Source organism: Micromonospora sp. NPDC049004 (assembly GCF_040649315.1).
Classification (GTDB): domain Bacteria; phylum Actinomycetota; class Actinomycetes; order Mycobacteriales; family Micromonosporaceae; genus Micromonospora.
In genome coordinates this window covers 261798-319468 of record NZ_JBEZFG010000006.1, presented here as the reverse complement: position 1 = coordinate 319468, position 57671 = coordinate 261798, and the positions used below count along the sequence as shown (strand labels likewise).

The window sequence follows — 57671 nt, the reverse complement described above, 5'->3', positions numbered from 1 at the left end:
GGAAGGGGATCACCGAGCGGGCCGGCGGTGGTCGTATCGCGTGGTTCCAGGACCCGGACGGCAACACCTTCGCCATCGAAGCGGACGTCTGACCGCTGGGTGCCGCCGCGCGGGAACGGGCCCGGCTGAACTCTGACGGGCCGGAACACGGCGAGACTTCTTCAACCGTGCCGCGTTGTCCCGGGGCCGGCCGCTCCGGCCATCTTCCGTGATGGAATTCGGTCCCCGTGTCGATCTCGGCCGCTCGATGTTCGTCGAACCAGTGACAGCACCGGCGGTCGAGTAGGGAGATCGATGGACATGCGCAGCAGCCTGTGGGGCCTGATATCCGCGCGTGCGAGCATCCTCCGCCTCATGCCCAGAGCGGGCTTCGGTCTCCTCGGCGCGCTCCTCCTGCTCAACCTGTTCCTCGCCGCACTGCCGATCGCGTTCGTCGTCACGTCCAGTGTGGTGTTGGGCAAGGTGCCGGGGGCCGTGGACGGCGGTCTCGACTCGACGGCGTGGCGGGAGCTGGTGCCGGTCTTCGCGGCAGCGGCCGGCATCTTCGTGTTGCAGCAGGTGTTGGCGCCGGCCCAGCTCTCGCTGGGTGAGCTGCTGGCGCGGCGGATCGACGGCACCGTGGTGGACGACGTGATGCGGGCGTCGACGCGCAGCACCGGGGTCGGGCCGATGGAGGACCAGTCGGTCCTCGCCGACCTGCGCTACGCCGCCCGCGAGCTGGAGCACGGCCTGCAGATGTGGGGGCCGGGCAGCGCCTGCGCCGGCACTCTCGCCCTGATCGCGCGGTACGGCCAACTGGTCGGTTTTACGGCCATCATCGGCGTCGTCTACTCCTGGTGGGCGGCAGTGGCGGTGGCCGTGACAGTCCTGTGGTTCCGCAACGTGCAGCGCGGCGGCCTGCGGCGCTACGCCCACGCCCGGTTCAGCCTCATGCCCCAGCAGAACAAGGTGGAGTACGTCCGCAACCTGGCCGTGCAGCCGCCGGCGGGCAAGGAGATCCGGGTCTTCGGGCTGGCGAACTGGATGGACGGCGAGATGCGGGCGTCCTACCGCGCATGGTTCGCGCCGCTGTGGGCGGCGCGGCGGCGGGTCTACCTGTGGCCCGGCGTGTGGTCCACCGGGTTCAGCCTGCTCGCCTGCGGGGCGATCTTCGCGACGATCGGCGCCACCGCGATCAACACGCTCACGCTCACCGAGTTCGTCCTGATCATGCAGGCGGCGCTTGGTGCCATCCGGCTGTCGGTGTTCTACCCGGAGGCCGACCTGGAGACCGCGATCGGCACCGAGACCCACCGGGCGGTGCGCCGGTTCGCCGACCACATCGACAGGTACACCGTGCTGGAGCCGGCCGGCTCCGGGAGCCCGGCGCCCGAGCCGGTCAGTGAGATCCACTTCGATGACGTGTCGTTCCACTATCCGGGTCAGGACCGGCCGGTGCTCGACGGACTGGACCTGCGAATCCCCGTCGGCAGCTGCACCGCGATCGTCGGGCTCAACGGCGCGGGCAAGACGACGCTGGTGAAGCTGCTTGCACGACTCTACGAGCCCGACCGCGGGGCCGTACGTCTCGACGGCGTCGACATCCGCACGTTCGAGCTGTCGCAGTGGCGGGCCCGGCTGGCCGTGATCTTCCAGGACTACCTGCGCTACGAGTTCTCCGCCGCGGACAACGTGGCGTTCGGCGCGGTGGGCTCGGCTGACGATCGGGACGGCGTCCGGGAGGCCGTGGCGGCGATGGGCCTGACCGAGGTGGTGAACTCGCTGCCCCGCGGCCTGGACACGCCGCTGGCCACACATGTCACCGGCGGGGCCGAGCTGTCGGGCGGTCAGTGGCAGCGGCTGGCGCTGGCGCGGGCCCTGTTCGCGCTGCGGCACGGCGCGTCGGTCGTGGTGCTCGACGAACCGACAGCGAGCCTCGACGTACGCGCCGAGGCGCAGTTCTTCGATCAGTTCGCGGGGCTCACCCAGGGCGCCACCACGCTGCTGATCTCCCATCGTTTCTCGACGGTGCGGCATGCCGACAAGATCGTGGTGCTGCACGACGGCCGGGTCAGCGAGGAGGGCTCGCACGACGAGTTGCTGGCCCGCAACGGGCGCTACGCCGAGCTGTTCAGGTTGCAGGCCAACCGCTTCGCCGACAACAGCGACCCGGACCGGGACGAGGTGCTGCTGTGAGCGAGATGTTCGCAGGCGTCGGCAGGCTGCTGTCCGCGGCGTGGCGGATCGACGCGCGCAAGACGGTGGTCGCCACCTTCCTCATGCTGGCCCTGGCCGCGTCGGCCGCCCTGCTCGCCGTAGCGCTCGGCGCGATGACCGACGCGGTCATCGGCGGGGACGCGACCGAGGCCGCCGTGTTGGGCGGGGTGGTGGCCCTGCTCGCCATCCTGGCGCAGTCCTCCGGCCAGTTCGCCATGGTCGCGTACTTCGAGCTGTCCGAACTCATCGAGCTGGACCTGCACCGGGAGCTGCTGGCGGTCTCCAACGGATCTGCGGGGATCGGCCATCACGAGCGCCCGGAGCAGGCCGACGAGCTCACCGTCCTGGTCCAGGACAGCGGGCAGTTCCGCAGCAGCATGGAGTCGCTGTTCCAGGCGGCGACGATGGTGCTGTCGGTCGTCCTGGGCGCGGCGATCCTGGCGTGGCAGAGCCCGTTGCTGTTGTTGCTCCCGGTGGCCGCTGCCGTGCCGTTGTTCACCGGCCGGCTGGCCGAGAGCGCCCTGGAGCGGGCCAAGACGGCGGTCGCCGAGCCGACCCGTGTCGCGCTCAACCTCTTCCAGGCCACGACCAGCGCCCGCTACGCCGGCGAGCTGCGGGTGTTCGGCGTGGAGAAGGAACTACGGCAGCGGTACGCGAGCTTGTGGCGAACCGCCACCCGTGGTCTCTACGGCGCGCACCTGAAGGCCATGGCGCTACGGGCGGCGGGTCAGGTCGTCTTCGGTCTCGCGTACGTCGGAGCGGTGTTGCTCGTCGTCCGTAACGCGATAGCCGGGCAGCAGAGCGTCGGCGAGGTGGTCCTGGTCATCGTGCTGGCCACCCAGGTCAACCAGCAGGTGACCGGCGCCGTCACGCAGTTGCAGCAACTGCAACGCCTCGCCAACACCTATCTGCGGCTGGATCGGCTGCGCGACGCGGTCGCCGGTGCCGGGTCCCCGGCCGACCAGCCCGTCCCGGACCGGCTGGTCACCGGGATCGCCTTCGAGAACGTGAGCTTCAGCTACCCGAGCGCCGATCGGCCGTCGCTGCGTGACGTCAACCTGACGTTGGCCGCCGGCAGCACGGTGGCGATCGTCGGTGAGAACGGCGCCGGCAAGACGACACTCGTCAAGCTGCTGTGTGGCTTCTACCAGCCCACGGCCGGCCGGATCCTCATCGACGGTGTCGACCTTCGACGGCTGCCCGTCGACAGGTGGCGTGAGCGGATGGCCGCAGGCTTCCAGGACTTCGTGCGGTACGAGATCCGGGCGCTCGAGGCGATAGGTGTCGGTGACGTGGCGCGGGTGTCGGACGAGGCCGCGGTCAACGAGGCGTTGGTGAAGGCCCACTCCACCGACGTCATGCGTGCCCTGCCGGACGGCTTGTCCACCCAGCTCGGCACGTCGTACGCCGAGGGCACCGAGCTGTCCGGCGGCCAGTGGCAGAAGCTCGCCCTGGGTCGGGCGCTCATGCGCGACAACCCGATGCTGCTGCTGCTCGACGAACCCACGTCGGCCCTCGATCCGCAGGCCGAACACGAGCTGTTCGAGCGCTACGCGGAACACGCGAGGCGTACCAGCGCGCAGACCGGCGCCGTCACGGTGTTGATCTCGCACCGCTTCTCCACGGCACGGATGGCAGACAAGATCATCGTGGTCGGCGACGGGCAACTGCTCGAGGTCGGAGACCACGACACCCTGATGCGCGCCGGCGGCTCCTACGCCGAGATGTTCGCCATCCAGGCCAAGGCATACCGCTGACACGACCACGCGAGGAGAGAACCATGGGCCACCGGATCCGGGTATCCGTCATCATCGCGACCTACAACTCGGCCGACCTGCTGGCCGACACACTGCGCTACCTCGTCCGGCAGACCATCCCCACCAACGAGTTCGAGGTGATCGTCGGCGACGACGGGTCGAGCGACAACACCGCCGAGGTGGTGCGGTCCTTCGCCGACAAACTCCAGGTCAAGTACGTCTTCCAGGAGGACCGGGGATTCCGGGCCGCCGCCGCGCGCAACGCCGCGGCCCGGCTCGCCGCCGGCGCGCTGCTCATCACTCTCGACACCGGCTCGATGGTGGGTCCGGATTTCCTCGCCGCGCACCTGGCCGCCCACGAGGGCGGCGAGTCGCGGCGGGCGGTGATCGGCCTCAGCTACGGCTACAACCCCGAGGTGCCGACGGCGCGGGTGGACGAGCTTCTCGCGCAGATGCTCCCGGAGACGGCTGTGGAGCGGTTCCGCGACCTTCCCGAATTCCAGGACGTCCGCCAGTCCTACTTGACCGACTGCGAGATGGACCTGAGCAGGAGGTTGGTGGCCTGGCAGGCCTTCTGGACGTTGAACGCGTCGGTGCGGACCGACGACTTCCGCCGGGTCGGTGGCTTCGAGGAGAAGTTCGAGGGCTGGGGCGGCGAGGACATGGAGCTGGCGCTTCGGCTGCTGCGCGCCGGCCTGACGATCGAGGTCGCGCCGGAGGCATGGGTGGTGGTGGCGCCGCACGAGCGCGACCACAAGGCCAACTTCGACGCGCTCTTCGTGAACATGCGGATGTTCCTGAGCAAGTTCCCGGAGCCGATTGTCGAGATGGGCCTGGGCGTGATGATCGACAAGGGGGAGTTCTGGCACTGGGAGCAGACGTACCGTGAGCTTCTCGACTGGCAGCAGCAGGCCGGCGGCCTGAGCGTCGCCGACGAGATAGCCAAGGCCCTGGCGGACGTGCCGGACGATGAGTCGGTAGCCATCGTCGGATGCGGCGCCGAGCTGCCCGCGACGCTTACCAGCGCGGTCCTCGTCGACTTCGATGACCAGCTCCTCGACCGTGCCGTGCGGTCGGGGGACCACAGCGGCTACCACGCCGTCGGGCTGCACACGCTGCTGGCCGACGACAGCGTCGACACGGTCATCATCACCTCCCGGATGGCCGGCCTCTGGGGCACCTGGAGTGCGGAGATCCTGGCCGAGGCCGACCGGATCGGCAGGCGCACCATCTCGTACGCCGGCCCGGCGACCTCGTGAACACGTAGGCCAGTTCGAACGGCTGAACCGACCATGCGAAGGAGAACCATGGGCCACCGGCGGCGGGCATCCGTCATCATCGCGACCTACAACTCAGCTGACCTGCTGTCGGAGACCCTCCGGCAGCTCGCCCGGCAGACGATTCCCACCGACGACTTCGAGGTGATCGTCGGCGATGACGGGTCCACCGATCACACCGCGGAGGTGGTGCGGTCCTACGCCGACCTGTTGCACATCAAGTACTTCCACCAGGAGGACCGGGGGTTCCGGGTCGCGTCCGCCCGGAACGGCGCGGCCCGGATGGCGGTCGGCGCACTGCTGGTCATCCTCGACACCGGCTCGATGGTGGGTCCGGATTTCCTCGCCGCGCACCTGGCCGCCCACGGGGGCGGCGAGTCGCGGCGGGCCGTGGTGGGGCCCAGCTACGGCTACAACCCCGACGTGCCGATGGTGGGGGTGGACGAACTTCTCGCCCAGCTGCCGCCCGAGCTGGTGGTGGAGCGCTACCGCCACCTACCGGAGTTCCAGGACGTCCGTCAGCCCTACTTCGTCGGCTGCGACATGGACCTGAGGAAACGGTCGATTCCCTGGCAGGCCTTCTGGACCGGAAACTGTTCGATCCGGATGGACGACTTCCGCCGGGTCGGCGCGTTCGAGGAACGATTCCAGGGCTGGGGCGGCGAGGACATGGAGCTGGGATTCCGGCTGCACCGCGCCGGCCTGACGATCGAGCTCGCGACGGAGGCGTGGGCGGTCGTCGCGCCGCACGACCGCGACCACAAGGCCAACTTCGACGAGCTGTTCGCCAACATGCGGTTGTTCCTGAGCAAGTTCCCCGAGCCGGCTGTCGAGATGGGTCTGGCCGTGATGGTGGAGAAGGGGGAGTTCTGGCAGTGGGAGCCGATGTACCTGGAGCTCCTCGACTGGCAGCAGCGGGCGCGGGGTCTGAGCGTCTCCGACGAGATCGCCGACGCCCTGATGGACGTGCCCGACGGTGAGGCGGTCACCATCATCGGGTGCGGCGGCGAGCTGCCCGCGTCGCTGACCGGCGCGACAGTCGTCGACTTCGATCACGAACTCCTCGAACGCGCCGTGCGCTCGGGTGACCACAGCGGCTACCACGCCCTCGGGCTGGCGACGATGCTGAGCGACGACAGCGCCGGCACTGTCGTCATCACCTCCCGGATGGCGGGCCTCTGGGCCACCTGGGGCCCAGAGATCCTGGCCGAGGCCGGCCGGATCGGCCGGCGGACGATCTCGTACGCCAGCCCGGTCACCTCGCCCGCACATTCGCCGGAAATCCACTTCGAAGGGAGAGCCGCATGACAACCCTTGTCGTGTCACCGCATCTCGATGACGCGGTGCTGTCCTACGGCGGCCACCTCGTCCAGTTGGCCGACGCCGGCGAACACGTCGTCGTCTACACGGTGTTCGCCGGCAGTCCCACGCCGCCGTACTCACCGATCGCGACCACCTTCCACGACCAGTGGGCGATCGTCGGCGATCCCGTGGCGGCGCGGCGCGACGAGAACGACGCGGCCCTCGCCGCGCTCGGCATTGACCCGCCGTACCTGTGCGGCCCGTTCCTCGACTCGATCTACCGCAGGAACGCGCAGGGCGGATGGGTGATCGACGACGAGAACCCGATGGACCACCACGCCGACGACGAGGACGACCTGGTCGCCGCCGTAGCCGCCGACATCGAGCGGGTGATCGGGGAGTTCTCGGCCGACCGGGTCGTCACGTGCGCGGCCGTCGGCAATCACGTCGACCACCGGCGTACCCGCGACTCCGTCCTCGCCGCGGTGGCCAGGACGGGCTCACCGCTGTCGCTCTGGGACGACTTCCCCTACCTCGCGTGGCCGGGGGTCAACGTGATGCCGCCGCTGCCGGCGGGCGTGCGGGTGGCGGAGCCGGTGGCCGTCGCGGTCAGTGACACCGACTGGGCTCGCAAGCTCCGCGCGGTAGGTGCCTACGCGAGCCAGATCGCGATGCTGGAGAGCGGTGGCCAGACCATGAGCGAGCAGTACGCCGACGACTGCGCGAACCGCCGTGGCCAGTACGGGGTCGACGGATTCTACGAGACCGTCCGAGAGGTGCTGGCGGTCACAGATTCCGCTCCACTTCGGTCAGCCGCTCGCTGAGGAACGCGCGCTCGACGTCGTTGTCGGTGAGGGTCAGCGCCTCCTCGTAGGCCGTCCGGGCCTGCGACCACCGCCCCAGTTGGCGGAGGAAGTCGGCCCGGGCGGCACTGAGGTAGCCGTACGTGGCCAGGGCCGGGTCGGCGAGCAGGGGGTTCAGCGCGTCGAGCCCGGCCCGGGGGCCGTCGCGCAGCCCGACCGCGACGGCACGGTTGAGATCGACCACGGGCGAGGGCCAGAGCCGGAACAGGGCGTCGTAGAGCCGCACGATCTGGGCCCAGTCGGTCTCCCTCCAGCTCGGTGCCTCGGCGTGCACTGCGGCTATCGCGGCCTCCAGGGCGTACCGCGTCGGTGGCCGCCGGCGTAGCGCGTCGGCCACCAACGACCGGCCCTCGGCGATGAGCTGCCGGTCCCAGCGCGAGCGATCCTGCTCCGACAGCAGCACCAGGCGCCCGTCCGCGGACATGCGGGTGTCCTGGCGCGAGGCGTTGAGCAGCAGCAGCGCGAGAAGCGCGCTGATCTCGGCGTTGGTCGGCATGAGCAAATGCAGCATGCGGGCCAGGCTGATCGCGCTCTCCACCAGATCCTGCCGAACCAACTGGGCGCCCAGCGGTGCCGTGTGCCCGGTGGTGAAGATCAGGTGGACGACCTCGAGGACGGCGCTGACCCGCTCCTCAAGCTGGTCCGGGCCGGGCACGCGGTATGGAATGCGGGCCGCCGCGATCTTCTTCTTGGCCCGGGTGATCCGGGCTGCCATGGTCGCCGGCTGCACCAGGAACGCGCGCGCCACCTCGGGGGTGGAGAGCCCGCAGACCAGGCGCAGCGTCAGGGCGACCTGCGCCTCCCGGGCCAGGGCGGGGTGCGAGCAGGTGAAGATGAGGCGCAGCCGGTCGTCGACCAGGCCGTCCTCGGGCCCGGGAGTGGTCTCGTCGGCGACGAGCAGCGGCATCTTGCGACGGAACACGGACTCGCGGCGCAGGACGTCGCGGGCCCGGTTGCGCGCGATGGTGGTCAACCAGGCGCCCGGTCGATCGGGGACGCCGGTCTCCGTCCAGGTCTCCAGGGCCTGTGCGAACGCGTCCTGCGTGCACTCCTCGGCGAGGTCGAGGTCGCGGGTCAGATGGGCCGTGGTGCTGAACACCTGGGCCCAGTCGCGGCGGTGCGCCTGGGCGACCGCCGCGACGACCTCGTCTTTCGTCCGTGGATCGGCCACGTCAGCCGTGGTCGACCACCGGGCGGATCTCCACACCACTGTGCGAAGCGTGCACCTCGGGTAGCAGCGTCGCCATCGACAGAACCTCGTCCAGGTCGGTCGCCTCGATCAGGTAGTAGCCGCCGAGTGCTTCCTTGGTCTCCAGGAACGGACCGTCGGTCGTCTGGATCTGACCTGCCGGGTCCGAGCGCAGCGTGGTGGCCGTGGCCGTCAGCTCCAGCTGCTGGCCGTCGATGATCTGCGTGCCGGCCTTGGCGGCGAACGCCTCGTGCGCCGCGTCGTGCGCCTTCCACTGCTCGTCGGTCATCGCGTCCCACTGCTGGGGGTCGCCGTAGATGAGGATCATGTACTTGGCCATGTCTCAGGTCCTGTCGTGTGCCGGCCCCCACGGTGGTGGCCTCTACATTACGACGGGTCGCGCGGGCGGTAGATCGACAGCAGCGCCGAAAATCTGGGCCGCGCCTACCGGGGTTCAGTCCATCGCGTGTGCGAGCAGGCGGTCCAGGGGCTCGAGGTCGAACGGGGTGTCCAGGCCGAGGATGACGTGGGTGGCGCCGGCCTTGAGGTAGGCGTCGACCTCGTCCACCTCAGCCGTCTCGATCATCGTGGTGCGCTCGATCTCGGCGGGGTCGCGGCCCTGCTCGGCGCACCAGCGGTCGAGGACTGCGCTCTTGTGGGCGAAGCGCTCGGCCGAACCGAAGTCGTTCCACATGTCCGCGTACCGGGCCACGATGCGCAGGGTCACCTTCTCGCCGCCACCGCCGATCAGCAGCGGCACCCGTGCCGCCGTCGGGACCAGCGCCGCGAGGCGGGACCGCACGGTCCGCACGCCGTCCTCCAGCGCCCGCAGCCGCTCGCCGGCGCTGCCGAACCGGTAGCCGAACTCGGTGTAGTCCCGCTCGAACCAGCCGGCGCCCAGACCCAGGATCACGCGACCGTCGCTGATCTGGTCGACGGTGCCCGCCATGGCCGCGAGCAGGTCGGGGTTGCGGTAGCTGTTGCACGTCACGAGCGAGCCGAACCGGACGCGCCGGGTGTCGGCGGCGAGCGCGGCCAGCGTGGTCCAGCACTCGTAGTTCGCGCCGTCCGGGTCGCCGTAGAGCGGATAGAAGTGGTCCCAGGTCCAGACGGTGTCCACACCGAGCTCCTCCGCCGCACGCCAACCCTCGCGTAGCTGGGCCATCTCGCAGTGCTGCGGCTTGAAGAGCACCCCGACCTTGAATCGAGCCATGACCGTCTCCTCTGGATTTACGCGTTATCGAGTCGAGGATGCCCGCCACGACCCCGCAAAACCTCTTCAAAATTGCTGTTCCGACGCCATGAAGGCACACGCGGAGTGGATTTCCGCGCTCGGCAATTGAGAAGAAATATGGAGCCGGGGAGGTCATTAGGTTCAGCGGCAGATTCCGTTCTTCGCACCACCGGATTCCTGCCCGGTGCCGTGCACCGAACCATGGAGGCCCGCGATGGGTAAATGCCCGATCATGCTCGATCCTGAGGGACGTGACATTCATGCCGAGGCTGCCCGGATCCGCGCCGAGGGCCCGGTCACCCTCGTCGAGGTTCCCGGCGGCTACCACGCCTGGTGCGTCACGACGTACGACATTGGCAAGAAGCTGCTCGCCGGTGACCAGCTCTCCAAGAACGCGAAGGAGGACTGGCCCCCGTTCGTGCGCGGCGAGGTGCCGCACGACTGGGAGCTCATCACCTGGGTGGCGATGGACAACCTGACCGTCCGGGACGGCGCCGACCACGACCGGCTGCGCAAGCTGGTGTCGCACGCCTTCACGCCGCGCGAGGTCGAGAAGGCCCGCCCCCGCGTCGAGTCGATCGTGCAGCGGCTGCTGGACGACATGGAGGCCAGCACCCGACCGGGTGAGACCGTCGACATCAAGGGTCAGTTCACGTACGCGCTGACCGCCACGCTCATCTGCGACCTCTTCGGCGTGCCGGAGGAGGTGCGGGAGGAGGCGCTCAAGGGCACCAAGCAGAACAGCCTGACCAACCACACCGGCGAGATGGCGGCGGCGAACCTCGACCAGTGGCACGACGCCATGTCCAAGCTCGCCGCCCGCCGCCGTCAGGACCCGGGGGACGACCTCACCAGCGTCCTGATCGCCGCCACCGAGGACGGCGAGACGCTCTCCAACGAGGAGCTGATCGGGAGCCTGCACGTCCTGCTCGGCGCGGGCTCGGAGACGTTGAGCAACGTGCTGGCCCACTGCATCATCGACCTGAGCACCCACCGCGACCAGCTGGAGTTGATCCGCACCGGGCAGTACACCTGGATGGACGCCTTCGACGAGGCCGTCCGCAAGGACGCCGCCGTCGCCCAGCTGCCCTTCCGCTACGCGAAGGAGGACATCGACGTCGCCGGCGTCCACATCGCCAAGGGCGACCTGGTCCTGATCGCGTACGCCGGAATCGGCCGGGACCCGGCGCTGCACGGCGACACCGCCAACGACTTCGACATCACCCGGGCGGACAAGACGAACCTGTCCTTCGGGCACGGCGAGCACTACTGCCTGGGACGACCGCTGGCCACGATGCAGTCGATGGTGGCCCTGCCGGCCCTCTTCGAGCGCTTTCCCGACCTGACCCTGGCCGTGCCGCGCGAGGAACTGCCTCCGCAGGGCTCGTTCATCATGAACGGCTACGACCGGGTGCCGATGTACCTCACCGCCGCGGTCCCCGCGGTCGCCTGAGCCCCGTGCCGACCGTCATGGCGGTGGCCACCACGATGGTGGCCACCGCCATGCGTACGTCTGGTGGCTCCGAAGCGGTCCCGCGCGGGCTCAGGGCAGTCGCGTCAGGCCGGCGCCGGTCAGCAGATGCACGGTGCCGGACGGGTCCGGGTCGCCGCCGAGCCGCAGGAAGGCCGCACCCGCCGCCTCCGGCGTCAGCACCGGACGCATGGGCTCGACGAACGTCTCGGGCGGGACGCCGGCGCGCTCGGCGTACGCGTCGACAGCCGCCCGACCGAGGCCGGTCTCCGGAGTGAGCTGCGGCAGCACCGTGTGGAACGTGATGCCCAGCCCGGCGCGCGTGGCCTCCTGGGCCGCGTAGTCGGCCAGGAAGCGTACCGTCGCCTTGCCTCCGGCGTAGCCGCCGCTGAGCACGGAGCCCTTCAGCGCGGCGCCGCTGCTGGTCACGATGACCCGGCTGCCGGGCGCCAGGGGCTGGCGCAACACCTGCCGCAGCCAGAGGAACGCGATGCGCACGTCGGTGTTCCAGGGGGTGGAGAACGTCTCCCAGGTCTGCTCGGCAAGCGGCCGCAGCTCGGGTGCGGCGCCGGCCACCAGGGCGAGGACGTCCGGCGGGTTCCGGCGGAGCACGTCGAGGCTGGCCGGGTCGGTGGCGTCCGCGTCGACCAGGCTCAGGGTGCCGTGCGCGTCGGCCAGGGCGGCAAGCGGTGCGGTGTCCCGCGACAGGGCGGTCACCGTCGCGCCCGCCGCCAGGAACGCCTCGGTCACCCCGCGGCCGAGGCCACGGCTCGCGCCGACCACGAGCACCTTCCGATCGGACCAGTAACTCATCTCGCCCACCATTCATGATGCCGTCGGTCAATTGGTCACCGTAAAGCTACGATCCTGGTCGAGCCCGATCTTCTTTCAGAATGCGCGGTTCCGCACGACGCTCTGATTTGTCTTTTCCGGCCGCCGCCCAGGGGTTAACGTGACTTCCTGAATTCCCGGCAACGACCTTCAGCGCTTCATGCAGCCGCCCATTTGCGCCATCCGCTTCCCGGCGGGGGTGCGATGGGGCCGTACCAGGAGGAGACCCCGTGCAGACAACCGAGACGTCACACCGAACCGATCTGACGAAGAGGGCGGCCGACATCGTCCCGGTGCTCCGGAAGAATTCGTTGTGGCAGGAGGAGAACCGCCGGCTCGCCGACGAGAGCGTCGAGGCGATGACGGCTGCCGGAATCTTCCGGATGCGTACCGCGGCGCGTTTCGGCGGGTACGAGGCGGACGCCCACACGCTGCTGGACGTCGGCATCGAGCTGGGTCGCGGCGACGGCGCCGCGGCGTTCGACGTCGCCGCCTGGTGGATCACCTCGTGGAACGTCGGCCTGTTCCCGGACGAGGTGCAGGACGAGATCTTCGCGGACCCGGACGCCCGGATCAGTGGGACGCTGGCGCTCAACGGCACCGGCGTCCCCAAGGACGGCGGCATCGTGGTCAACGGTGAGTGGGCGTTCAACAGTGGCGCCGCGCACAGCGGGTGGAAGCTGCTCTCCACCCTGCTCATCCCGTCCGACGGCGAGCCCGAGCCGGTGATGGCCGTGGTGCCGATGAGCGCGCTGCGCATAGTGGACGACTGGCACGTCTCCGCGCTGTCCGGCACCGGCAGCGTCCGGGCCGTCGCGGAGGATGTCTTCGTGCCCGGCGCCAACGTCATGCGGATCGCCGCGTTCACCGCCGGCGAGTACGCGTCCGAGCGCAACCGGGACCTGCCGATGTTCCAGTCGCCGCTGGTCGCGGCGGTAGCGGCGTCGACCTCCGGCAAGATGATCGGCATGGCTCGTGCCGCCCAGGAGCAGTTCTACGCCCGGATCAACGAGCGGCCCATCTCCAACACCAACTACGAGCGTCAGGCGGACGCGCCGATCACGCACCTGCAGGCGGCCGACGCCGCCCTCAAGATCGACGAAGCCGAGGGGCACGCGCGCAGGCTCGCCACGCTGGTGGACGAGCGCGGTCTGACCCGGGAGCCGTGGACGATCCGCGATCGCGCGTACGCCCGTGCCGTGGCCGGTCGTGTGCCGCAGCTGACCGCCGAGGCTGTCGACATCCTGGCGGGCGCCTGTGGCGCGTCGTCCATCTACACGAGCGAGCCGATCCAGCGGATCCGGCGCGACGTCCGCGCGGTCACCCTGCACGCCCTGCATCTGCCGACGACCACCATGGAGCTCTACGGCCGGGTGCTGTGCGGCCTGGAGCCCAACACGTTCTTCATCTGACCGCTCCACCAGCTCGCGGATGTCCACCGATACGTCGGTGGGCATCCGCGCGCCTGTATCCGGGTGCTTCCGGCCTGGCCGCCGGCACTTCTCGGACGTTGCGCCCTGCCGACCCGGCGCACGCTGGAAGACGCCAGGACCGCGCGGAGCCGGCCACGATGGTCATCAGTTGCCATCAATGGACAACCGACGGAAGTGGGTAGCAGATGACCACCAACACGACGGCTCCGGTCCTGGACGGATCGGACCAGGCGGCGATCGGCGCGGTCTCGGCCCGGATGGTGAAGGCCTGGGCGGCACACGACGCCGACGCCTTTGCCGACCTGTTCGTCGAGGACGGCACGCTCATCCTGCCGGGCGTGTACGTCAAGGGCCGCGCGGCCATTCGCGACTACATGGCGGACGCCTACCAGGGCGTGTACGCCGGCACGACAGTCACCGGGAAGCCGATCGACCTCAAGCCCCTCGGGCCCGGCGCGGTCGCGCTGGTGACCGTCGGCGGGGTGATCGCGGCCGGCAGCACCGAGCTGGCCGCCGCGGACGCCATCCGGGCCTCGTGGATCCTCGTCAAGCGGGACGACGACTGGGTGCTCTCGGTCTACCAGAACTGCCCGCGTGACCCAGCCTGAGTAGCCAGTTCCGAGGGCCGGCCAGATGGCCGGCCCTCACGCGTCAGCTGCGGCGGCACAGGCACAGTCACTGTGCTCTGCCGCGGCTGACCGCGTCGGGTGATCGGGCGGGCGCCGCCCCCCTCGCGGCCCGTCCCGGTCTGGTCGACCCGTGCGCCTCAGCTTCGGGGTGTCAGGAGCGTTCGCCGTCGTCGGCCGTGCCCTGGTTGGCCGGCACGAGGCCGAATCGCCGGGACAGGTGATGCTGCTGCCCGAGCTGGCGCATCGCCGCGAACGCCTGGTGCAGCAGAACGTTGCGGGCGAGGGCCTCGATGCGCGCCGTGCGGTCGTTCTCGATCCGACTTACCTCGTGCCGGGCGAGCCGGTCAGCCGCCTCTCGGTAGACGTCGAGAAAGTCCGGATCGCAGTCGCAGCCCAGGCGCCGCATCGCGGCGAGCGCGAGGGTGAGGTGTGAGCGGGCGGCGGCGTCCGGGTCGATCTCCCAGCCGGACGCCTCGATGATGCGGTTCGCGTCGACCCGGGCGAGCTCGAGGCTCTCGTCCTCCTCGACGGCGGTGTCCTTGCCCGCCATCGACACCTGGTTGAGCACCTCGAACAGCTCGATCGACGACAGGTGCTCCTCCTCGGCGGCGATCAGGAGCCGTCGCACCGACGTGAGGTCGAGTTCACCGATGGAGGTGAATATCTTGATCAGCCGAAGGCGTCGCAGGTGATTCTTGTTGTAAAGTGCCTGGTTGCGCCCCGTGGGTTCGCCGGGTGGGAGCAGGCGCTCGCGCAGGTAGAACTTGATCGTCCCGACCGGCACCCCGGACTGCCGGCTCAGGTCAGATATTCGCATCGTGGCTCCCCGTGATCAACGTTTCAGGCCCATGGATCGCGACGCTCGGCGAACTGTGGCTGCGCCGCGGAAATAACGCGGTCGTTGCGGCGTCGCTGCCGGCGGAGGTCGTCGTGGCTGTCCTGGGCTGGTGCGGACCGAGAAGCACGGGTGATCCGCTCCTTCCGAGCGTGGTGCCGGATGCGCAATCGAGATGGCTGATGGTCGCGCCGTCCGATAGGAGACTAGGAGACTCGGAGATACTTCGGCAACCCTTAATTGCCACACAAACACTGTTAGTAACCAAAGGCGGCCAGCCAATCACGTCCGTCACAGGCCGTGAACGGATGAGGGCGACCGCGTCCGCGAGCCACGCCCGTTGTCGCGGTTGACTGCACAAATAGAACTGTCCACCATGAAAGCCCTGCCTGCGGCACGTAACTGAGGGTTCATCGCCATGCTGATCACGTTTCCGGCTTGTGTCGTCGCCGGGTATCGTCGGGGAAGTTGACCGATGGCGGCAGGGGCCGGACCGGCCTGCTGGCAGCCGGCCAGCGTCCGTCACCGCCAGCTGCCGAAGACCGACCGCGTGCGCTGCGAGCAGTGCCAATGATGATCAGTTCCAGTCATCCGTCGGCGGATCGCGGCCGGCTGGGCAGGTCTGGGCCGCCTCGGTCGCAGCGTGTGCATGTATCGGCGATAGACGCTATCTATATCCAGTAGCGCCAATATCTGCCGCTTCTTCACGATTGCGTCGCACGCTCACCCAGGGTTGATTGCCGACGTGCTGTCGGTTAGTGTTGCCATAAGTCGAGAGATCATCGGCGTCAATGACCGCACTGTTCCGGCTTTTATATTCAATTGTCAGGTAGGCGCGCAGATATCTGACTGCCACGAGTTGAATAGTTTCAGCGGAACAGCACCTGGGGGAGTGTCATGAAAGACGTTTCTGAGCAAGCGGTGCTGCGCGCAGTCGCAGCGATGCACGACCGCATGGGTGAACAGTTAACTGTCGATGACATGGCTCGCGCCGCAATGTTCAGCAAATTCCACTTCACTCGCATCTTCCGGCGGGTGACGGGTGTGTCGCCGGCCCGCTTCCTCTCGGCGCTGCGCCTCCAGCGGGCGAAGGACCTGCTCATCACCACCTCGATGAACGTCGCCGACATCAGCGTCCGCGTGGGGTACAACAGCGTCGGTACGTTCAGTTGGCGGTTCAGCCGTAGCGTCGGCATGTCGCCCACTGCGTTCCGTCGACATGCCGGCTACACGCAGTCTATCCACCCGAACTTTGAGTGGCGCTCCGGGCGATCGCCGAGCGGCCAAGTGTCATGCCAGGTCCGTCTCGCCGAGGAGCATGACCATCCGCTTATTTTCGTCGGTCTGTTCAGTGGCCGTATTCCGGAGGGACGGCCGGCGCGGTGCGCCGTTCTGCAGCAACCCGGCTCGGTTCACTTCGACGCGGTTCCTCTGGGCTCCTGGTACCTGTTGGCCCAGGCGGTGTCCGCCGGTGCGGACGGTGCCGAGCAGCGAGCCGACGTGGCCGATCGTGCCGTGTCGGTGGCGACGTACGGTCCGATCACCGTCCGTGCCGACTCGAAGGTCACCGCGAGCATGGTGCTGCGGCGTAGCAGCGCACTGGATCCGCCGGTGCTGCTCGCCCTGCTCGACGCGCGTAAGTACGCGCTGAGTCAGGCCCAGCACGGCGGTACTACCGCGGTGCGGGGCCGGGTGGGCGCGGCCGCCTGAGAGCGTCGCCCCGCGGGGCGGGAGGCCACCAGGCCCGGCGGTGGATGCTCCGATGCGCGAGGCGCGCGGGCACCGGCGGGCCGACAGACGGCGAGAGCAATCGGCGAATCTGACGCGGGAGGTTCTGATGGTCGCGAGACGGGTTGCTTCCTCGGTCGCTCAGAAGCACGTCAGATTCCTCACCGTCGTGCCCGCCGCGACGGCGCGCGGACTCGTCGCGGCGGTGTATCGCCAGGTCGCCGAGGAATTCCAGATCGTGGTGCCGCCGGCGTTGCTGCACTCGCCGTCCGACGACGTCCTGGCCGCCTACTGGGCCCTCACCCGGGAGCCGCTGTTGCCGGCCGGCGCGGTGGACCGCGCGGTCAAGGAAGCGGTCGCGGCCACGGTCTCGGTGGCCAACACCTGTCCCTACTGTGCCGATCTGCACGTGGCGGGCCTCTTCGAACTCTCCGACGAGCGCGATGCCGAGGCGATCGCCGCGGACCGGCCGGACGAGATCGTCGACCTCCGCGTACGACGCGTCGTGGAGTGGGCGCGCGGCGCGCACCGTGCCGACGGTCCGCCGCTGCCATCGGACGTGTCCGAAGTGGAGCGCGCGGAGCTGGTCGGGGTAGTGGTGGGCTTCCACTACCTGAGCCGCGTGGTCAACGTCTTTCTCGCCAACTCGCTGCTGCCGCAGGGTCTCGGCCCGCGGGCGCGGCGCCGGCTCAATCAGGGGCTCGGCCGGGTGCTCCGGCCGACCCTGCGAGGACAGCACGTCGCCGGCCGCGCCACCCGCCTGCTCGACGCCGCGCCGCCGACCTCGGACGTCAGCTGGGCCTCGGGCAGCCCGCGCATCGCAGACGCGGTGGCGCGCTCCTACCGGGTCTTCGAGGTCGCCGGGCAGCGCTCGCTCGACCCCGAGGTCCGCAGCCTCGTGCTGACCCGGCTCGACGGGTGGGCCGGGGAGGATGCCGGCCTCAGCACCCGCTGGTGCGAGGAGCTGATCGAGCCGCTGACCGCACCGCAGCGGGCGGCGGCACGCCTCGCGCTGCTCACCGCGTTCGCCTCCTACCGGGTGGGCCCCGAGGTCGTCGAGGACTTCCGCCGCCATCACCCGGCGGACGCCACGCTTGTCGACGTGGCCGCCTGGGCCAGCTTCGCCGCAGCCCGTCGGATCGGTGTCCGGCAGAGCGCACACGAGGAGAAGAACGACGGGCGTCCCCGGCGTGACAATGGCGCTGTCGTGCCTCACGAGTCGTGAAAGGCGCGGACGAAGAGCCAACGCCGGTGAGAACCAGTGTCGTTTCTCGTTGGCCCCGTGCTGCGGCGATGCGGCGCGTGAATCGAACCCCCCGGAATAGGAGAACCGAATGGCGGTCGCACCGGTTCGCACACTCAACCAGGCCCATCACCGGGCAGCGCTCGGCGGATTCCTGGTGATCACGCTCGCGCACTGGGCCGAGCACCTGGTTCAGGCGTACCAGATCTGGGTGCTCGGTTGGGCCCGTCCCCAGGCCCGCGGCGTGCTCGGGCAGTTCCTCCCGTGGCTGGTGACCTCGGAATGGATGCACTACGGGTACGCGCTGGTCATGTTGGTCGGCCTGTTCCTGCTCCGCCCCGGCTTCGTCGGCCGGGCCCGGACCTGGTGGACTGTCGCCCTGGCGATCCAGTTCTGGCACCACATCGAGCACTTCCTGCTGCTGTTGCAGGCGCAGACGCACCACAACTTCTTCGGCGCGGCGGTGCCGACCAGCGTCCTGCAACTGATCTATCCGCGGGTCGAACTGCACCTGTTCTACAACTCGGTCGTGTTCCTGCCGATGATCATCGGAATGTATCTGCACCTGCGCCCGAACGATCGGGAACTGGAGCAGACGCACTGCAACTGCGTGCAGACGCAGGCGCACCCGAGCGTCGTAGCGGCCTGACGGTGTCCCGTCGGACCCGCCTGCTCATCGCCGCCGTGCTGGTCCTGCTGCCACTGGGTTGGCTCGTCGCGGTCACCTACCGCGCTCCGGCGGTACGCCTCATGGGCAGCTCGCCCGCTGACGCGCAGAGCCTGACGACGGCACCGGGCGAGGCACGACTGAACCTGTCGGCGGCTGCCGACCCCGCGCTGTCACACCTCTCGGTGGTCGACAGCGCGGGGCGGCGGGTGGACTCCGGTGCGGTGACAGCCGGGCCGGGCGACGTCCTGCGCGTGCCCGTCCGGATCCCGGCCAACGGCACCTACACGGTCGTCTACCACGTCATCGGCGTCGCCGGCGGGCAGACCAGCGGCGTCATCCGCTTCGCCGTCGGCACCCAGGCGTCCGGCGCCGCGCCCGCCGACATCCACGCGGCGCACGAGCACGGCGTCGACCCGCTCAGCGCGGTACTTCTTTTGCTCAACTTCGCCACTGTCGTCGTCCTGGCGGTCCTGCTCGTCCGCCGACCAGCGCCGCGCCGCGTACCTCCGCGGTAGCGCCGCCGTCGACGAGCCGCATGGCGAAGGCCCCGGATGCCGAGACATCCGGGGCCTTCGTCGTGCGGTTCAGCTGCGCAGGGTCGCCACGAACGAGCGCAGGTCACCGACCAGCAGGTCCGGCTGCTCCATGGCGGCGAAGTGGCCACCCCGCTCGAACTCGGTCCACTGGACGATGTTCGTGAAGCCCCGCTCGGCGAAGCGCCGGACGGGCTGCCCGGGGTCGCGGGGGAAGATCGCCACGCCCAGGGGCACCGGCAGGGGCGGCGGGGGCGGCGGGGGAGTCTTGGCGATGGGCAGCAGCTCGGCATTGTCGTAGTAGAAGTGGGCAGACGACGCGCCGGCGCCGGTCAGCCAGTACAGCATCACGTTGGTGAGGATCCGGTCGCGGTCGATCGCCTCTTCGGGGGCCTTGGTCGAGTCGCTCCACTCGTGCAGCTTCTCGACGATCCAGGCGAGCTGGCCCACCGGCGAGTCGTTCAGGGCGTACGCCAGCGTCTGCGGCCGGGTGGCCTGGATCTTCATGTACCCGGACTGGTCGTCGACGTAGTTCATCAACAGCCCCAGCCGGCCCCCCTCGACCTCGGTCAGCCCGGCCAGGTCGGCGGGGTCGCCCGAGGGCGGCGTCGGCAGGAAGTTCACGTGCGCGCCGATGACGTGCTCGTGGTCGAGGCCCGCCAACACCAGGCTGATCCAGGCGCCGAAGTCGCCGCCCTGGACGACGTACCGCTCGTAGCCCAGGCCGGCCATCAGTTCCGCCCAGGCGGCGGCGACCCGCGGCATGGTCCAGCCCGGACCGCTGGGGGGCCCGGAGAACCCGAAGCCCGGAATGGTGGGAATGACCAGGTGGCACGCGGTCGCGGGATCGCCGCCGTGGGCGCGCGGATCGGTGAGCGGCCCGATGATGTCGGTGAACTCGGCGAACGAACCGGGCCATCCGTGCGTGATGATCATGGGAGTGGCGTCCGGCTCGGGGGAGCGCACGTGCAGAAAGTGCACTGTGGTGCCGCCGACCTCGGTGGTGAACTGCGGGAAGGAGTTGAGCCGGGTCTCGGCGGCACGCCAGTCGTAGCCGGTTCGCCAGTACTCCACCAATTCGCGCAGGTAGGTCGCCGGCACGCCCCGGCTCCAGTCCTCGGCGGGCGAGTCGGCAGGCCAGCGCGTGTCGGCGAGACGGCGGCGCAGGTCGTCCACGTCGGCCTGCGGAATGTCGATCCGGAACGGTTTCATGCGGCAATCCTCACTCGATGAGGGAACGGAACGCTATTCCTCGCGACAAGGAACATCGCGGCGGCGTCCGCGGACCATGTTAGCGATGTGAAGGTACGCCGGAAAGGTTTGTGGAATCCCTTTCCGGACTGAGCATTCTGGAAGAAGAAATGAGGAATCCGGTCGATACGATAACTGGAAAGAATTGATTCTTATCCCAATCCAGGAGGCTGACGATAATGGGCGTTCCGCCGATTGCGCATGCGGTGGTCCTCGGCGGCAGCGTCGCCGGATCACTGGCGGCCCGGGTCTTGTCCCCGGCCTGCGAGCGGGTCACCGTCGTTGACCGCGACGATCTCTTCGGGCCGGTGGAGCCCCGCCAGGCGGCGCCGCAGGGTCACCACATCCACGCTCTGCTCGCCCGCGGCCAGCAGATCCTGGATGAGCTGTTCCCGGGTTTCACCGACGAACTGGTGGCCGGTGGGGTGCCGATCGGCGACTTCGGCACCAGTCTCAGCTGGTACTTCAACGGCCAGATGATCCGTAAGGCCGAGACCGGGCTGGTCTGTGTCGCGAGTGGACGGCCACTGCTCGAGTCGCGCGTACGCGCCCGGGTCCGGGCCCTGGGCAACGTCACCTATCGGGACCACACCGACATCGTGGGCCTGGTCGCGTCGCCAGACCGGCAGCGGATAGTCGGCGTCCGCGTGCAGGGGCGGGAGCTGGGCGCACCCGAGGAGGTCCTCGACGCGGACCTGGTCGTCGACACCACCGGGCGCGGCTCGCGGACGCCGCTCTGGCTGGAGGAGCTGGGCTACCAGCGGGTGCCGGAAGAGCGGGTCAAGATGGACCTGACATACACCACAATGGACTTTCACGGCCCACTGTCGTTCGACCCGATCGGCGAGGACATCGCCCTGCTCCCGGTCGCCACCCCGGCGCAGCCGCGCGGCGCGATCTTCGCCCGGATGCCCGACCGGTACGCCATCTCACTGACCGGCATCCTGGGTGACCGGCCGCCGACCGACCACGAGGGCTTCCTGTCCTATGTGCAGTCGCTGCCCGTACCGGAGATCTACAAGGCGGTCCGCGACGCCGAACCGATGGGACCGGCGGCCACTTTCCGGTTCCCGGCGAGCATCCGCCGACGCTACGAGCGGCTGGCACGGACGCCGGATGGGCTGATCGTCCTCGGTGACGCCGCGTGCGTCTTCAACCCCGTCTACGGCCAGGGCATGACGGTGGCGGCGATGTCCGCCCGATTGCTCGGTGAACACGTGCTTTCCGGTCCGCCCGCGCCGCGGGCCTTCTTCCGCGACCTGTCCCGGCTCATCGACGCGCCCTGGGACATGTCAGCCGGAGCCGACCTCGGCTTCCCCGGTGTCGTGGGCCGACGGACGGCAAAGGTGCGGATGGGCAATCTGTACATCCCCCGCCTGCAGGCGGCAGCGGCTCACGACGGCGTGCTGACGACTGCCTTCCTGCGCTCCGCCGGCCTGGTCGACCCGCCGCAGGCGCTCATGCGCCCCGCAATCATCTCCCGCGTGCTGCGCTCGCGGCGCTGACCCGCTCCAGTCATCGAGACCGCCAACGCCCTGCTGGGCGGACGCCGGCAGGTCGCCCCCGCCGAATCCGCGACAGTTCCCCGGCACTGACCGAGCTATCCGGACGCCATCGAACCGAGAGGCAGAACCGTGACCGAACAGCAGATTCCCAAGGTGATCGCCGACCTGACGGCCGACGGCGAGGATCTCGACCGCCTGGTCAGCGACCTCGACGCGGCCGCGTGGGCGCTGCCGACCCCCGCGCCCGGCTGGACCGTCGCCCACCAGGTCGCCCACCTCGCGGCCACCTTCCGCATGGCCGGACTCGCGGCGGCCGACCCCGACCGGTTCGTCGCCATGACGGGGCGGCTGGGCGCCGACTTCAACGCCAACGTGACAGCGGCACTGTCCGGCTACCTCGCCGAGGAGCCCGCCGAGTTGTTGCGGCGGTGGCGTGAGGAGCGGGCGTGGGCCGAGAAGGCGCTGGGCGCCCTGCCGATGAACCAGCTCGTCCCGTGGTTGGTGCGTCCGCTGCCGGCGGCGGTGCTGGCCATGGCCGGGATGATGGAACTCTTCGCCCACGGTCAGGACATCGCCGACGCCCTCGGCGTCCGGCGCACGTTCACCGACCGGATCGGGCAGATCGTGGGGTTCGCGGTCCGGACCTGGGACTTCGGTTACCAGGCGCGCGGGCTCGAAACCCCGGACGTCGAGTTCCGCTTCGAGATCACCGCGCCGTCCGGCGCGCTGTGGGAGTTCGGCCCGGCGGAGTCGCCGGAGCGCGTCACCGGGCCCGCGGAGGACTTCTGCCTGCTGGTCACCCGCCGCCGGCACCGCGACGATCTCGCGGTACGTGCCCAGGGGGACATCGCCACGCACTGGTTGGAGATCGCCCAGGCCTATCGGGGCCCCGCCGGCCCCGGCCGGGAGCCGGGTCAGTTCGCCGATCGGGCCAACTGAGCTGAGCGTCGTCGCCGGGTAGACACACCCGGCGACGACGCCGGTCCCATCCCGGGCGTGCGGGACCACATCGAAAGCCCAGCGCAGGGCCGGAAATCGACCGGGCACGCTCGGAGACGCGCGGCTCACCGAACCCGGTGAGGATGAAATCGCCGCGGTGACCGCCGCCGTGGCCCCGAACGAAGGGTGGCCGGTATGTCCAGAGTGTTGGGTTCGATGCGCCGGATGGTTCTCGCGCCGTCGCTAAAGCAGGTCTCCTTCGCCGCGCTCGGTTTCCCGGTCACCACCTCCGCCACCACGGTCCACCTGGAGGCGATCCCGCAGGCGGTGGTCTGCGGCTTCGAGTGGGCGATCGAGGGTCCGAGCGTCGCCGAGCTGGAACGCCGGCTCGCTCTCGTCGACCCGGAACGTCGTGGCTTCGCCTACGAGGGCGCGACGATGGCCTACACAGTCCTCGACGCGACGGCAGGCGGTTCCCGCACCCGGGAGCTGCTGGAGGGGCCGGGACGCCCGCACTACTTCCTCGCCTGCATCGGTATCGGCTTCGCAATGGCCCGGCTGCCGCGCGTGTTGTGGGGCAAGGTGCTGCCGGACCTCACCGGGATCCCGTACCACCCGACGATGAGCTGGCTGGCCGTCGACGGCTACGGCTTCGACAAGGCGTACTTCGACCAGGCCACCTGGATCACCGGGCAGCGACTGCCGCGGCCGTACCCGTGGCAGGGGCACGCCGACTACTTCGCGCGGGCGTTCGACCAGGGCGTCGGCCGGGCGCTGTGGTTCCGGCACGCGGCCGATCCGGCGGCGGTGGCCGTGACCGTCGACGGCTTCGCGGCCGCGCGCCGCGCGGACCTGTGGAGCGGTGTGGGACTGGCCGCGACGTTCGCCGGCGGGTGCGACACCGCGGGCTTCGAGGCGTTGCGGTCACTGGCCGGCGAGTACGGCCCGCACCTCGCCCAGGGCTCGGTCTTCGCGGCCAAGGCGCGGACGTGGGCGGGCTACTGCCCGGAGCACACCGACGCGGCGGCGCGGGCGCTGACCGGCCTGTCGTCGCAGGCCGCCGCCGAGCTGGCCGACGCCGCGGCGGTCGACGCCCCCGCCGACGGCCTGGCCTACGAAGAGTGGCGGCGGGTGATCCGGGAGCGGGTCATCCAGCCCGCTGGCGTCAGCGACAGCTAGGACCGCCGCGGACGACGACCAGAGGAGTCTTCGATGACCACCAACAACGCCGATCCGGCGGCGCTGGCGCCCCGTGATCTCGCCATCTTCGTCAAGAGCACCCCGATGCCGGACGTCCGCGCGCTGATGAGCGGGGAACGCCGGGACGCCCTGTTGCGGGAGGTGTTCCGGCGGATGCCTGACGTGTTCCGGGCCGACCGGGCCGCAGGTCTCGACGCCGTCATCCACTGGGTGATCGGTGACCGACCCGACGGCGGTGTCGACCGCTACCAGCTGGAGATCGCCGACGGGGTATGCCGGGTGTCTCCCGTCGCGGACCGCGAGCCGAAGCTGACGCTGACGATCGGCGGCGCCGACTTCCTGCTCGTGGTGACGGGCAACGCGCATCCGGTCGTGCTGACGATGAAGGGCCGGCTGCGAACCCGGGGCGACCTCGCGCTGATCGCGAAGTTCCCCTCCCTGTTCGACGTGCCGAAGGTCTGACAGCGCACCGAAACAGGCCCGGCCGATATATCCGGCCGGGCCTGTGGTCGTGCGCTGGTCAGCCGACCGCCTCGTACGCGGTGGCCAGCACGTCGCCGTGCCGGCGTGCCGCGGTCAGGGCGGCCCAGGCCGCCAGGGCGAGCAACGCGACGTCGTCGTGGCCCTCGGCGCGTACCGCGGCAACCGCCGAGTCGGAAACCCGGTACGAGGCGAAGGCGACGAGCATCGCCAGTCGTCCGGTCGCCCGGTCGGCGACGGAGAGCCCCGCCAGCCGCCTGTCGAGCCAGTCCGCCATCCCCGCCAGGTCGCCAGGGGCGGCGTCGTCGACGAGGCACTCGCGTACCAACCGCCGTACGGCGGGAGGCACCGCCCGCTGCCCGGCGTCCTCGATGACCGCCACCGCTCCGGTCATGGCGGCGGCGACGTGTGGCAGCCCCGCAGCCCACCGGAGGTCGTCCGGTAGGCGCCGAACAGTGCCGGCCGTGCCGGGCAGCAGCGGCAGGGACTGCCCGGCCACCGCCTCCCGACCGGCCAGCCGACCCATCAACCGTGCCGCGACGCTCCGGGCGCCACCGAGCAGGGGAGCGGGAACCGCCGCCAGCGGTGATTCCCGCAGGAAGACGTTCACCATGCGGTTGAGGTAGTGAAAGTCGACGGCCACGCCGATCAGCTCCGGCGACAGGACCGTCGGCAGCGGCGGCGGCGAGCTGCCCCGGCGCCCGAGCCCGCGTACGGCTGCCTGGTGGACGTCCACGCAGTAGGGGCAGGCGTTGGCGGCCGACACCGCTGCCGCCACCGCCTCGCGCTCACGACGGCTCGTCGTGCCCGAGACGAGCAGCGTCTCGCGCAGCATGCACCAGGCCGCGGCGAGCAGGCCCGGCGCGCGGGCGTGCAGGGCGATGGGCGGCGCGAGCAGGCCGAAGTCACGTTCGACCTGCTCGTACACCCGGCGGACCGGCACCGGCGCGGCCCCCGGAGGCACCGGGGAGACATATCGCAGGTGCGCGAAGGTGCTCCGCCGGGCCAGCCCGGCGACCGTGAAACTCATGACCGCAGGTGGGCGACCGCACGCCGACCGGCGGTCTCGCCGTCCGGCGACGGCGCACCGTAGGTCACCTCGACACCCCGTTCCCGCGCGGCCCGCACGATGCCCGGCATGGCGCGTTCGGCGAGGGCCGCGATCGTCGAGGCCGGATTGACAGTCAACGCACCGGGCACCGCCGATCCGTCGGTCACGAAGATGCCCGGATGCCCCCGCAGCTCGTGGCGGTCGTCAAGCGCCGACGTCGCCGGGTCGTCGCCGATGCGGCACGAGGCCAGGGGATGCACGGTGTAGGCACCCACCAGGTCGTTGGTCCACGGCATCACGCGGGACAGCCCGTCGCGCTCAAGGATGTCCTTGACGTCGGCGTCGGCCAGGGACCATCCGCGCCGGGTGTTCGCCGTGGGCTGGTACCGCAGCGGGCCGTGGCCCAGCATCTGCTGCGAGAAGCGGTGGGCGTTGCCGGTCACCGGCGGCGGGCCGAAGACGCCCTCGTTGTCGTCCTCCGACATGGTGAAGATCGTCAACCACGACTGCCAGCGGCGCAGCATCTCCTTCTTGTCCCGGCCGAACCAGCTGGGGCTCGCGTCGGGCACCTGCGCCAGGATCGTGCCCAGCGCCGGCGGGAAGTAGAGCTGTTCGAGGGAGTACCGCTCGTACTCGGGCAGGGTGCCGTCGAGCCGGTCCCAGCTGGCGACCGTCGGGCCCCGCCCGATCTGGTACGCCTCGTAGGCCCGTCCGTCCGGCCGCGACAGCTTCAGCACCTCGCGGACCCGGTCCTCGTCGAACACTGCCGTGTTGAGGCGCTCACCGTTGCCGGAGAAGTACCGCCCGACCGCGTGCGGCATCCGGCCCAGATGGGGCTCCGACCGTTGCAGGATCACCGGTGTGGCGCCCGCGCCGGCGGCGATCACGACGATCTTCGCGTCGATCGTCCCCTCGCCGTGCAGGATCCGGTAGTCCTCCTCGTCGACCACGCGATAGTGGACCCGGTAGCTGCCGTCGTCGTTCCGGACCAGGTGCTGCACCTCGTGCAGCGGCCGGATCTCGGCGCCGTGCGCCAGGGCGGCCGGCAGGTAGTTGAGCAGCAGCGAGCGTTTGGCGTCGAAGCGGCAGCCGGCCATCATCCAGTTGCAGTTCGTGCACATGTCCACGTCGATGGCCGACGGCGCCGGGTTGGCGGTACGTCCGGCGTGGTGGCAGGCGGCGCCGAACAGGCCGCCGGCGTACGGAACCCGGTCCCAGGTCTGCTGGGTGATCGGCAGTGCCTCGGCCACCCGGTCGTACCAGGGCTCCAGGGTGTCGCGGCTGATGGCGGCGGGCCACATGCGTCGCCCGATGCTGCCCTGGCGCTCGAAGACGAAACGTGGCGCCCGCGGCATCGTGGCGAAGTAGACGACGCTGCCGCCGCCCACGCAGTTGCCACCCAGCACGCTCATGCCGTCACCGATGACGAAGTCGAAGACCCGGGTGTACGACGAGCCCAGCTTGAAGTCGTGCTCGAAATCGTCGGCCTTGAGCCACGGACCGCGCTCCAGGACCGTCACCCGGGCGCCGCCGGCGGCGAGGTGGTACGCGGCGATGGCGCCCCCGAAGCCGCTGCCGATGACCAGGACGTCGGTGGACTCGGTGGCCGTCATGCGGGGCTCCCCGTTGCGGTGGTGGACGGATGGGGGTTGGCGAGCTGCCGGCCGTACGAGAACGTGGGGAACCGCCAGAGCCCGTCCGAGTCGGGCGTCTCGTAGCCCATCGCGAGCAGGCCCGGATGCCCGGTGGCCAGCGCCTCCACGGTGTGCAGGTGTGGCGCGCTGTCGAAGGCCATGTTGCAGAAGAGCGCCAACCCCACCCACATCTGCTTGTCCGGGTGATCGGGGCTGGTCAGCTTCTCGATCAGCGCGGTCCGGGCCTCGAACGGCAGGCCCACGAAGGGCGGCAGGTCCGGGTTCAGGTCGAGGCCCGTGGTGGCGGCGTGCTCCCGGGCGTACTCGTCGAGTTCCACGCAGATCGTGTCGAGCGCCGGCGCCAGCCCTCCGGCGGGGTCTTCGAGCAGTTCGATCGCGCCACCCGCGACGGCACCGCCGCCGACGTCGACGCCGGCGATCGCCGCATCGTCAGGGCCGCGCTTCTCACCCGGGATGATGGTGTCGGCAAATGCCTCCAGAATCATCGTACGCACCCGGTGTTCGGCCGCTTCGTCGGATTCCACGGCACGCTCCTTCGAGGAAGTCCGGATGTCAATTCCGGAGGTGTCGGTCGGATGCCAGTCATCGTGGTATCGGGCCGCCCCCGAGTCCATCTCCTGTGTTGCGCTAACCGCGCCGCAATGGTCATTCCCGCTGTCCACTATCCACTCGGCTGCCGGTAGATGGCCTTGACCTGCGAAAACCTGCCGCCTTCACCGCGTCATCGGCAACCGCCGCAATGTTGGAGAAGTTCCGTCGCGCATAGTCGCGTAACAATGAGGTCTCAGCGGGAAGGCCGGAGCATACGATGAGTTCATTGACCAGACTGCGACGTCGTATTATGACCCCCGACGTGCGGGAGACCAAAGTCAGCACGCGCGGATTCCACCTCAAGGACGAACAGGCCCGCGAGCGCCTCGAAACAGTCGGCAGCTCGTTCCTGCACGGATTCGGGGCCGCCGCGGAGGCGCACGGCCCGGCGGATGCGGCACCCACCGTCGAGGCCACGCCTGCCGCGTACCGGGGCTTCGCCTACGAGGGCGCCGCGATGGCCTTCGCCATCCGCGACGCCCTGCCCGGGCGGTCGCGGCACGTCGCGCGGTTCCTCGCCGACCACGACGAGCACGTCTACATGGCGTACGTCGGCGTGGGCTGGGCGATGGCCCGCCTGCCGCGTCTGCTGTGGCCCCGCCTGTACGCCCCGGACCCGCTGCTGCGCTGGCTCGTCCTCGACGGGTACGGGTTCCACGAGGCGTACTTCAGGACCGACAGGTACGTGCGCCAGCGGTATCGGCCGGCCACCTTCGCGTGGCCTGCCGACGGCCCCCGGGACTACGCGGTACGCGCCATCGACCAGGGCATCGGCCGGGCCTGCTGGTTCGTCGCCGGAACGGACCCGGAGCAGCTCGTCCGCCTCCTCGACGAGTTCCCCGCCGAACGCCGGCGCGACCTGTACGCCGGGGCGGGCCTCGCCGTCTGCTACGCGGGCGGCGCGAGTGAACGGGAACTGACCTGGCTCGCCGAGTGCGCGGGGCCGTACCGGCCGGACCTCGCGCAGGGCGCGTCGTTCGGCGCCGCGGCCCGGCTGCGCGCCGACCTCGTCACGCCGCACAACGAGCTGGCGACCCGTGTCCTCTGTGGCATGACGGTGAGCGACGCGACGCGGGTGACCGACGAGGCGCGGGTCGGGCTGCCCCCGGACGACGTCCTGCCCGCCTACGAGGTGTGGCGCCAGCGCATCAGGAATGCCTTCGACCCGTCGCCAGCGACACGAAAGCCGAGTGAGCAATGACAAGTATCGCCGTGGTGGGGATGGCGTGCCGCTACCCCGACGCCCGTTCACCGCAGGAACTGTGGGAGAACGCGATCGCGGGTCGCCGGGCGTTCCGGCGGCTCCCCGACGTCCGGATGAACGCCGACGACTACTTCGACGCCGACCCGGCCGCCCCGGACCGCTTCTACGCGCGCAACGCAGCAGTCATCGAGGGCTACGAGTTCGACCGGGTCGGCTACAAGGTCGCCGGGAGCACGTACCGGTCGACCGATCTGGCCCACTGGCTGGCCCTGGAGACCGCCGCGACGGCACTGGCCGACGCCGGTTTCCCGGCCGGCGAGGGGCTGCCCCAGGAGCGCACGGGCGTCATCGTCGGCAACACGTTGACCGGTGAGTTCTCCCGCGCCAACCAGATGCGGCTGCGCTGGCCGTACGTGCGCCGGACCGTGGCCGCGGCGTTGCGGGCCGAGGGCTGGGACGACGAGAAGCTGTCGGCCTTCCTCGCCACCTACGAGGAGGCGTACAAGAGCCCGTTCCCGCCGGTGAACGAGGACACGCTCGCCGGCGCACTGTCGAACACGATCGCCGGACGTATCTGCAACCACTTCGACCTCAAGGGCGGCGGCTACACCGTCGACGGCGCCTGCTCGTCGTCGCTGCTGTCCGTGGTGACCGCGAGCCGGGCCCTGCTGGACGGAGAACTGGACGTCGCGATCGCCGGCGGTGTCGACCTGTCCATCGACCCGTTCGAGGTCATCGGCTTCGCGAAGACCGGCGCCCTGGCCAGCGGGGAGATGCGGGTCTACGACCGCGCATCCAACGGGTTCTGGCCGGGTGAGGGCTGCGGCATGCTGGTCCTGATGCGCGCCGACGAGGCCGCCGAGGCGGGTCACCGGATCTACGCCTCGGTGGCCGGCTGGGGCGTCTCGTCCGACGGCCGCGGTGGCATCACCCGGCCCGAGGTCGACGGCTACCAGCTCGCCCTGCGCCGCGCGTACGACCGGGCCGGGTTCGGCATCGACACCGTCGGGCTGTTCGAGGGGCACGGCACCGGCACCAAGGTCGGGGACACCACCGAGCTCACGGCGCTGTCCAGCGCCCGCGAGACGGCGAATCCCGACGCTCCGCCGGCCGTCATCGGCTCGGTCAAGGGGATGATCGGTCACACCAAGGCCGCCGCCGGGGTGGCCGGTTTCATCCGCGCCGCGATGGCCGTGCACCACGAGGTGCTTCCCCCGAGCGTCGGCTCCGTCGACCCCCACGAGATCCTCACCGCCGACGGCGCCCGGCTGCGCACCCTGCGCAAGGCCGAGGCGTGGCCGAGCGCGGTCCCGGTGCGGGCCGGCATCACCGCCATGGGCTTCGGCGGCATCAACACGCACGTCGTGCTCGAACGCCACGGCCCGCGCCGGCCCGTGCCGGATCGCCGCGTCCGCACCCTGGCCGCCTCCGCGCAGGACGCCGAGCTGCTGCTGGTGGACGCGGCCTCGCCGCAGGAACTGGCCGTCCGGCTCGCCGAGCTGAGCGACTTCGTGTCCGCGATCTCGTACGCGGAGCTGGGCGACCTGGCGGCGACGCTCCACCGCGACCTGCAGGACCGGCCGTTCCGGGCCGCGATCGTGGCCTCGTCACCCGAGGAGGCGCAGCGGCTGTTGACCGCGGCCCGCGAGGCCGTCGAATCCGGCGAGGCGGCACTGATCCGCCCCGACGGCCGGTTCCTGCTCGGGCACGTCAGCGGCCCGGCCCGGATCAGCTTCCTCTTCCCGGGGCAGGGTTCCGGACGAGGCGTCAGCGGTGGCGCCCTGCGGCGGCGGTTCGCCGAGGTCGACGACGTCTACCTGCGCGCCGCGCTGCCCACCGGCAGCGACGTCGTCGCGACCGAGGTCGCCCAGCCGCGCATCGTCGCCGGGTCACTGGCCGGGCAGCACGCCCTGGCACTGCTCGGCATCGAGGCGTCCACCGCGATCGGGCACAGCCTCGGCGAGATCGTGGCCCTGCAGTGGGCCGGCGTCCTCGACGAGGAGGCGCTCCTGCGCGTCGCAGGCGTCCGGGGCCGGACCATGGCCGGGTACAGCCAGGCCGGCACGATGGCCGACATCGGGGCGCCCCCGGAGACGGTCGACGGGATCATCGCGGGGCTGCCGGTGGTGGTGGCCGCCTACAACGGGCCCGAGCACACGGTCGTCTCCGGATCCGTCGACGCGATCGAGGCGGTCTGCCACAAGGCTCGGGCCGCCGGCCTGAGCGCGACGCGGCTGCGGGTCTCGCACGCCTTCCACTCCCCGCTTGTCGCGCCGGCCGCGGACACGTTCGCCGACGCCCTCGCCGGCGAGACCTTCCACCAGGTCGGCGCCCGGGTCGTCTCCACCGTCACCGGTGAGGTGCTGCCCGCCGGCACCGACGTGCGGGGCCTCCTGCGCCGCCAGATCACCGACCCGGTCCTGTTCAACCAGGCCGTCGCGTTCGCCGCCAAGAGCACCGACCTGTTCGTCGAGGTCGGGCCCGGGCGGGTGCTCACGGGACTGGCCACGACTGTCACGGACGTCCCGGCGGTCGCCGTGGACACCGACGACGACTCGCTCACGAGTCTGCTGCGGGTCGCCGGCGCCGCGTACGTCGTCGGCGCGGCCCCGGCCCCGGCGGCGCTGTTCGACGGGCGGTTCGTGCGGCCGTTGGAGGTAGGCGCCGCGTTCTCCTTCCTGACCAGCCCCTGCGAGCAGGCGCCGGAGCTCAGCGCGGCGATCGAGCGTGGGCCCACCACGGCCACGTCCACCACCACCACCGATCCGGTCGAGGTGGGGGAGGAGTCCACCGAGGACCTCATGCGGCGGCTCACCGCCGAGCGCGCCGAATTGCCGATCGAACTCGTCCGGCCGGACAGCCGCCTGCTCGACGACCTGCACCTGAGTTCGATCACGATCGGCCAGGTGGCCAACCAGCTCGCCCAGCGTCTGGAACTGCCACCGGCGCAGATGCCGCTCAACTTCGCCACCGCCACCGTCCGGGAACTCGCGGCGACGATGGAGACCCTCGCGCGTACGGCCCGGGACAGCGACGCCACCGCCACGCCTGTGGTGGCCGGTGTGGCCGGCTGGGCGCGGCCCTGGCGGCTCGACCTCGACGAGGTGCCGTTGCCGGCGGTTCCCGGCGACGCCACCGCAGCGAACGGTCCGTGGCACGTGCACGCGTCGGCGGACCACCCGTTCGCCGCGGCTCTCGGCGCGGCGCTCGAACAGGCCGGGCTCGGCGGCGGCGTCCTGGTCTGCCTGCCACCGGACTGCACCGAGGAGCAACTGGAGCCGGCCCTGCGGGGAGCGCAGCAGGCCATCTCCACCGGCAGCACCCGCTTCGTCCTGGTCGGGCACGGTCGGGGCGCGGCGGCCATCGCCCGGACGTTGCATCTTGAGGCGCCGTCCGTGCGGGTCACCGTCGTGCACCTGCCGGCCGCCGGCGACCCGGCGGTGGAGCTGGTGGTGCGGGAGGTCGCCGCCACGACCAGCTTCACCGAGGTGCACCACGACGACGGGGTGCGGCGCGTCCCGACGCTGCGCGCGCTGCCGGTACGCCCCGCGACGGCGGTGGCCCCGCTCGGCCCGGACGACGTGCTGCTGGTGACCGGCGGGGGCAAGGGCATCACTGCCGAGTGCGCCCTCGCCCTGGCCACCGACAGCGGCGCCAGCCTCGCGGTGCTGGGTCGTTCCGACCCCGCCGAGGACGCCGAACTGGCCGCGAACCTGGCCCGGATCGCCACCGCCGGTGTCACCGTGCGGTACGCCCGCGCCGACGTCACCGATGCCGCCGCCGTCCGGCAGGCGGTGCGGGACCTCTCCGCCGAACTCGGGACGATCACCGGTGTTCTGCACGGCGCGGGCCGCAACGAACCCGCCGGCCTGACCAGCCTGGACCCGGCCGCGTTCCGACGCACTCTGGCACCGAAGGTCGACGGCCTGCGGGCGGTGCTCGACGCGGTCGAGAAGCCCCGGCTCCGGCTGCTCGTGACGCTCGGCAGCATCATCGGCCGGGCGGGGCTGCGAGGCGAGGCGCACTACGCCACCGCCAACGACTGGCTGGCCGAGGAGACGGTCGCCTTCTCGCGGGCGTACCCCGAGTGCCGCACCCGGTGCCTCGAGTGGTCGGTCTGGTCGGGCGTCGGCATGGGGGAGCGGCTGTCGGTGGTCGAGTCGCTCAGCCGCGAGGGCGTCACGCCCATCACCCCCGACCAGGGCATCGCGATCCTGCGGCGTCTGGTCGCGGACACCACCGCGCCGGTAGTGGTGGTGATCAGCGGCCGCACCGAGGGCATCCACACGGTCCGGTACCACCAGCCGGCGCTGCCGTTGCTGCGCTTCGTCGACCGCGCCCTGGTCCGCTACCACCAGGTCGAACTCGTGGTCGAGACGGAACTCAACGTCGGGACCGACCGCTACCTGGAAGATCATGACCTGGACGGCAACCTGCTGTTCCCCGCGGTCTTCGGGATGGAGGCCATGGCGCAGGTGGCCGCGGCCCTCTCCGGCGCCGACGTCCTCCCGGTCATCGAACGGGCGGAGTTCCTGCGGCCCATCATCGTCGCGCCCCACGGGCACACGAGGATCCGGGTGGCGGCCCTGGTCACCGACGACGACGTCGTCGAGGTCGCGATCCGCAGCGAGGAGACCGGCTTCACCGCCGACCACTTCACCGCCCGGCTGCGCCTCGGCGCCGACACGGTGCCCGACGGCCCTCCGGACCAGGTGCCGGACGGTCTCGCGCCGGCCTCGATCGCCCCGCTCGACGACCTGTACGGCGACACCCTGTTCCAGGGCGGCCGGTTCCAACGGCTCCGGCAGTACCACCGGGCCGCCGCCCGGCACGTGGACGCGATAGTGGAGGCCGACGACTCGACTGCGTGGTTCGCCCCGTACGTCTCCGCGACGCTGCTGCTGGGCGACCCCGGCGTCCGCGACGCGCTCATGCACGGCAACCAGGTGTGCGTGCCGGACGCCACGCTGCTGCCCGTCGGCGTGGAACGCATCCACCCCGGCGGGGAGAAGCTGTCGTCCGCCCGCGAGCTGCGGTACTGCGCCACCGAACGCGAGCGCGACGGCGACACGTACGTCTACGACATCGCCCTGCGCACGGAGTCCGGAATGACCGTCGAGCGTTGGGAGGGGCTGCGGCTGCGGGCGGTCCGCAAGCAGGACGGCACCGGCCCCTGGGTGCCACCGCTGCTCGGCTCCTACCTGGAGCGTGTGCTCGGCGACCTCGGGCTCACCGGCGTCGCCGTCGCCATCGAGCCCGACGCGGTGTCACCCGAGCCGGGCGAGCACACCGCCACGCGCCGACGCAACAGCGTCCGCGCGGTCGGGCAGGCGCTCGGGCGGCCGATCGAGATCACCTACCGGCCGGACGGACGGCCCGAGGTCGCTGGGGAGCACACCGTGTCGATCGCGCACGGCGCCGGGGTGACGCTGGCCGTCGCCGGGACGGGCGTCCTGGGTTGCGACCTGGAGAGCGTGGCGCGGCGCAGCCCCGAGGAGTGGAAGGGCCTGCTCGGCCCCCACGCCGAACTCGCCGAGCAGCTGGCCGGCGACTCGGGCGAGGACGCCGACACCGCATCCACCCGGGTCTGGACCGCTGTCGAGGCGATGCAGAAGGCCGGCCTGCCGATGCGCGGCCCACTCGTCCTGGGCGGTACGGCACGTCCCGGCTGGGTGCTCTTCGCCGCCGGTGGCGCTCGGGCCGCCTCGTTCGTCACGAGCCTGCGCGGCAGCGACGGACGGGTCGTCATCACTGTTCTGGCCGGTGCGGAGGGATGAGCATGGAGAGCTACTACGAGCTGCGGCACACCGTCGGGTTCGAGGAGACGAACATCGTCGGCAACGTCTACTACGTCAACTACCTGCGGTGGCAGGGGCGCTGCCGGGAGATGTTCCTGAAGGACCGGGCGCCGACAGTCCTCGCCGACCTGCAAAACGACCTCAAACTGTTCACGCTCAAGGTCGAGTGCGAGTTCTTCGCCGAGATCACCGCGTTCGACGAGATCGCCGTCCGGATGCGGCTGCTCGAACTGGCCCAGACGCAGCTCGAATTCGGTTTCGACTACGTGCGGACCGGACCGGCCGGCGAGACACTCGTCGCCCGTGGCGCCCAGCGGGTCGCCTGCATGCGCGGCCCGAACAACCGGACCGTTCCCACCCGGGTCCCGGAGGCGCTCGAACGCGCTCTGGAACCGTACGCCGCCGCCGGGGTCCGACGATGACGACCTTCGGGACGGAAGAGTTGACGGACCCGGTGCTGATGCGCCGCGTCTGCGGGACCTTCGCCACAGGTGTCACGGTGGTCAGTGTCGGCGGGGACGAACCGCACGCCATGACCGCGAACTCGTTCAGCGCGGTGTCCCTCGACCCGCCGCTGATCCTGGTGTGCGTCGGGCGGGACGCCCTCATGCACCAGGCGCTCAGCCGGGCCGGCGCGTTCGGCGTCTCCGTCCTGGCCGCCGATCAGGAGGCGGTGGCGCGCTACTACGCCGACCGCCGCCGTCCACTCGGACCGGAACAGTTCGAGTTCACCGAGTGGCGGCCGGGCGCGCGGACGGCGGCGCCGCTGCTCGGCGGCGCCGCCGCCCACATCGAGTGCGAGCTCTGGCGGTCGTACGACGGGGGAGACCACACGATCTTCCTCGGCCGTCCGTGCGGGATGCGCCGGTACGACGACGGCGACGGCGAGGCCCTCGTGTTCCTCGGTGGCCGGTTCCGCCGGCTCGAGCGGGCGCCGTCGGCGGTGGTGGCGTCATGACCGCCGTCACCGGCCCGGCGCCGTCCCTTCCCGGTCCGTCGCGCGCGTCGGCCGTCAGCATGCTCATCACGATGGGCCGCGACCGCCTCGGCATGATGACGTCGGCGGCCGCCCGCTACGGCGACGCCGCGCTGCTGCCGGTCGGTCCGAAGGAGCTCTACTTCTTCAACCACCCCGAGCACGCCAAGCACGTGCTCGCCGACAACGCGGCCAACTACCACAAGGGCATCGGCCTGGTGCACGCCCGCCGGGCACTCGGCGACGGGTTGCTGACCAGCGAGGGTGAGCTGTGGCGCAAGCAGCGCCGGGTGGCGCAGCCGGCGTTCCAGAGCCGGCGCATCGCCCAGCAGGCCGGCATCGTCGCCGAGGAGGCGGCGACCCTCGTCGGCCGGCTGCGGACGCTCGGCCGCCAGGGTCCGGTGGACGTGCTCCAGGAGATGACGGGTCTGACTCTCGGCGTGCTCGGGCGCACCCTGCTCGACACCGACCTCGGGCGGTTCCCGTCGATCGGGCGCGACTTCGCCGTGGTGCAGGACCAGGCCATGTTCGAGCTGGCGTCGTTGAGCGCCGTGCCGCCCTGGGTGCCGCTCCCGCGGCAGGTGCGGTTCCGGCGGGCCCGCCGCCGTCTCCAGACGATCGTCGACCAGCTCGTCGCCGAGCGCGGGAGCCACACCGGTGACCGCGACGACGTGCTGTCGCGGCTCATCGTGTCGGCCCGGGCCGAGCCCGACCCCCGGGTCGGACGGCAGCGGCTGCGCGACGAGCTCGTGACCCTGCTGCTCGCCGGGCACGAGACCACCGCCAGCACGTTGAGCTGGGCGCTCTACCTGCTCGACAGGCATCCCGAGGTGCGCCACCGACTGCGGGAGGAGGCGATCGCGGTGCTTGGCGACCGGCTGCCGACCTTCGACGACCTGGGCCGGCTGCGGTACACCGCGATGGTCATCGACGAGGTGGTACGGCTGTACCCGCCGGTGTGGATCCTGCCCCGCAAGGCGCTCGCCGCCGACGTGGTGGGCGGGTACGCGGTGCCGGCGGGCGCCGACGTGCTGATCTGCCCCTACACGCTGCACCGGCATCCGGACTTCTGGGACCAGCCCGACCGCTTCGATCCGGAGCGCTTCGACCCGGCCCGCACCACCGACCGCCCGCGGTACGCCTACATCCCGTTCGGCGCGGGACCGCGGTTCTGCGTCGGGAACCACCTGGGCCTGATGGAGGCCGCCTTCGTCCTCGCCGTACTGGCCCGGGACCTGACGCTCACGACGGTCGCCACGCACAACGTCGTACCCGAGCCGATGTTGTCGCTGCGCATACGCGGCGGCCTGCCGATGACCGTGCGTCCGGCGGACTGAGGACACCGCCGGGTGACCGCGGACCGCAGTCACCCACGACCGCACCATCCGAACGCCCGACCCGGCCGGGTCGGGCACCACCCGAGGGGGATCGTTGCCACCGAAACCAGTGGGTCCGCTGCGCAGACTCATACCCGTCGTCTTCGTCCTGGTACTCGTCGCGGGGCTGTTCACGATCTCGCGGCTGCCGACCGCATCCGCGGCCGACCGACGCGCGATGGCGTCGCAGTTCGCGTTCACCGAACTGCCCATCGCCCTGCCGCCGGGTCTGCCGCAGCGCACGATCCGGACGGTGAACCCGAAATACGAGCACATCCGGTCCTGGATCTCGTCGGTCGGCGCCGGAGTGGCGGTCAACGACCTCGACGGGAAGGGCGGCGCCAACGACCTCTGCCTCGTCGACCCCCGCAGCGACAGCGCCATCGTGACGCCGGCGCCCGGCGGCGGCGCCCGCTACGCGCCGTTCGTGCTGGACCCGGCACCGTTGCCGATGGGACCGGCGATCGCCCCGATGGGCTGCACCCCCGGCGATTTCAACGTCGACGGCCGGACGGATCTGCTTGTCGTCTACTGGGGACGGACGCCCGTCGTGTTCCTGCAGACCGGCGACGCCGCGAGCCTGAGCCTCGCGTCGTACCACCCGGTCGAGCTGATCCCGCAGCAGCAGACCGCCGACGGCCGCTACCACGGCCCGCTGTGGAACACCAACGCGACAGCTGTCGCGGACTTCGACGGCGACGGCCGGCCCGACATCGGAATCTTCAACTACTTTCCGGACTCCCAGGTGCTCGACGCACAGGGCCTGCCGAACGTGCAGATGAACCACTCCATGTCCCGCGCGCAGAACGCCGGCGGGGCGCACATCCTGCGCTGGACCGCGGCCACCACCGGCGCCAAGCCGAGCGTCACCTACGAGCAGCAGAGCGCGATCGACTCCCGGTACGCCACCGGATGGACGCTCGCCTCGGCCTCCGCCGACCTCGACGGTGACCTGCTGCCCGAGCTGTACCTCGCCAACGACTTCGGCAACGACCGCTTCTTCCACAACGTGTCGACCCCCGGCCGGATCAAGTTCGCCCTGGCCGAGGGGCGCCGCGGCCCGCTGGACCCCAAGTCACTCGTCGTGGGTCACGACTCGTTCAAGGGGATGGCAGTCGACTTCGCCGATCTGCGCGGCACCGGCCGGTTCGACGCCTTCGTCAGCAACATCACCGAGTCGTGGGGGCTGGAGGAGAGCAACTTCGTCTGGCAGAACACCGCGGCCACCCCACAGGAGGCGCGGGAGCGGCTCTCCAAGGGCATCGCGCCCTTCGAGAACAAGGCATCGGCGAAGAACCTCGCCTGGGTCGGCTGGGGCTGGGACGTCAAGATGGCCGACTTCGACAACAGCGGCCGGCTCGTCGTGGTGCAGTCCTGCGGCTTCGTCAAGGGCACCGTCAACCGGTTCAACTGGCTCCAGGAGTTGGCCGCCAGCAACGACCTGATGCTGCGCGAGCCGGACATGTGGCCCAACGCGCAGCCGGGCGACGACATCGCCGGCTCGAACGCGCTGGCGTTCTGGGCGCCGGAGGACAACGGCCGCTACGTCGATCTGAGTCCGCAACTCGGACTCGACGACCGGACCCCGACCCGCGGTGTCGCGGTGGGTGACACCGACGGCGACGGCCGCCAGGACTTCGTGGTGGCACGCCAGTGGGGGCCGCCCGCCTACTACCACAACACCAAGGCGCAGGTCGGCGACTTCCTCGGGCTGCGGCTGCACCGGCCCGCACTCGGCGCCGCCACGGGCAACGACGCCCGCACCCCGGCGTACGGCGCGCAGGCTCGGGTGACCACTGCCGACGGCCGCACCCAGCTCGCCCAGCTCGACGGCGGCGGCGGGCACTCCGGCAAGCGCAGCTTCGACCTGTTCTTCGGACTCGGTGACCAGGGCGGCACGCCCGTCACCGTCGAACTGAGCTGGCGCGACCTCGACGGTGTCCAGCATCAGCAGACCCTGCCCCTCTCCGCCGGATGGCACGACCTCACGCTCACCGACCGAGCCCAGGAGCTGACCACACCATGACGGACGTCAAACGCGCCCCGGTGGGCGTGACCACCACGGCCGAGGTCGCCGACGCGACCCGCAACGGCAGCGGGCCCGACCGGGCACCGGCCGGCGTCGACAGGCGACCGCCCGTACCCCGGGTGGACAAGCGCGACCCCCGCTACCTGGCCCTGCGGAACTTCGCCATCTCCATGTCCATCCTCAACATCCTCGGCTACACGATCCTCGGGTTCGAGCAGCCCTGGACCTGGCCGCTGTTCGCCCTGGCGATCGGGTACACGGTCGAGATCGCGATCGAGGCGGTCGCCGCCCGCTCCCTGGGCCGCCGACCGGCCTACAGCGGCAACGGCGCGTGGGGTGTCTACACGTTCCTGCTGCCGACCCACATCACCGCGCTCGCCGCGAACATGCTGCTGTACGCCAACGACATGTTCTGGCCGATCGCCTTCGCCGTGGTCGTGGCCGTCGGGCAGAAGGCCGTGCTGCAGGCCCCGATCGCCGGACGCATGCGGCACTTCATGAACCCGTCGAACTTCGGCATCACCATCACGCTGCTCGCGTTCTCCTGGGTCAACGTGGCCCCGCCGTACCACTTCACGGAGAACGTGCCCGACGTCTTCCGGATGTTCATCCCGATGGTCGTGCTCACCGCGGGCACGATCCTCAACGCGATGCTCACGAAGAAGGTCGCGCTGATCGTCGGCTGGGTCGGCGGCTTCGTCATCCAGGCCCTGATCCGGCACTACGTCTGGGACGTCCAGCTCTGGTCGGCGCTGAGCATCATGACCGGGGTGGCGTTCGTGCTGTTCACCAACTACATGATCACCGACCCGGGCACCACGCCCTCCAAGCCCCGCTGGCAGTTCATGTTCGGCTCCTCCGTGGCCATGGTGTACGGCGTCCTGATGCTGTTCAACGTCGTCTACACCCTGTTCTTCGCGGTCACGATCGTGTGCCTGGCCCGGGGTCTGTTCTGGTGGGGCAGGTGGCTCGCCGAACGGCGTGGCGCCCGCACCCCCGTGCAGCCGGTGCCGCCGCCGGCGGCGGTGGAGCTGCCGATCGCCCGCTGACCCCGTCGGTCGCCCCGGACCGGCCGGCCGTCCTCCGCACGCGGGAAACCGCAAGCAGGAAGACGACCGGCCGGTCCGCGGCGCGAAGAATCAGTCAGTGCATCCCGCCGTCACAGATTCGGAAAGAGGCTGCCATGACCGCCACGCAGAGACAGGCCGTGCAGACCCCGCCCTCCCCGACGCCGGCACGCTCGGACCGGCACGGCGCGCTGATCGTGGGCAGTGTGCTCGCGGGAATCGCGTTGTCCCTGCTCTGGTCATACCAGTTCGTCGACCAGACGATCGGCGACAACGTCGCCAACACCCTGCTGGGCCACGACGCGAAGGCGACAGCGATCGGCGGCACCGCGGCGGGCCTGCTGTTCGCGTTCGTCTCCGGCCTGGCGGGCACGTTCACTGCCTGCAACATCGCGATGGCCGCCTCGGTCGGGCCGATGACACACGCCGGCGCCGGCGGCACACCGGCGGCGGGGCTGCGCTTCATGCTCCGGCCGGTGGGCCTGCTGGCGCTGGGCATGGTCGTCGTCTCCGCCACGTACGGCTTCATCGGAGTCCTGCTCGGCGACTCGCTGCCGCAGCTGTCGACGGAGACGACTGCCGGCGGCATGCCCGTCCGACTCGTGCAGTCGGTGGTGGTCTTCGGCGTGATCGGTCTCGCGTTCATCTATCTCGGTCTTGCGGCGCTCGACAAGGTCCCCGATCCCTTCGCGCGTCGCCCGTTCGCCCGCGTCTTCGTGCTCGGCATGCTGGTCGGCGCCTTCCTGATCGGCCGGCCCTACCCGCTGTTCCACAAGCTGTTCCAGTGGGCCGCCGACAACGGCAACCCCCTCTACGGCTCGGCCGCCTTCGTGCTGCAGTCGCTGGGCAACATCGCGATCGTGGGCATCCTGTTCGCACTCGTCGTCATCGCCACCCGCGGAGGGCTGATCCGCTGGTTGTCCGCGCGACCGGCACGCACCCTCGCGGTCACCGGCTCGCTGCTGCTCGCGCTGGGCGTCTTCACCCTCGTCTACTGGACCGTCCGGGTGCCCGCGATGTTCGGCTACGGCTGGTTCCCGACGATGCCCTACAACTGAGCGCGGCCGTCGGCGTCGTTCGGCGGTGGCAGGATCTCGACGTACCCGTCGGTGCCGTGCACGCGGATCCGCTGCCCGTCGCGGATCAGCCGGGTCGCGTCCGCCACCCCGACGACGGCCGGCAGGCCGTACTCCCGGGCGATGACCGCCCCGTGGGTCATGAGGCCGCCCACCTCCGTCACCAGGCCCTGGACCGCGACGAACACTGGTGACCAGCTCGGGTCCGTGTAGGAGGTGACCAGGATGTCGCCGGGTTCCAGCTCGGCCTCGGCGATGTCCAGCAGGACGCGGGCGCGGCCCTCGACGACCCCGCCGGAGACTCCGAGGCCGGCCAGCGCTCCGGCCGGCACGTTGTCGCGCCGGTACGCCCCGGCGATGGCCTCGCCCTCGGAGGTGAGCACCCGGGGTGGCGTCAGCGTCCGGTGCCACCGGAAGGTGTCCCTGCGCTGGTCGATGAGGTGGTCGTCGACCTGGTGCGTCCGCACGGCGTCGTGCAGCTCGGCGAAGGTGAGATAGAAGATGTCGTCCCTGTCGCGGAGCACGCCGGCCCGCGCGAGGCGCTCCGCCTCGGAAAGCAGGGCCTGCTTGTAGACGAAGTAGCGGCTGATGATGGCGTACTTCGGATACTCCCGGTACCCGATGAAGGTGCGGACCCGGTCGATCATGCGCGTGGTCTCGTCGGCCTTGGTGTCCCCGTCCGGCAGGGCCCGCAGCCGTTCCAGCAGTTCCTCGCGTTTCTGCTGCGCCGCCTGACGCCCCTGCTCGAAGCGCCGCCCGGCGGCGCCCGGTTCGAGGAGCCTGATGTTGTCGAGGATCAGGGGCACGAGGGTGCTGGGGCGTTCGCTCCAGCGCGGTCTCGTGATGTCGATCTCGCCGACGCAGCGCATGCCGTACCGGTCGAGGTAGGCCGAGATGGCGTCGCGCGCCTCGGCTCCGCCCGCGAGCCTCGGCAGTTCGTCGAGGAAGCCGTCGTCGTCGACCTCCTGCAGGAAGGCCACCACCTCCGGATGCGGTCGGATCACGTCCGCGACGTCGAGCAGCGCCAGGCCCATCTCCGACGTGATGTTGCCCGGAGCGGACAGCGTGAGGGTGTCAGCGGCGTTCTTCTCGCCCAGCCATTCGGACAGCTGCTCGTTGAGCCACCAGGTGGCCTGCATCCCCGCCATGATCGCCTGCATGCTCAGGGGGTCACTGAGGAGCCGCTTGTGCTCCTCGAACGCCTGCAGCAGGAAGTCGAACAGCGCCGGGCCCGTCACCGTCGCGATGTCGCGCTTCAGGGCGGCGAGTGACGCCTCGCTGCGCTCGATCAGCTCGGTGACGATCGCCGGATCGTTCTCGATCGTGGTCGGCTTGCCGCTGATCCGCGGGATGTCGGGACCGTCTGCAAGCGCCGGTACGAAGTCGGGGCGGCCGAGGATGGTCTCCAGCGCGTCCCGCGTCAACGGGTCGGACCGTCCCGCCATGTCGAGGAAGCCGGCGCGGCTCGCCGGCGCTGCCAGGATCCCGGTGGCGTCGACGAAGAGCCTCCCGCCGGCCTCGTGCATCGGCGCCATGGCCGTCAGCTGCCACATGGAGAACCCCAACGGCTTCATGGCGTCGGTCATCATCTGCTGGTGGCCGACCGAGAGGTAGACGTGGTTCTCGCTGTCCCGGGCCGTGGGGACGGGGAACAGCGTCGTGATCGGCCGGCTTTGCACGATCTGGACGTCACCGTCGACCAGGCACCATTCGATGTCCTGCGGGTGGCCGGCGTGCGCCTCGATCCGCCGGCCCACGTCCACCAGCCGCAGGACCTGCGCGTCCGTCAGCGCCGGCTGCTCCTGTCGTTCCGGGCTGATCGCCTGTTTCGTGGTCCCGCCGGCCGGCAGCGCCTCGATGGCGAGACGCTTGCTGGCGATCGTCCGCTCGATGATCGCGCCGTCGCGCACCCGGTAGGAGTCCGGGTTCACCAGCCCGGAGACCAGGGCCTCGCCGAGGCCGAAGCTGGCCTCCACCGAGGCGACCTTCCGGTTGGACGTGACGGGGTCGGCCGTGAACAGGACGCCGGCCGCCTGCGGAAACACCATCGTCTGCACGACGACGGCCAGGTGGACCGCGCGGTGGTCGATGCCGTTGCGCTGACGGTAGGTGACCGCCCGCTCGGTGAAGAGCGAGGCCCAGCACCGGCTGACGTGCGTGCGAATGGCCGCCGGACCCCGCACGTTCAGGTACGTGTCCTGCTGGCCCGCGAAGGAGGCCGTCGCCAGGTCCTCCGCCGTGGCGCTGGACCGGACGGCGTAGGCAGCCTTCTCGCCGTGCCGGGTGAGCGCCCGGGTGATGGCCGCCGCCACGTCGTCGGGCAGGGCGACCCCTTCGATGGCCCGGCGGATCTGGGCGCTGAGGTCGCGGATCCCCTCCCGGTCGTCCGGCTTCAGGCGCGACAGCTGATCGAGCTGATCGTCGATCGAGGGCACCTCGGCGATGACCCGTCGGAAGGCGTCGGTCGTCACGCAGAAGCCAGCCGGCACGCGGATGCCCTCGATCCGCGACAACGTCCCCAGACGGGCGCCCTTGCCGCCGACGATCGCGACCTGAGTCTCGTCGACCTCGTCCAGATCTCGCACGTACTTGTCGATCATCGAGCCCCGTTTCTTCGTCCATTCCGGTGTCCGGCGGACGATTCTGCGGCAAGACGGGGGTCTTGCGGCAAGGCCCCCGGTGCGATATACGTTAAAGTGGGAGCGGATACCAGTGGTGTTTTTCCCCGCTGTGCAGGAAATCGTTCCGCTGATCCCCCCTTGTTGATCCCCCGCCTGTCGATCCCTGCGGCTCGCCCCGCCGTCGGCGCTTGATGCCGCTTCGACGCAGTATGCGAGAGGGGATCGTCATGGCAGCGACCACGCAGGTCCTGTTCATTCAGGGCGCTGGCGCCGGCACGCACGACGAGTGGGACAACAGGTTGTCCGACAGCCTGCGGCGCGGGCTCGGGGACGGGTACGAGGTTCGGTACCCGCGAATGCCCGACGAGGGCAACCCGAGCTACGCCACCTGGAGCGCCGCCATCCGGCGGGAGATCGCGGCACTTGACGACGGGGCCGTCGTCGTGGGCCATTCGGTGGGCGGCGCGATCCTCGTCCACGCGCTCGCCGAGCGGCCACCCGAGCGGGACCTCGCGATGATCGTGCTGGTCGCCGCCCCGTTCGTCGGTGCGGGCGGCTGGCCCGGCGACGAGTTCGAGCTGCCACCGGACCTCGGCGTCCGACTGCCGCGGGGCGTACCGGTGCGGGTCTTTCACGGGCTCGGGGACGAGACGGCGTCGCCGTCGCACGCGGACCTGTACGCGGGCGTCATCAGCCAGGCGCGGGTGTACCGGCTGCCCGGGCGCGATCATCAGCTCAACGACGACCTCGGTGACGTGGCGGCGGTGATCAGGCTTGACACTCTTGGCTAACCGTATTAGCTTGAAGCTAACGCAATTAGCCGAGCACGGAGGATCCCATGACCGAGTATCTGACCGTCGACGGCGGCACCCTGGCGTACGAGGTGACCGGCGCCTCCGGGCCGCTCGTCCTTCTCGCCCACGGCATGGGCGACAGCCGCGAGGCGTACCGCTTCGTCGTGCCGCGCCTGGTGGCCGCCGGCTACCGGGTGGCCGCCGTCGACCTGCGGGGTTGCGGCGAGTCGAGCGCACAGTGGCAGTCCTACAGCCGCACCGACATCGCGGGTGATCTGCTCGCGGTGATCCGCCACCTCGGCGGTCCGGCCGTGCTGGTCGGCCACTCGATCTCCGGCGGGGCCGCCACCATCGCCGCCGCCCGGGCACCCGAGCTGATCACCGGCATCGTCGAACTGGCCCCCTTCACCCGCAAGCAGTCGATCAAGCTGGGCGACCTGCGGGTCGCCCGCTACCGCACGGGCATGGCCCGACTGCTCGGCACCGGCCTGCTGGGCAGCGTGCCGCTCTGGCGCAGCTACCTCGACATCGCCTACCCGGGAAGGAAGCCGGCCGACTGGGCCGCCCGCACGGCCCGGATCGACGCCATGATGCGCGAGCCCGGCCGGATGGCGGCGATGCGCAAGATGGGCCAGTCGGCGCCGGTCGACGCCGGGGCGCAGCTGGGCAACGTCCGCTGCCCGGCCCTGATCGTCGAGGGGTCGCTCGACCCGGACTGGGCCGACCCGCGGGCCGAGGGGGAGGCGATCGTGGCCGCGCTGCCGGCCGGGTTGGGCCGGCTCGAAGTCATCGAGGGCGCGGGTCACTACCCGCACGTGCAGTACCCCGACGAGACGGCCGACCTGCTGCTCGCCTTCCTGAGCGCGAACGCCCGCGCCTGAGATCCCGGGTCCGCCGTCAGGCCAGCAACTGTTCGCGCATCCGCGCGCCCAGGTTGATCCGTCCCACCGCGCGCGGGCCGGCCGGATCGTGCACGTCCACCGTGTTGTTGCGACGCATCAGCGCACGGACCGCAGGTGGCAGCCGGGGTGGGTCGTCCATCGCGGCGAGGATCTGCGCCGCGCTCGTGATCAGTCGATCGACGAACGCGGCGGCGTCGGTGTCCACCCGCACCCGGCCGTACTCCCAGCCGGCGGTGGTGAGGTCGAGCACCTCGAACACGTGGGTCACCAGCGGGGTCGGATCGGTCACCCGATCGAGCCGGGCCGCCCGGCCGCCGACCACCGCGACGGCGGCGGCCACCTGGGCGTACGGGTGGAAGCCGCACGGCAACGCGAACAGCGGCCACCGCAGCCCGGGACCGGCCTCCATCCACAGCGGCCGGTAGTTCCGCCGGTGCACCAGCAGCCGCCGGCCCGTGCGCCGGTGGATGTCCTGCGCCTGCGCCAGCAGATCCGCGTGTGCCTCGTCGGCGACCTGGTTCAGAATCCGGGCCGCCACCACCAGGCCGTCGTCGCCGCCCAGCATCCCGGTCGCCGCTTCGACCTGCGCGGGAAACGGAACCCGCGCCTGCGTGCCGTATCCGTGCTGGAGGTCTCGCAGCAGCGCCTGCTGCCGCCCCGGGTCGAGCTGGACCCGCCCGCCGCCCAGCAGCCGCTGGAGCCAACGCATGTCGCCTCGTTTCAGCAGAGCCGTCCCGAACCGTGGCAATGCTATGCGTCGGACGTTGCCCGGGTGCCGCAGGGGTGAGCATGGCGCGGCGCGCGCCGGCCGGGCGACACGCGGGTCGGTGCCCGCGACCGCGCCCGGCCGGCCCCGCCTGTCGGGGCGGGTCGCTCAGCTGCGGCTCCACCGCTGGCTGGCCGCGCCGTTGCAGTCCCAGATCTGGGTGCGTGTGCCATTCGCCGTACCGTTGCCCACCAGGTCCAGGCAGCGGCCCGAGGCGACCGCCGTGATCGAGCCGTCGGCGTTGAAGCGCCACTGCTGGTTCGCCTGGCCGTGACAGTCCCAGATGATCACCGACGTCCCGTTGGCGGTGCCGGCGTTGAAGACGTCGAGGCACTTTCCTCCGTAGACCCGCAGCTCCTGGGCGCTCGTCGAGGTCCAGGACTGATTGGCCTGGCCGTGGCAGTCCCAGATGATGGCCGTGGCGCCGTTGGTCTGGGACGCGCCGTTGACGTCCAGGCACCGGCCGGCGGACGTGCTGCGGATCGTCGACGTCGAGCCCGGCGGGGGAGTGCTCGGCGGAGGCGTGGTCGGTGGAGGTGTGGTCGGCGGGGGCGTGCCACCGCCGGTGACCAGGAGCATGGCGGCGCCGTGCGCCGGCACCGACGCGCTGATCGTGCCGGTAGACGTCGAGGTGGTGTGGGACCACAGGTCCCGCACCGCGTACGAGCCGGCGCTGCCGAGGCCGAGCGCGCTGGCCGTCGTGGAGATCGTGGTCGTGCCGCTGCCCCGGTTGAGCAGGACGGTGGCCACCCCGCCGGTGGACATCGGCTTGCGCCAGACCTCCAGGTCACCGGAGTCACTGATCTTGCGGCCCTGCTGGCCGCCCCAGTCCTGGTTGACGGCGATCACGTCGGTGTTGGTGAGGATCGTGCGGGTGGCCGCCGACATGGTGCGGATGTCGTTGCCCGCCAGCAGCGGGGCGTTCAGCAGCGCCCACAGGCTGAAGTGGGCCCGGGACTCGGTGTCGGTGGGGCCGTTGCCGACCTCCAGCATGTCCGGGTCGTTCCACGCGCCCGGCCGGGCGTACGACTCCTTGCCGACCTGCTGGTCGAGGATGCTCATGATGGAGTTCCAGTTCCCACCGATGTCGCCTGTGGTACGCCAGGAGTTGCCCACCCCCGCGCCCCAGGTCCAGACGCTGTCCTGCCCCCAGCTGCACAGGCTGTAGAGGATCGGCCGGTTGGTTGCCGCGAGCGCGTCCCGCATCGCGGTGTAGCGCTGCTGCGCGCTCCGACCGAGGTGGTCGCCGCAGTTGTCGTACTTGAGGTAGTCGATCCCCCAGGACGCCCAGAGGTTGGCGTCGCGCTGCTCGTAGTTGATGCTGGCCGGGTACCCGGCGCAGGTGAGGGTCCCGGCCGAGGAGTAGATGCCCAGCTTGAGGCCCTTGCCGTGGACGTAGTCGGCGAGAGCCTTGATGCCGCTCGGGAACTTCTGCGGATCGGCGACCAGGTCGCCGCTGGCGTTGCGCTGCTTGGTGGACCAGCAGTCGTCGATGTTGACGTAGCGGTATCCGGCCGCGGCCATCCCGCTGGAGACCAGCGCGTCGGCCGTCTGCCGAATGAGCGTCTCGTTGACGTTGCAACCGAACGCGTTCCAGTCGTTCCAGCCCATCTGTGGCGTGCGGGCCAGCCCGTTCTCCAACGCCTGCGCGGGTTGCGTGGTGGTGAGCACGACCGCGCCGCTGACCACAGCGGTGCCGAGGGCGGCTGCGAGGAGCGCGGGGAGCAGGAGGGCCATTCTTCGTCTGAGCACGTGCACTCCTTGCGGGTGGTTGGCGGCGAGGGCCCGCTGCCGGTCCACAGGGAGCCAACGACATAGATCGCTGCCAATTTAACTCGTACGACATATGACGTCAACGTCGCCGACGTCCGGCGCGGACGCCGGGGGGGCCTGCCGCGCAGCCCTCCTGACCCACACTGTGGGACGGCATTTAGTGAGGGTCATCTATATTGACGCCACTCGGTGGGCGGCGACAGGATCTCGGCACCACCATCGCCACCGCGATCTCCCCTGGGAGGCGTCATGCCCCGTCCCCGCCTGCCGCTCCTGCGGGCAGCCACCCGACTCGCCGCGCTCGCCGCGGCCACCGCCGGTGTGCTGTTCGCCGTCGCCGCACCCGCCAGCGCCGCGGTCCCCACCGGCCGCTACGTCGCGCTCGGCGACTCGTACACCGCCGGTCCGCTGATCCCCACCCAGGTTGACCTCAACTGTCTCCGGTCGAACCGCAACTACCCCTCCCTGGTGGCCGCGTCCGCCGGCTCGACGTCGTTCGCCGACGTGAGCTGCTCCGGCGCCACCACCGACGACATCCTCTACGGCGGCAGCGGCCAACTGGGCATCAACCTGCCACCGCAGCTCAACGCGGTCACGTCGAGCACGGCGCTGGTCACGGTGCAGATCGGCGGCAACGACATCGGCTTCGCCGACATCATCGGCGAATGCGCGGAGGCGAGCCTCAGCAGCCCCCTCGGCTCGCCGTGCAAGAACCGGTACACCGCAGGCGGCACCGACCAGCTGCAGGCCCGGATCGCGGCCACCGTGCCGAAGGTGACGACCACGCTCCAGGCGATCCGCCGCGCCGCACCGAGCGCGCGGATCGTGGTGCTCGGATACCCGGCGATCCTGCCCGACAGCGGCTACGGCTGCTGGCCCGTCGTCCCGATCGCCTACCAGGACGTGCCCTACCTGCGCGGCATCGAGAAGTCGCTCAACGCCATGCTGGCCAGCGCCGCGGGGGCGAACGGCGCCACCTACGCCGACGTCTACACGCCGTCGATCGGTCGGGACGCCTGCAAGAGCAGCAGCACCCGTTGGGTCGAGGGGCTGGTACCGCAGAACGCGGCCGCGCCCTTCCACCCGAACGCGCGCGGTGAGCAGGGCATGAGCACCGCGCTGCTCGCCACGCTGAACCGCTGACCGAGCGGGATCACTCGTGCCGGCCCCGTCACGCGACGACGGCGGGGCCGGCGGTCGAAGCCGGTCCGGATGACAGGTGCTCTGCGTCGTTGCCGTCGTCGACCGGCGCGTTGCCCGCGTCGGTCGGGCGCCGTCACCGCTGTCGGCGGGCGTTGAGCCGGGCGGCCTGGCGTGTCAGGTGGTCGCGCTCGGCGAGGTTGGGGGCCTGGTGGGCCGCCTCGACGTACAGGCGTGCCGCCGTCGCGAGGTCGCCGTCGCGCTCGTGCAGGTACGCCGCCACCGCCGTGTGACGGGGCAGCGAGTCGTCAAGCGCCGCGAGCGCCGCCAGGCCGGCCCGGGCCCCGTCGGCCTCGCCGACGGCCACCGCGCGGTTGAGCCGGACGACCGGGCTGTCGGTCAGGCGTGCCAGCTCGTCGTACCACTCGACGATCTGCACCCAGTCGGTCTCCTCGGCGGTGGGCGCGTCGGCGTGCAGCGCCGCGATGGCGGCCTGGGCCTGAAACTCGCCCAGCCGGTCGCGGGCGAGGGCCGCCTGGAGGATGTCGACACCCTCGGCGATGAGTGCGGTGTCCCACCGGCCGCGGTCCTGCTCGGCGAGCGGCACCAGGCTGCCGTCGGACGCGGTCCGGCTGGCCCGTCGGGCGTGGTGCAGCAGCATGAGAGCGAGCAGCCCCGCCACCTCGGGATGGTCGATGGCGGCGGCGAGCTGCCGGGTGAGCCGGATGGCCTCGGCGGCGAGGTCGACGTCGCCGGTGTAGCCCTCGTTGAAGACCAGGTAGAGGACGCGCAGCACGGTCGCGACGTCACCGGGCTGGTCGAACCGCACGGTGGAGACGGTGCGTTTGGCCCGGCTGATACGTTGCGCCATGGTCGCCTCGGGCACCAGGTAGGCGTCGGCGATCTGACGGGTGGTCAGCCCGCCCACGGCCCGTAGCGTGAGCGCGACGGCGGACGACGGCGTCAGCGACGGGTGGGCGCAGAGAAAGTAGAGCTGGAGGTTGTCGTCCACCGCCGGCGTGGGCCCGGGCGCCGGCTCGGAGTCGACGAGGTCCTCACGACGGCGACGGGCGGCGTCCGCCCTCGTGGTGTCGAGGAACCGGCGCCAGGCCACGGTGATCAGCCAGCCCCTGGGGTCCCGCGGCGGGTCGGCCGGCCAGACGCGGATAGCCTCGACCAGCGCGTCCTGTACGGCGTCCTCGGCCGCCGCGAAGTCAGCTCCGCGGCGGACGAGGATGCCGAGCACGCCCGGCGTGAGGCTCCGGAGCAGTGCGTCGTTCATCGCCGAGGTCACTCGGCGATGGTGGGGGGCTCGGTCAGGAAGGGGCGCACCTCGAGCCACTCGTGGATCGGCTTCCCGCCCGCCCCCGGAGCGGCCGACAGTTCGCCGGCCAGCTCGACGGCGCGTTCGTACGTGTCGACGTCGATCACCATCCAGCCGGCGATGAGGTCCTTGGTCTCGGCGAACGGGCCGTCGGTGACCGGGGGGCGTCCCGGGCCGTCGTAGCGGACCCACGCTCCCTCGGGGGCGAGCGCCTGACCGTCGATGAACTCACCGGTCTTCTCCAGTCGGGACGCGAAATCGTTCATGTACTGCATGTGCGCCGAGATCTCCTCCGGCGTCCACCGGTCCATCGGCACGTCGTTGACCCCGGCCGGGGCGCCGCGGTAGTGCTTCAGCAGCAGGTACTTCGCCATCGTCGTGTTCCTCCTCGCTGGTGTGACCCGTTCCGGTCACGTTCACCTCGGGGACGGAGCCGCGCGCCGTTTCTCGACATGGCCGCCAAGAAATTTCTGGCTCACGGGCGGAGGGTGGCCTCCGACAACCGCGAACCGGGCGGCCCGGTGCTGGCACGCACGACCAGCGCGGTGCCGAGCTCGTACCGCTCCTGGGCCAGCGCATGGCCGTCGGTCAGCGCCAACGCGAGCCGGGCGGCGGTGGCCCCGATCTCGCTGAACGGCTGTCGCACCGTGGTGAGAGGTGGCGTGGTCCAGGCCGCCTGGTCCACGTCGTCGAAGCCGACGACGCTGAGGTCGTCGGGGATTCGCAGACCGGCCTCGTAGGCCGCCGTGTAGACGCCGAGCGCCTGCAGGTCGTTGCCGCATACGACGGCGGTGGGGGGTTCGGCCAGGGTCAGCAACTCGCGGCCGAGGTCACGGCCGTCCTCGAAGCTGAAGACTCCGCGCCGTTCGAGGCTGCTGTCGAACGGAACGCCGGCATGGTCCAGCGCGGCTCGGAAGCCGTCCAGGCGAGCCCGCGCCGACAGATCCTGCTCCGGCCCGGTGACCACGCCGATCCGTCGGTGGCCGAGGTCCAGCAGATGCCGGGTGGCGGTCAGGGCGCCGCTCCAGTTGTTCGACCCGACGGCGGGCGTGGGGAACAGCTCGCCGACCGGGTCGATCGCCACGAGCGGGATGCCCATGGCGGTGAGCTGTCTGCCGTGCTCGGCGGTGACCAGGGAGCAGACCGCGATGACGGCGGTGGGCTGTCGCAGCAGCAGCGGCTCCATCCAGGGCAGCCCCGCCGCCACCCGATGGCGGATGTCGATGAAGCCGACCGTGCAGTCCCGGGAGCCGGCGACCTCCTGGATCCCCCGCAGGATCTCCAGGGCGATCGAGGGCAGCATCCGGTGAAAGAGCACCTCGATGCAGAGCGTCCTCGCGGCGGTCTCCGGCCGGCGGTAGCCATGGTCACGCAGCAGTGCCTCCACCCGCTGCCGGGTCTGCTCGCCCACCCCGGCGCGACCGTTGAGAACCTTCGACACCGTGGGAGGGGACACCCCGGCGAGCTCGGCGATCGTGGCGATGGGCAGGTCACCGCGCCGGGGCTTGCGCGCGTGATGCCGCCGGCTCTCCTCGATCACACGGGGAGTCTACGGTGATCCCTCGATGGCGAGCCGGTCCGCGCTCAGTCGGTAGGCCGCGCTGCCGGCCGGTAGTCGAACCAGTCGAAGGCGGCGCTGTCCCCGGTCACGTACATGCCGATGACCCGGCCGGTGAAGCCGCCGGCGACCTCGGTGGACAGGTAGCGCCCGTCGAGTTCGGCCAACAGGACGCGGCCCTCGGAGGTCTCCACCTCGAACGCGATCATGTCGGAGGTGGCGGGGCGTACGCCGAAGGGTTCGTCAGCGGCCGCCAGCCCCGCGGCCGAGGTCACGGTCGGCGGGTAGAGGCAGTGGGTCCGGGTGGCGATCGTCAGAACCAGCGGGCCGGCGGGTACGTCGAGGGACGCGAAGACCTGCCGGAACGGCCCGACCCGGCCGACGACGCGGACGCTGCCGCCGCCGACCTCCAGGTCGTAGTGGTGCGCCTCGTCGATGCGGATGGTGAGCCCGGTCGTGCCGCTGCCCGGATCGACCCGCGTGCTGGCCCGGCAGTCATGGTGGCGCTGGCGCGTCGCCACCATCGTCGCGCCGGCGCGGTCCAGCGTCGTACCGGTGGCGTGCAGGGTGAGCCATCCGGGCCGCTCGGTCAGCGACCAGGCCGCGTCGGGGCGGGAGCGGGGCGAGATCCAGCCGGGCGCGAGGGTTGTCGCGTCGAAGTCGTCGTGGTGGGCGACCGGGCCGGGCGGGGCCGCGAGGGCCGGTGCGCTGCCGGCGGGCGCCGCGGTGACCTCCCGGACGACGTCCACGACGGGCCACCCGCCGTCCCAGCGAACCGGCGCGAGGAACGTCTCGCGGCCGAGCACGTGAAAGGGCGGCCACTGGCCCTTCGCCCGGATGCCCAGAAGGACCATCCACCAGCTGCCGTCGGTGGCCTGCACCAGATCGGCGTGCCCGGCGGCCTGCACCGGCAGGTTGGTGCTGCGGTGCGTGAGGACGGGGTTGCTCGGCGCGGGCTCGAAGGGCCCCCGGGGGCTGCGTGCGCGGGCGACCGACACGGCGTGGCCGGTGTGCGTGCCACCCTCGGAGAGCAGCAGGTACCACCAGTCGCCGATCCGGTAGAGGTGCGGCGCCTCCGGGTACTGGCCGCCGGTGCCGGACCAGAGCGGGATCGGCCCCTCCAGCACCTGACCCCGGTCCGGGTCGATCCGGTAGGCGTCCACCCCCGAGGTCGTCAGCCAGCAGGTGCCGTCGTCGTCCCAGGCCAGGGACGGGTCGACGTGGGGGAGGTCGAGGTAGACCGGCTCGGACCACGGGCCGGCGGGGTCCCGAGCGGTGACGATGAGGTGGCGGCCCAGGCTGACGTTGGTGGTGATCATCCAGAACCGGCCGTCGTGGTGGCGGATGGTCGGCGCGAAGATGCCTCGGGACGCGTCGGCGTCCGGCGGGATCTCCAGCTGGCTGGGACGGTCGAGGATGTTACCGATCTGTCGCCAGTTCACCAGGTCCCGACTGTGCAGCAGCGGTACGCCCGGAAAGTACTCGAAGCTGGAGCAGGCCAGGTAGTAGTCCTCGCCGACCCGGCAGACACTCGGATCGGGATAGAAGCCGGGCACGACCGGATTGCGGTAGCCCGAGACGGCAGCCGTGCCTGCGAACACTGGGTGCACCTCCCCGCGCGGTCCCTGCCCGATGCCACAGAATGTTCGCGATAACATCGTGTGTCCTGGATGCTACGAAGATGCCGTCGGGATGGCAACCCGGTCCTCGCGTCGGGGCGGGGGCCAGCCGCGCGACCTCGCGGGGACGCTGGCGGGAAACATGGCCGACATCTCTTGACGAGCGGCACTGCCATCTACGAAGGTCTATAGAGGGTGAGTTGACGCGCCGCTGGGAGCTCGGGGCGTCGGTCCCCGGCTGTGAACGGTGCTGCAGGGTGCGAACGGGCGGCACTTGTTAGCGCTAACAGCAGGGCGCTTCACCACACGTCCAACGACAGCGGCCGTACGTCTCGCACGGGACCTCGAACGGCGCGCTGGCCGTGGGCACGTCCCCGACATTCGACTTCCTCAACGGTGGCCCGGCAGGGGCGCCGTTCTTCACCCTCCTGCGCCGCTAGCTGCGCTGATTGGAGAGACCATGCCTGACGTGACACGAAGGAACGTGCTGAGGGCCGGTGCGGCGGGCGCCGGAGCCGCGCTGCTGCCGGTCGCGTGGTCCGCCGTCGCCCGCGCCGGCTCGGTGGCGCCGTCGCAGGTGCTCGCCGCCGGCGACATGGCCCTCTGGTACGACGAACCCGCGGGCACCGACTGGCTACGGGCGCTGCCGATCGGCAACGGCCGGCTCGGCGCGATGGTGTTCGGCAACGTCGACACCGAACGGCTGCAGCTCAACGAGGACACCATCTGGGCCGGCGGCCCGTACGACTCCGCCAACACCCGGGGAGCGGCAAACCTGGCCGAGATCCGGCGGCGTGTCTTCGCGGACCAGTGGACCCAGGCGCAGGACCTCATCAACCAGACGATGATGGGAACCCCGGGCGGCCAGCTCGCCTACCAGCCGGTGGGCAACCTCCGGCTGGCCTTCTCCTCGGCCAGCGCGTCGCAGTACAACCGGACGCTGGACCTCACCACCGCCACCGTCACCACGACGTACGTGCTCAACGGTGTCCGGTACCAGCGTGAGGCGTTCGCCAGCGCTCCCGACGGGGTGATCGTGCTCCGGCTGACCGCCGACCGCGCCAACTCGATCACGTTCAACGCCACCTTCGACAGTCCGCAGCGGACGACCATGTCGAGCCCGGACGCCGCCACGATCGCCGTCGACGGCATCTCCGGCGCCATGGAAGGCGTCAACGGGTCGGTGCGCTTCCTCGCCCTGGCCCAGGCGGTCGCGACCGGCGGCACGGTCAGCAGTTCCGGAGGCACCCTGCGCGTCTCCGGCGCCACGAGCGTGACCGTACTGATCTCGATCGGCTCCAGCTACGTCAACTACCGCATCGTCAACGGCGACTACCAGGGCATCGCGCGCAGCCGCCTCACCGCCGCCCGGGGCGTGGGCGTCGATCAGCTGCGCAGTCGGCACCTCGCCGACTACCAGGCCCTGTTCAACCGGGTGAGCATCGACCTGGGTCGTACGGCCGCCGCCGATCAGCCGACCGACGTGCGGATCGCCCAGCACGCGAGCACCAACGACCCGCAGTTCTCCGCCCTGCTGTTCCAGTACGGCCGCTACCTGCTGATCTCCTCGTCGCGGCCGGGCACCCAGCCGGCGAACCTCCAGGGCATCTGGAACGACTCCATGACGCCGCCCTGGGACTCGAAGTACACCATCAACGCCAACCTGCCGATGAACTACTGGCCCGCCGACACGACGAACCTCGCCGAGTGCTTCCTGCCGGTCTTCGACATGATCAAGGACCTCACGGTGACCGGTGCGCGCGTCGCCCAGGCGCAGTACGGCGCCGGCGGCTGGGTCACCCACCACAACACGGACGGGTGGCGCGGCGCCTCGGTCGTCGACGGGGCACTGTGGGGCATGTGGCAGACCGGCGGCGCCTGGTTGTCCACCCTCATCTGGGAGCACTACCTGTTCACCGGCGACGTCGGCTTCCTGTCGGCCAACTACCCGGCCCTCAAGGGCGCCGCCCAGTTCTTCCTCGACACGCTGGTGGCCCACCCGACGCTCGGCTACCTGGTCACGAACCCGTCGAACTCGCCCGAGCTGCCGCACCACTCGAACGCCAGTGTCTGCGCGGGCCCCACCATGGACAACCAGATCCTGCGGGACCTGTTCGACGCGGTCGCCCGCGCCAGCGAGGTGCTCGGCGTCGACACGACGTTCCGCTCCCAGGTGCGCACGGCCCGGGACCGGCTGGCGCCCACGAAGGTCGGCTCGCGCGGCAACGTCCAGGAGTGGCTCGCCGACTGGGTCGAGACCGAGCGGAACCACAGGCACGTCTCGCACCTGTACGGCCTGCATCCCAGCAACCAGATCACCAGGCGGGGCACCCCGCAGCTGTACGAGGCCGCGCGCCGGACGTTGGAGCTGCGCGGCGACGACGGCACCGGCTGGTCCCTCGCGTGGAAGATCAACTACTGGGCCCGGCTGGAGGACGGCACCCGCGCCCACAAGCTCCTGAAGGACCTCGTGCGCACCGACCGGCTCGCGCCGAACATGTTCGACCTGCACCCACCGTTCCAGATCGACGGCAACTTCGGCGCGACCTCCGGCATCGCCGAGATGGTCCTGCACAGCCACAACGGCGAGCTGCACCTGCTGCCGGCGCTGCCGAGCGCCTGGCCCACCGGCCAGGTCGCGGGGCTCCGCGCTCGCGGCGGATACACCGTCGGCGTGGCCTGGACCAGCGGGCAGGCCGACGAGATCAGCGTCCGCGCCGACCGGGACGGCACCCTACGACTCCGCTGCCGGCTCTTCACCGGTTCCTTCACCGTCGTCGACGTCACCGACGACAGCACGCCCACCACCACCCGACCCGAGACGGACGTCGTCCAACTCGCCGTCCGCGCCGGGCACACCTACCGCGCCGCGCGGCCCGGTGTGACACCGTCACCGACGCTGACCAGCACGCCCTCGCCCACCGTCTCGCCGACCCCGAGTCCGACCGACACACCGAGCCCGATCCCGACGCCGACGCCGACCGTGTCCAGCACGCCCTCGCCGTCCGGCGCGCGGGCCACGTACACGGTGACGAACTCGTGGTCGGGCGGCTTCCAGGGCTCGGTCACGGTGACCGCCGGCGCGACGGCGATCCGGGGCTGGACGGTCTCCTGGACGTTCCCCAACGGGCAGGCGATCACCCAGATCTGGGGTGGCACGCACACCCAGAGCGGTGCGAACGTGCGGGTGACGAACGTCGACTACAACGGGTCGCTGCCGGCCGGTGGCTCCACCACGTTCGGCTTCCTCGCCTCCGCGACGGGAACCAACAACCCGCCGACCGACATCACCTGCACGACCACCTGAGCTGGCGCGTTCCCGCCCGCCGCCGGCCCCGCGTCGGCGGCGGGCCGGGCGCGCTGCCCACCCGCTGACTACTACGTCGCGTCGCCACCGGTCCCTCGGGGCCGCCCGCGCCACCGCTGGTGTCGCCAGACGGCGACCACGCAGGCCACCGCGATGAGCAGGGCCGCGGCGCCCTTCCAGGCGCGCTCCCACCACGGTCGGTCGGTGCCGAACGCCGCCTCGCCGCTCGCCATGACCCACACGCCCACCCACGCCCACTCCCAGCCGCGCGGCCAGGAGAACTCCTCCGGCGGGTCGGTGAACGCGCCGACCGCGATGACCGCAGCGCCGACGACGAGGACCAGCGGTACTCCGACGTCCGTGACGAACTCCCAGAACGACACCTGGCGATCATCGTCGTCGCGCGCAAGGGGCGCCAGAGCCGTGGCTCAGGAGACCGCCGCGCGCACCAGCTCGACGACCCTCTTCTCCACCTCGG

At 70.9% G+C, this 57671-nt stretch carries 47 protein-coding genes (2 of these 47 cut by a window edge); 29 read left to right on the top strand and 18 right to left on the bottom strand.

The genetic code is table 11. From position 1 onward, the window contains the following. The 6 genes from AB0B97_RS20120 to AB0B97_RS20095 all read left to right on the top strand — a co-directional run. Positions 1-92, top strand: partial view of a VOC family protein gene (locus AB0B97_RS20120; protein ID WP_357495393.1) — the 3' end only. Its footprint begins 307 nt before the window's first position; the window shows 92 of its 399 coding nt (coding positions 308-399); the start codon falls outside the window, past its left edge; its stop codon occupies positions 90-92. Positions 93-354: 262 nt separating this feature from the next. Then, on the top strand, positions 355-2175 hold the full coding sequence (locus AB0B97_RS20115; protein ID WP_357495391.1) for an ABC transporter ATP-binding protein: 1821 nt from the start codon (positions 355-357) through the stop codon (positions 2173-2175). Between the two features lie 5 nt (positions 2176-2180). Continuing rightward, positions 2181-3953 (top strand): ABC transporter ATP-binding protein, encoded by a 1773-nt coding sequence (locus AB0B97_RS20110; RefSeq protein WP_357495700.1) that lies wholly within the window; start codon positions 2181-2183, stop codon positions 3951-3953. Positions 3954-3976: 23 nt separating this feature from the next. Then, a complete protein-coding gene (locus AB0B97_RS20105; protein ID WP_357495389.1) occupies positions 3977-5212 on the top strand; it encodes a glycosyltransferase in 1236 nt (411 codons plus the stop codon). Positions 5213-5260: 48 nt separating this feature from the next. Continuing rightward, positions 5261-6538 carry a glycosyltransferase gene (locus AB0B97_RS20100; RefSeq protein WP_357495387.1) on the top strand — a complete coding sequence of 426 codons (1278 nt, stop codon included), beginning with the start codon at positions 5261-5263 and terminating at the stop codon, positions 6536-6538. Next, positions 6535-7356, top strand: coding sequence for a PIG-L family deacetylase (locus AB0B97_RS20095; RefSeq protein ID WP_357495385.1), 822 nt, complete (start codon positions 6535-6537; stop codon positions 7354-7356). The genes AB0B97_RS20100 and AB0B97_RS20095 overlap by 4 nt, the downstream gene beginning before the upstream one ends. Here AB0B97_RS20095 and AB0B97_RS20090 read toward each other — a convergent pair. From AB0B97_RS20090 to AB0B97_RS20080, 3 genes are all read right to left on the bottom strand, one after another. Next, positions 7319-8566, bottom strand: a complete 1248-nt coding sequence (locus tag AB0B97_RS20090; protein WP_234582946.1) for a sigma-70 family RNA polymerase sigma factor — start codon at positions 8564-8566, stop codon at positions 7319-7321. The genes AB0B97_RS20095 and AB0B97_RS20090 overlap by 38 nt on opposite strands. Before the next feature lies 1 nt (position 8567). Continuing rightward, positions 8568-8924: a YciI family protein gene (locus AB0B97_RS20085; protein WP_234582944.1), complete on the bottom strand. Its 357-nt coding sequence runs from the start codon at positions 8922-8924 to the stop codon at positions 8568-8570. Positions 8925-9038: 114 nt separating this feature from the next. Beyond that, positions 9039-9797 carry an LLM class F420-dependent oxidoreductase gene (locus tag AB0B97_RS20080; protein ID WP_234582943.1) on the bottom strand — a complete coding sequence of 253 codons (759 nt, stop codon included), beginning with the start codon at positions 9795-9797 and terminating at the stop codon, positions 9039-9041. 235 nt (positions 9798-10032) lie between these two features. On the opposite strand from AB0B97_RS20080, the gene AB0B97_RS20075 reads away from it, so the two are divergent. Further along, positions 10033-11271 carry a cytochrome P450 gene (locus tag AB0B97_RS20075; RefSeq protein ID WP_357495382.1) on the top strand — a complete coding sequence of 413 codons (1239 nt, stop codon included), beginning with the start codon at positions 10033-10035 and terminating at the stop codon, positions 11269-11271. A 90-nt stretch (positions 11272-11361) separates the two neighbouring features. Here the strand turns inward: AB0B97_RS20075 and AB0B97_RS20070 are convergent, their stop codons facing one another. Further along, the gene (locus AB0B97_RS20070; protein ID WP_357495380.1) at positions 11362-12102 is read right to left on the bottom strand and encodes an SDR family oxidoreductase; all 741 of its coding nucleotides are present in this window, start codon (positions 12100-12102) and stop codon (positions 11362-11364) included. A gap of 248 nt (positions 12103-12350) precedes the next feature. On the opposite strand from AB0B97_RS20070, the gene AB0B97_RS20065 reads away from it, so the two are divergent. Both AB0B97_RS20065 and AB0B97_RS20060 read left to right on the top strand, forming a co-directional pair. Further along, positions 12351-13532 carry an acyl-CoA dehydrogenase gene (locus tag AB0B97_RS20065; protein ID WP_234582939.1) on the top strand — a complete coding sequence of 394 codons (1182 nt, stop codon included), beginning with the start codon at positions 12351-12353 and terminating at the stop codon, positions 13530-13532. Between the two features lie 206 nt (positions 13533-13738). Next, positions 13739-14161, top strand: a complete 423-nt coding sequence (locus tag AB0B97_RS20060; protein WP_234582937.1) for an SgcJ/EcaC family oxidoreductase — start codon at positions 13739-13741, stop codon at positions 14159-14161. Positions 14162-14333: 172 nt separating this feature from the next. On the opposite strand, the gene AB0B97_RS20055 is transcribed toward AB0B97_RS20060, so the two are convergent. Continuing rightward, positions 14334-14999 carry a MerR family transcriptional regulator gene (locus AB0B97_RS20055; protein WP_357495377.1) on the bottom strand — a complete coding sequence of 222 codons (666 nt, stop codon included), beginning with the start codon at positions 14997-14999 and terminating at the stop codon, positions 14334-14336. Between the two features lie 915 nt (positions 15000-15914). On the opposite strand from AB0B97_RS20055, the gene AB0B97_RS20050 reads away from it, so the two are divergent. The 4 genes from AB0B97_RS20050 to AB0B97_RS20035 all read left to right on the top strand — a co-directional run bounded on the left by AB0B97_RS20050 (position 15915) and on the right by AB0B97_RS20035 (position 19173). Next, positions 15915-16727, top strand: a complete 813-nt coding sequence (locus tag AB0B97_RS20050; RefSeq protein ID WP_357495375.1) for a helix-turn-helix transcriptional regulator — start codon at positions 15915-15917, stop codon at positions 16725-16727. Between the two features lie 127 nt (positions 16728-16854). Beyond that, positions 16855-17970 carry a carboxymuconolactone decarboxylase family protein gene (locus tag AB0B97_RS20045; protein ID WP_357495373.1) on the top strand — a complete coding sequence of 372 codons (1116 nt, stop codon included), beginning with the start codon at positions 16855-16857 and terminating at the stop codon, positions 17968-17970. Positions 17971-18079: 109 nt separating this feature from the next. Continuing rightward, the gene (locus AB0B97_RS20040) at positions 18080-18637 is read left to right on the top strand and encodes a hypothetical protein (RefSeq protein WP_234582933.1); all 558 of its coding nucleotides are present in this window, start codon (positions 18080-18082) and stop codon (positions 18635-18637) included. A gap of 2 nt (positions 18638-18639) precedes the next feature. Beyond that, positions 18640-19173, top strand: a complete 534-nt coding sequence (locus AB0B97_RS20035; protein ID WP_357495371.1) for a copper resistance CopC family protein — start codon at positions 18640-18642, stop codon at positions 19171-19173. A gap of 69 nt (positions 19174-19242) precedes the next feature. Here the strand turns inward: AB0B97_RS20035 and AB0B97_RS20030 are convergent, their stop codons facing one another. After that, positions 19243-20403, bottom strand: a complete 1161-nt coding sequence (locus AB0B97_RS20030) for an epoxide hydrolase family protein (RefSeq protein ID WP_357495369.1) — start codon at positions 20401-20403, stop codon at positions 19243-19245. A gap of 218 nt (positions 20404-20621) precedes the next feature. Here AB0B97_RS20030 and AB0B97_RS20025 point away from each other — a divergent pair, with 218 nt between their 5' ends. From AB0B97_RS20025 to AB0B97_RS20010, 4 genes are all read left to right on the top strand, one after another. Beyond that, positions 20622-21947 carry an FAD-binding monooxygenase gene (locus AB0B97_RS20025; protein ID WP_357495367.1) on the top strand — a complete coding sequence of 442 codons (1326 nt, stop codon included), beginning with the start codon at positions 20622-20624 and terminating at the stop codon, positions 21945-21947. Positions 21948-22076: 129 nt separating this feature from the next. After that, positions 22077-22886 carry a TIGR03084 family metal-binding protein gene (locus tag AB0B97_RS20020; RefSeq protein ID WP_357495365.1) on the top strand — a complete coding sequence of 270 codons (810 nt, stop codon included), beginning with the start codon at positions 22077-22079 and terminating at the stop codon, positions 22884-22886. 195 nt (positions 22887-23081) lie between these two features. Continuing rightward, positions 23082-24065 (top strand): DUF1702 family protein, encoded by a 984-nt coding sequence (locus tag AB0B97_RS20015; RefSeq protein ID WP_357495363.1) that lies wholly within the window; start codon positions 23082-23084, stop codon positions 24063-24065. Between the two features lie 33 nt (positions 24066-24098). Then, positions 24099-24548: an SCP2 sterol-binding domain-containing protein gene (locus AB0B97_RS20010; RefSeq protein WP_234582925.1), complete on the top strand. Its 450-nt coding sequence runs from the start codon at positions 24099-24101 to the stop codon at positions 24546-24548. Positions 24549-24606: 58 nt separating this feature from the next. Here the strand turns inward: AB0B97_RS20010 and AB0B97_RS20005 are convergent, their stop codons facing one another. The 3 genes from AB0B97_RS20005 to AB0B97_RS19995 are packed head-to-tail and all read right to left on the bottom strand — an operon-like array spanning position 24607 to position 27757. After that, positions 24607-25596, bottom strand: coding sequence for a carboxymuconolactone decarboxylase family protein (locus AB0B97_RS20005; RefSeq protein ID WP_357495361.1), 990 nt, complete (start codon positions 25594-25596; stop codon positions 24607-24609). Next, positions 25593-27230: a GMC family oxidoreductase gene (locus AB0B97_RS20000; RefSeq protein ID WP_357495360.1), complete on the bottom strand. Its 1638-nt coding sequence runs from the start codon at positions 27228-27230 to the stop codon at positions 25593-25595. The genes AB0B97_RS20005 and AB0B97_RS20000 overlap by 4 nt, the downstream gene beginning before the upstream one ends. Further along, positions 27227-27757 (bottom strand): DUF5987 family protein, encoded by a 531-nt coding sequence (locus tag AB0B97_RS19995; protein WP_357495698.1) that lies wholly within the window; start codon positions 27755-27757, stop codon positions 27227-27229. The genes AB0B97_RS20000 and AB0B97_RS19995 overlap by 4 nt, the downstream gene beginning before the upstream one ends. A gap of 323 nt (positions 27758-28080) precedes the next feature. On the opposite strand from AB0B97_RS19995, the gene AB0B97_RS19990 reads away from it, so the two are divergent. From AB0B97_RS19990 to AB0B97_RS19955, 8 genes are all read left to right on the top strand, one after another. After that, positions 28081-29064, top strand: coding sequence for a DUF1702 family protein (locus tag AB0B97_RS19990; RefSeq protein ID WP_357495358.1), 984 nt, complete (start codon positions 28081-28083; stop codon positions 29062-29064). Then, entirely contained in the window at positions 29061-34844 is a 5784-nt protein-coding gene (locus tag AB0B97_RS19985) for an SDR family NAD(P)-dependent oxidoreductase (RefSeq protein WP_357495356.1), read from the top strand. Before AB0B97_RS19990 ends, AB0B97_RS19985 begins: the two co-directional genes overlap by 4 nt. Before the next feature lie 2 nt (positions 34845-34846). Beyond that, positions 34847-35287, top strand: coding sequence for an acyl-CoA thioesterase (locus AB0B97_RS19980; RefSeq protein WP_234582956.1), 441 nt, complete (start codon positions 34847-34849; stop codon positions 35285-35287). After that, complete coding sequence (locus AB0B97_RS19975) at positions 35284-35823, top strand: flavin reductase family protein (RefSeq protein ID WP_234582918.1); 540 nt, start codon at positions 35284-35286, stop codon at positions 35821-35823. The genes AB0B97_RS19980 and AB0B97_RS19975 overlap by 4 nt, the downstream gene beginning before the upstream one ends. Next, positions 35820-37178, top strand: a complete 1359-nt coding sequence (locus tag AB0B97_RS19970) for a cytochrome P450 (protein ID WP_357495353.1) — start codon at positions 35820-35822, stop codon at positions 37176-37178. Before AB0B97_RS19975 ends, AB0B97_RS19970 begins: the two co-directional genes overlap by 4 nt. Before the next feature lie 94 nt (positions 37179-37272). Next, a complete protein-coding gene (locus AB0B97_RS19965) occupies positions 37273-39243 on the top strand; it encodes a CRTAC1 family protein (RefSeq protein ID WP_357495351.1) in 1971 nt (656 codons plus the stop codon). After that, a complete protein-coding gene (locus tag AB0B97_RS19960) occupies positions 39240-40295 on the top strand; it encodes an enediyne biosynthesis protein (protein WP_357495349.1) in 1056 nt (351 codons plus the stop codon). Before AB0B97_RS19965 ends, AB0B97_RS19960 begins: the two co-directional genes overlap by 4 nt. Positions 40296-40429: 134 nt before the next feature. After that, on the top strand, positions 40430-41371 hold the full coding sequence (locus tag AB0B97_RS19955) for a hypothetical protein (RefSeq protein ID WP_357495347.1): 942 nt from the start codon (positions 40430-40432) through the stop codon (positions 41369-41371). Here the strand turns inward: AB0B97_RS19955 and rph are convergent. Beyond that, a complete protein-coding gene (gene rph / locus AB0B97_RS19950; protein WP_357495345.1) occupies positions 41362-43989 on the bottom strand; it encodes a rifamycin-inactivating phosphotransferase in 2628 nt (875 codons plus the stop codon). The genes AB0B97_RS19955 and rph overlap by 10 nt on opposite strands. A 248-nt stretch (positions 43990-44237) precedes the next feature. On the opposite strand from rph, the gene AB0B97_RS19945 reads away from it, so the two are divergent. Together AB0B97_RS19945 and AB0B97_RS19940 are read left to right on the top strand one after the other, a co-directional pair. Beyond that, positions 44238-44801 carry an alpha/beta fold hydrolase gene (locus AB0B97_RS19945; RefSeq protein ID WP_357495343.1) on the top strand — a complete coding sequence of 188 codons (564 nt, stop codon included), beginning with the start codon at positions 44238-44240 and terminating at the stop codon, positions 44799-44801. Positions 44802-44848: 47 nt separating this feature from the next. Continuing rightward, positions 44849-45685, top strand: a complete 837-nt coding sequence (locus AB0B97_RS19940; RefSeq protein WP_357495341.1) for an alpha/beta hydrolase — start codon at positions 44849-44851, stop codon at positions 45683-45685. 16 nt (positions 45686-45701) lie between these two features. Here the strand turns inward: AB0B97_RS19940 and AB0B97_RS19935 are convergent, their stop codons facing one another. Both AB0B97_RS19935 and AB0B97_RS19930 read right to left on the bottom strand, forming a co-directional pair. Further along, the gene (locus tag AB0B97_RS19935; RefSeq protein WP_234582908.1) at positions 45702-46415 is read right to left on the bottom strand and encodes a hypothetical protein; all 714 of its coding nucleotides are present in this window, start codon (positions 46413-46415) and stop codon (positions 45702-45704) included. A gap of 165 nt (positions 46416-46580) precedes the next feature. Further along, positions 46581-48224: a lectin gene (locus tag AB0B97_RS19930; protein WP_357495339.1), complete on the bottom strand. Its 1644-nt coding sequence runs from the start codon at positions 48222-48224 to the stop codon at positions 46581-46583. Between the two features lie 270 nt (positions 48225-48494). Between AB0B97_RS19930 and AB0B97_RS19925 the strand changes: the two genes are divergently transcribed. After that, positions 48495-49388 carry an SGNH/GDSL hydrolase family protein gene (locus tag AB0B97_RS19925; protein WP_357495337.1) on the top strand — a complete coding sequence of 298 codons (894 nt, stop codon included), beginning with the start codon at positions 48495-48497 and terminating at the stop codon, positions 49386-49388. A 133-nt stretch (positions 49389-49521) separates the two neighbouring features. Here the strand turns inward: AB0B97_RS19925 and AB0B97_RS19920 are convergent, their stop codons facing one another. From AB0B97_RS19920 to AB0B97_RS19905, 4 genes are all read right to left on the bottom strand, one after another. Then, positions 49522-50667, bottom strand: a complete 1146-nt coding sequence (locus AB0B97_RS19920; RefSeq protein ID WP_357495696.1) for a DUF6596 domain-containing protein — start codon at positions 50665-50667, stop codon at positions 49522-49524. 8 nt (positions 50668-50675) lie between these two features. Further along, positions 50676-51083: a YciI family protein gene (locus AB0B97_RS19915; protein WP_357495335.1), complete on the bottom strand. Its 408-nt coding sequence runs from the start codon at positions 51081-51083 to the stop codon at positions 50676-50678. 101 nt (positions 51084-51184) lie between these two features. Beyond that, positions 51185-52249: a LacI family DNA-binding transcriptional regulator gene (locus tag AB0B97_RS19910; protein ID WP_357495333.1), complete on the bottom strand. Its 1065-nt coding sequence runs from the start codon at positions 52247-52249 to the stop codon at positions 51185-51187. A 44-nt stretch (positions 52250-52293) separates the two neighbouring features. Further along, positions 52294-53868 (bottom strand): glycoside hydrolase family 43 protein, encoded by a 1575-nt coding sequence (locus tag AB0B97_RS19905; protein WP_357495331.1) that lies wholly within the window; start codon positions 53866-53868, stop codon positions 52294-52296. Between the two features lie 478 nt (positions 53869-54346). Here AB0B97_RS19905 and AB0B97_RS19900 point away from each other — a divergent pair, with 478 nt between their 5' ends. Then, positions 54347-57193, top strand: coding sequence for a glycoside hydrolase N-terminal domain-containing protein (locus AB0B97_RS19900; RefSeq protein WP_357495329.1), 2847 nt, complete (start codon positions 54347-54349; stop codon positions 57191-57193). Positions 57194-57264: 71 nt separating this feature from the next. Here AB0B97_RS19900 and AB0B97_RS19895 read toward each other — a convergent pair whose 3' ends face one another. Together AB0B97_RS19895 and AB0B97_RS19890 are read right to left on the bottom strand one after the other, a co-directional pair. Continuing rightward, positions 57265-57576: a hypothetical protein gene (locus tag AB0B97_RS19895; RefSeq protein ID WP_357495327.1), complete on the bottom strand. Its 312-nt coding sequence runs from the start codon at positions 57574-57576 to the stop codon at positions 57265-57267. A 45-nt stretch (positions 57577-57621) separates the two neighbouring features. Next, on the bottom strand, positions 57622-57671 hold the end of the coding sequence (locus AB0B97_RS19890; RefSeq protein WP_357495325.1) for a hypothetical protein. It continues 400 nt past the right edge of the window; the window shows 50 of its 450 coding nt (coding positions 401-450); the start codon falls outside the window, past its right edge — the gene reads right to left on this strand; its stop codon occupies positions 57622-57624.

Coding starts and splice junctions, on each gene's coding strand:
- AB0B97_RS20105 (WP_357495389.1), top strand. CDS start 3,977: ATGGGCCACCGGATCCGGGTATCCGTCATCATCGCGACCTACAACTCG.
- AB0B97_RS19975 (WP_234582918.1), top strand. CDS start 35,284: ATGACGACCTTCGGGACGGAAGAGTTGACGGACCCGGTGCTGATGCGC.
- AB0B97_RS20025 (WP_357495367.1), top strand. CDS start 20,622: ATGGGCGTTCCGCCGATTGCGCATGCGGTGGTCCTCGGCGGCAGCGTC.
- AB0B97_RS20110 (WP_357495700.1), top strand. CDS start 2,181: ATGTTCGCAGGCGTCGGCAGGCTGCTGTCCGCGGCGTGGCGGATCGAC.
- AB0B97_RS20050 (WP_357495375.1), top strand. CDS start 15,915: ATGAAAGACGTTTCTGAGCAAGCGGTGCTGCGCGCAGTCGCAGCGATG.
- AB0B97_RS20030 (WP_357495369.1), bottom strand. CDS start 20,403: ATGAAACCGTTCCGGATCGACATTCCGCAGGCCGACGTGGACGACCTG.
- AB0B97_RS19995 (WP_357495698.1), bottom strand. CDS start 27,757: ATGATTCTGGAGGCATTTGCCGACACCATCATCCCGGGTGAGAAGCGC.
- AB0B97_RS20080 (WP_234582943.1), bottom strand. CDS start 9,797: ATGGCTCGATTCAAGGTCGGGGTGCTCTTCAAGCCGCAGCACTGCGAG.
- AB0B97_RS19915 (WP_357495335.1), bottom strand. CDS start 51,083: ATGGCGAAGTACCTGCTGCTGAAGCACTACCGCGGCGCCCCGGCCGGG.
- AB0B97_RS20015 (WP_357495363.1), top strand. CDS start 23,082: ATGTCCAGAGTGTTGGGTTCGATGCGCCGGATGGTTCTCGCGCCGTCG.
- AB0B97_RS19935 (WP_234582908.1), bottom strand. CDS start 46,415: ATGCGTTGGCTCCAGCGGCTGCTGGGCGGCGGGCGGGTCCAGCTCGAC.
- AB0B97_RS20115 (WP_357495391.1), top strand. CDS start 355: ATGCCCAGAGCGGGCTTCGGTCTCCTCGGCGCGCTCCTCCTGCTCAAC.
- AB0B97_RS19985 (WP_357495356.1), top strand. CDS start 29,061: ATGACAAGTATCGCCGTGGTGGGGATGGCGTGCCGCTACCCCGACGCC.
- AB0B97_RS20095 (WP_357495385.1), top strand. CDS start 6,535: ATGACAACCCTTGTCGTGTCACCGCATCTCGATGACGCGGTGCTGTCC.
- AB0B97_RS20010 (WP_234582925.1), top strand. CDS start 24,099: ATGACCACCAACAACGCCGATCCGGCGGCGCTGGCGCCCCGTGATCTC.
- AB0B97_RS19960 (WP_357495349.1), top strand. CDS start 39,240: ATGACGGACGTCAAACGCGCCCCGGTGGGCGTGACCACCACGGCCGAG.
- AB0B97_RS19900 (WP_357495329.1), top strand. CDS start 54,347: ATGCCTGACGTGACACGAAGGAACGTGCTGAGGGCCGGTGCGGCGGGC.
- AB0B97_RS20040 (WP_234582933.1), top strand. CDS start 18,080: ATGGCGGTCGCACCGGTTCGCACACTCAACCAGGCCCATCACCGGGCA.
- AB0B97_RS19955 (WP_357495347.1), top strand. CDS start 40,430: ATGACCGCCACGCAGAGACAGGCCGTGCAGACCCCGCCCTCCCCGACG.
- AB0B97_RS19990 (WP_357495358.1), top strand. CDS start 28,081: ATGAGTTCATTGACCAGACTGCGACGTCGTATTATGACCCCCGACGTG.
- AB0B97_RS20060 (WP_234582937.1), top strand. CDS start 13,739: ATGACCACCAACACGACGGCTCCGGTCCTGGACGGATCGGACCAGGCG.
- AB0B97_RS19970 (WP_357495353.1), top strand. CDS start 35,820: ATGACCGCCGTCACCGGCCCGGCGCCGTCCCTTCCCGGTCCGTCGCGC.
- AB0B97_RS20055 (WP_357495377.1), bottom strand. CDS start 14,999: ATGCGAATATCTGACCTGAGCCGGCAGTCCGGGGTGCCGGTCGGGACG.
- AB0B97_RS19940 (WP_357495341.1), top strand. CDS start 44,849: ATGACCGAGTATCTGACCGTCGACGGCGGCACCCTGGCGTACGAGGTG.
- AB0B97_RS20100 (WP_357495387.1), top strand. CDS start 5,261: ATGGGCCACCGGCGGCGGGCATCCGTCATCATCGCGACCTACAACTCA.
- AB0B97_RS20045 (WP_357495373.1), top strand. CDS start 16,855: ATGGTCGCGAGACGGGTTGCTTCCTCGGTCGCTCAGAAGCACGTCAGA.
- AB0B97_RS19925 (WP_357495337.1), top strand. CDS start 48,495: ATGCCCCGTCCCCGCCTGCCGCTCCTGCGGGCAGCCACCCGACTCGCC.
- AB0B97_RS20070 (WP_357495380.1), bottom strand. CDS start 12,102: ATGAGTTACTGGTCCGATCGGAAGGTGCTCGTGGTCGGCGCGAGCCGT.
- rph (WP_357495345.1), bottom strand. CDS start 43,989: ATGATCGACAAGTACGTGCGAGATCTGGACGAGGTCGACGAGACTCAG.
- AB0B97_RS19980 (WP_234582956.1), top strand. CDS start 34,847: ATGGAGAGCTACTACGAGCTGCGGCACACCGTCGGGTTCGAGGAGACG.
- AB0B97_RS20000 (WP_357495360.1), bottom strand. CDS start 27,230: ATGACGGCCACCGAGTCCACCGACGTCCTGGTCATCGGCAGCGGCTTC.
- AB0B97_RS20085 (WP_234582944.1), bottom strand. CDS start 8,924: ATGGCCAAGTACATGATCCTCATCTACGGCGACCCCCAGCAGTGGGAC.
- AB0B97_RS20005 (WP_357495361.1), bottom strand. CDS start 25,596: ATGAGTTTCACGGTCGCCGGGCTGGCCCGGCGGAGCACCTTCGCGCAC.
- AB0B97_RS19945 (WP_357495343.1), top strand. CDS start 44,238: ATGGCAGCGACCACGCAGGTCCTGTTCATTCAGGGCGCTGGCGCCGGC.
- AB0B97_RS19920 (WP_357495696.1), bottom strand. CDS start 50,667: ATGAACGACGCACTGCTCCGGAGCCTCACGCCGGGCGTGCTCGGCATC.
- AB0B97_RS20075 (WP_357495382.1), top strand. CDS start 10,033: ATGGGTAAATGCCCGATCATGCTCGATCCTGAGGGACGTGACATTCAT.